53 protein-coding genes, 1 other RNA gene and 2 pseudogenes (2 of these 56 cut by a window edge) are annotated in these 57671 nt (G+C 41.9%); 5 read left to right on the top strand and 51 right to left on the bottom strand.

Features of this window, described 5'->3' with window-relative positions; genetic code table 11:
- From GPW69_RS02080 to GPW69_RS02025, 13 genes and pseudogenes are all read right to left on the bottom strand, one after another.
- Positions 1–1107: the 5' portion of a bifunctional Cof-type HAD-IIB family hydrolase/peptidylprolyl isomerase gene (locus tag GPW69_RS02080; RefSeq protein ID WP_024377222.1), read on the bottom strand. Its footprint begins 294 nt before the window's first position; only the first 1107 of its 1401 coding nucleotides appear in the window; the start codon lies at positions 1105–1107; its stop codon lies off the left edge, out of view.
- A 49-nt stretch (positions 1108–1156) separates the two neighbouring features.
- Entirely contained in the window at positions 1157–1798 is a 642-nt protein-coding gene (locus GPW69_RS02075) for a response regulator transcription factor (RefSeq protein WP_074391007.1), read from the bottom strand.
- Positions 1770–2786 carry an envelope stress sensor histidine kinase LiaS gene (locus tag GPW69_RS02070; RefSeq protein ID WP_002937028.1) on the bottom strand — a complete coding sequence of 339 codons (1017 nt, stop codon included), beginning with the start codon at positions 2784–2786 and terminating at the stop codon, positions 1770–1772. Before GPW69_RS02070 ends, GPW69_RS02075 begins: the two co-directional genes overlap by 29 nt.
- The gene (gene liaF / locus GPW69_RS02065; RefSeq protein WP_024384079.1) at positions 2783–3478 is read right to left on the bottom strand and encodes a cell wall-active antibiotics response protein LiaF; all 696 of its coding nucleotides are present in this window, start codon (positions 3476–3478) and stop codon (positions 2783–2785) included. Before liaF ends, GPW69_RS02070 begins: the two co-directional genes overlap by 4 nt.
- 288 nt (positions 3479–3766) lie before the next feature.
- Positions 3767–4231 (bottom strand): annotated as a pseudogene (locus GPW69_RS10895) (PASTA domain-containing protein); the annotation flags it as partial.
- Positions 4205–5761 (bottom strand): annotated as a pseudogene (gene pknB / locus GPW69_RS02060) (Stk1 family PASTA domain-containing Ser/Thr kinase); the annotation flags it as partial. The pseudogenes pknB and GPW69_RS10895, both read right to left, overlap by 27 nt.
- A complete protein-coding gene (locus tag GPW69_RS02055; protein WP_004194145.1) occupies positions 5761–6498 on the bottom strand; it encodes a Stp1/IreP family PP2C-type Ser/Thr phosphatase in 738 nt (245 codons plus the stop codon). The gene GPW69_RS02055 and the pseudogene pknB, both read right to left, overlap by 1 nt.
- Positions 6499–6535: 37 nt before the next feature.
- Complete coding sequence (rsmB, locus tag GPW69_RS02050; protein ID WP_074391005.1) at positions 6536–7849, bottom strand: 16S rRNA (cytosine(967)-C(5))-methyltransferase RsmB; 1314 nt, start codon at positions 7847–7849, stop codon at positions 6536–6538.
- Positions 7836–8774 carry a methionyl-tRNA formyltransferase gene (gene fmt, locus GPW69_RS02045; protein WP_074391004.1) on the bottom strand — a complete coding sequence of 313 codons (939 nt, stop codon included), beginning with the start codon at positions 8772–8774 and terminating at the stop codon, positions 7836–7838. The genes rsmB and fmt overlap by 14 nt, the downstream gene beginning before the upstream one ends.
- 131 nt (positions 8775–8905) lie before the next feature.
- Entirely contained in the window at positions 8906–11296 is a 2391-nt protein-coding gene (locus tag GPW69_RS02040; protein WP_074391003.1) for a primosomal protein N', read from the bottom strand.
- A gap of 343 nt (positions 11297–11639) precedes the next feature.
- Complete coding sequence (rpoZ, locus tag GPW69_RS02035; protein ID WP_004194153.1) at positions 11640–11954, bottom strand: DNA-directed RNA polymerase subunit omega; 315 nt, start codon at positions 11952–11954, stop codon at positions 11640–11642.
- Positions 11955–11977: 23 nt separating this feature from the next.
- Positions 11978–12604 carry a guanylate kinase gene (gene gmk, locus GPW69_RS02030; protein ID WP_004194155.1) on the bottom strand — a complete coding sequence of 209 codons (627 nt, stop codon included), beginning with the start codon at positions 12602–12604 and terminating at the stop codon, positions 11978–11980.
- A gap of 160 nt (positions 12605–12764) precedes the next feature.
- Positions 12765–14378 carry a ribonuclease Y gene (locus tag GPW69_RS02025; protein WP_024384085.1) on the bottom strand — a complete coding sequence of 538 codons (1614 nt, stop codon included), beginning with the start codon at positions 14376–14378 and terminating at the stop codon, positions 12765–12767.
- A gap of 129 nt (positions 14379–14507) precedes the next feature.
- On the opposite strand from GPW69_RS02025, the gene GPW69_RS02020 reads away from it, so the two are divergent.
- Complete coding sequence (locus GPW69_RS02020) at positions 14508–14990, top strand: S-ribosylhomocysteine lyase (RefSeq protein ID WP_004194159.1); 483 nt, start codon at positions 14508–14510, stop codon at positions 14988–14990.
- Between the two features lie 222 nt (positions 14991–15212).
- Here the strand turns inward: GPW69_RS02020 and GPW69_RS02015 are convergent, their stop codons facing one another.
- From GPW69_RS02015 to GPW69_RS01995, 5 genes are all read right to left on the bottom strand, one after another.
- Positions 15213–16667, bottom strand: coding sequence for a cell division site-positioning protein MapZ family protein (locus tag GPW69_RS02015; RefSeq protein WP_074391001.1), 1455 nt, complete (start codon positions 16665–16667; stop codon positions 15213–15215).
- A 9-nt stretch (positions 16668–16676) separates the two neighbouring features.
- On the bottom strand, positions 16677–17843 hold the full coding sequence (locus tag GPW69_RS02010) for a THUMP domain-containing class I SAM-dependent RNA methyltransferase (protein ID WP_044763274.1): 1167 nt from the start codon (positions 17841–17843) through the stop codon (positions 16677–16679).
- A 53-nt stretch (positions 17844–17896) separates the two neighbouring features.
- Positions 17897–18261: RNase P RNA component class B (gene rnpB / locus GPW69_RS02005), an RNA gene on the bottom strand.
- Between the two features lie 138 nt (positions 18262–18399).
- On the bottom strand, positions 18400–18735 hold the full coding sequence (gpsB, locus tag GPW69_RS02000) for a cell division regulator GpsB (RefSeq protein ID WP_004194167.1): 336 nt from the start codon (positions 18733–18735) through the stop codon (positions 18400–18402).
- 70 nt (positions 18736–18805) lie between these two features.
- Positions 18806–19345, bottom strand: a complete 540-nt coding sequence (locus GPW69_RS01995) for an SLOG family protein (protein WP_024406404.1) — start codon at positions 19343–19345, stop codon at positions 18806–18808.
- Positions 19346–19410: 65 nt separating this feature from the next.
- Between GPW69_RS01995 and recU the strand changes: the two genes are divergently transcribed.
- The 3 genes from recU to rsmG are packed head-to-tail and all read left to right on the top strand — an operon-like array spanning position 19411 to position 22955.
- Entirely contained in the window at positions 19411–20028 is a 618-nt protein-coding gene (gene recU, locus GPW69_RS01990) for a Holliday junction resolvase RecU (RefSeq protein ID WP_004194173.1), read from the top strand.
- Positions 20009–22183 (top strand): penicillin-binding protein PBP1A, encoded by a 2175-nt coding sequence (pbp1a, locus tag GPW69_RS01985; protein WP_232051780.1) that lies wholly within the window; start codon positions 20009–20011, stop codon positions 22181–22183. The genes recU and pbp1a overlap by 20 nt, the downstream gene beginning before the upstream one ends.
- Before the next feature lie 58 nt (positions 22184–22241).
- Complete coding sequence (rsmG, locus tag GPW69_RS01980) at positions 22242–22955, top strand: 16S rRNA (guanine(527)-N(7))-methyltransferase RsmG (RefSeq protein WP_074390999.1); 714 nt, start codon at positions 22242–22244, stop codon at positions 22953–22955.
- A 41-nt stretch (positions 22956–22996) separates the two neighbouring features.
- Here rsmG and GPW69_RS01975 read toward each other — a convergent pair whose 3' ends face one another.
- From GPW69_RS01975 to GPW69_RS01925, 11 genes are all read right to left on the bottom strand, one after another.
- Positions 22997–23200, bottom strand: coding sequence for a cold-shock protein (locus GPW69_RS01975; protein WP_014637517.1), 204 nt, complete (start codon positions 23198–23200; stop codon positions 22997–22999).
- Positions 23201–23359: 159 nt separating this feature from the next.
- Positions 23360–24193 (bottom strand): energy-coupling factor transporter transmembrane component T family protein, encoded by an 834-nt coding sequence (locus GPW69_RS01970; protein WP_024381722.1) that lies wholly within the window; start codon positions 24191–24193, stop codon positions 23360–23362.
- A complete protein-coding gene (locus GPW69_RS01965; protein WP_074390998.1) occupies positions 24190–25863 on the bottom strand; it encodes an ABC transporter ATP-binding protein in 1674 nt (557 codons plus the stop codon). Before GPW69_RS01965 ends, GPW69_RS01970 begins: the two co-directional genes overlap by 4 nt.
- 106 nt (positions 25864–25969) lie before the next feature.
- On the bottom strand, positions 25970–26134 hold the full coding sequence (locus tag GPW69_RS01960) for a VOC family protein (protein ID WP_230333937.1): 165 nt from the start codon (positions 26132–26134) through the stop codon (positions 25970–25972).
- Between the two features lie 119 nt (positions 26135–26253).
- Positions 26254–27237, bottom strand: coding sequence for an oxygen-dependent tRNA uridine(34) hydroxylase TrhO (gene trhO, locus GPW69_RS01955; RefSeq protein WP_023369456.1), 984 nt, complete (start codon positions 27235–27237; stop codon positions 26254–26256).
- A 210-nt stretch (positions 27238–27447) separates the two neighbouring features.
- Complete coding sequence (locus GPW69_RS01950) at positions 27448–28368, bottom strand: hypothetical protein (RefSeq protein ID WP_074390997.1); 921 nt, start codon at positions 28366–28368, stop codon at positions 27448–27450.
- A gap of 106 nt (positions 28369–28474) precedes the next feature.
- Positions 28475–29023, bottom strand: a complete 549-nt coding sequence (locus GPW69_RS01945) for an ECF-type riboflavin transporter substrate-binding protein (protein ID WP_024401563.1) — start codon at positions 29021–29023, stop codon at positions 28475–28477.
- A 20-nt stretch (positions 29024–29043) separates the two neighbouring features.
- Positions 29044–29892, bottom strand: coding sequence for an SAM hydrolase/SAM-dependent halogenase family protein (locus tag GPW69_RS01940; protein WP_004194192.1), 849 nt, complete (start codon positions 29890–29892; stop codon positions 29044–29046).
- A gap of 398 nt (positions 29893–30290) precedes the next feature.
- On the bottom strand, positions 30291–31007 hold the full coding sequence (locus GPW69_RS01935; protein ID WP_004194195.1) for a YebC/PmpR family DNA-binding transcriptional regulator: 717 nt from the start codon (positions 31005–31007) through the stop codon (positions 30291–30293).
- 108 nt (positions 31008–31115) lie between these two features.
- Positions 31116–33284, bottom strand: coding sequence for a PTS transporter subunit IIBC (locus tag GPW69_RS01930; protein ID WP_074390996.1), 2169 nt, complete (start codon positions 33282–33284; stop codon positions 31116–31118).
- Between the two features lie 33 nt (positions 33285–33317).
- On the bottom strand, positions 33318–34109 hold the full coding sequence (locus GPW69_RS01925; RefSeq protein ID WP_014637507.1) for an endonuclease/exonuclease/phosphatase family protein: 792 nt from the start codon (positions 34107–34109) through the stop codon (positions 33318–33320).
- Positions 34110–34308: 199 nt separating this feature from the next.
- On the opposite strand from GPW69_RS01925, the gene GPW69_RS01920 reads away from it, so the two are divergent.
- Positions 34309–35016: a UTRA domain-containing protein gene (locus GPW69_RS01920; RefSeq protein WP_074390995.1), complete on the top strand. Its 708-nt coding sequence runs from the start codon at positions 34309–34311 to the stop codon at positions 35014–35016.
- A gap of 226 nt (positions 35017–35242) precedes the next feature.
- Here the strand turns inward: GPW69_RS01920 and glgP are convergent, their stop codons facing one another.
- The 22 genes from glgP to galT form a co-directional block, all read right to left on the bottom strand.
- Positions 35243–37507 carry a glycogen/starch/alpha-glucan family phosphorylase gene (gene glgP, locus GPW69_RS01915; protein WP_074390994.1) on the bottom strand — a complete coding sequence of 755 codons (2265 nt, stop codon included), beginning with the start codon at positions 37505–37507 and terminating at the stop codon, positions 35243–35245.
- Positions 37500–39008, bottom strand: coding sequence for a 4-alpha-glucanotransferase (malQ, locus tag GPW69_RS01910; protein WP_011922661.1), 1509 nt, complete (start codon positions 39006–39008; stop codon positions 37500–37502). Before malQ ends, glgP begins: the two co-directional genes overlap by 8 nt.
- A 181-nt stretch (positions 39009–39189) precedes the next feature.
- The gene (locus GPW69_RS01905) at positions 39190–41289 is read right to left on the bottom strand and encodes an AAA family ATPase (protein WP_074390993.1); all 2100 of its coding nucleotides are present in this window, start codon (positions 41287–41289) and stop codon (positions 39190–39192) included.
- A gap of 515 nt (positions 41290–41804) precedes the next feature.
- The gene (locus GPW69_RS01900) at positions 41805–42215 is read right to left on the bottom strand and encodes a peptide deformylase (RefSeq protein ID WP_004195260.1); all 411 of its coding nucleotides are present in this window, start codon (positions 42213–42215) and stop codon (positions 41805–41807) included.
- Complete coding sequence (locus tag GPW69_RS01895; RefSeq protein WP_232051779.1) at positions 42212–43495, bottom strand: P-loop NTPase fold protein; 1284 nt, start codon at positions 43493–43495, stop codon at positions 42212–42214. Before GPW69_RS01895 ends, GPW69_RS01900 begins: the two co-directional genes overlap by 4 nt.
- A 209-nt stretch (positions 43496–43704) precedes the next feature.
- Positions 43705–44433: a MerR family transcriptional regulator gene (locus tag GPW69_RS01890; protein ID WP_074390991.1), complete on the bottom strand. Its 729-nt coding sequence runs from the start codon at positions 44431–44433 to the stop codon at positions 43705–43707.
- A gap of 60 nt (positions 44434–44493) precedes the next feature.
- Positions 44494–44934: a UPF0158 family protein gene (locus GPW69_RS01885; RefSeq protein ID WP_074390990.1), complete on the bottom strand. Its 441-nt coding sequence runs from the start codon at positions 44932–44934 to the stop codon at positions 44494–44496.
- Positions 44935–44937: 3 nt separating this feature from the next.
- Positions 44938–46590: an SWIM zinc finger family protein gene (locus tag GPW69_RS01880; protein ID WP_074390989.1), complete on the bottom strand. Its 1653-nt coding sequence runs from the start codon at positions 46588–46590 to the stop codon at positions 44938–44940.
- Positions 46591–46687: 97 nt separating this feature from the next.
- Positions 46688–47776 carry a nucleotidyltransferase gene (locus GPW69_RS01875; RefSeq protein WP_074390988.1) on the bottom strand — a complete coding sequence of 363 codons (1089 nt, stop codon included), beginning with the start codon at positions 47774–47776 and terminating at the stop codon, positions 46688–46690.
- Positions 47773–48519, bottom strand: coding sequence for a class I SAM-dependent DNA methyltransferase (locus GPW69_RS01870; protein ID WP_074391012.1), 747 nt, complete (start codon positions 48517–48519; stop codon positions 47773–47775). The genes GPW69_RS01875 and GPW69_RS01870 overlap by 4 nt, the downstream gene beginning before the upstream one ends.
- Before the next feature lie 300 nt (positions 48520–48819).
- On the bottom strand, positions 48820–49179 hold the full coding sequence (rsfS, locus tag GPW69_RS01865) for a ribosome silencing factor (RefSeq protein WP_044772478.1): 360 nt from the start codon (positions 49177–49179) through the stop codon (positions 48820–48822).
- Position 49180: 1 nt separating this feature from the next.
- Positions 49181–49690 (bottom strand): cysteine hydrolase family protein, encoded by a 510-nt coding sequence (locus tag GPW69_RS01860; protein WP_074390987.1) that lies wholly within the window; start codon positions 49688–49690, stop codon positions 49181–49183.
- Positions 49687–50142, bottom strand: coding sequence for a GNAT family N-acetyltransferase (locus GPW69_RS01855; RefSeq protein WP_074390986.1), 456 nt, complete (start codon positions 50140–50142; stop codon positions 49687–49689). Before GPW69_RS01855 ends, GPW69_RS01860 begins: the two co-directional genes overlap by 4 nt.
- 2 nt (positions 50143–50144) lie before the next feature.
- Positions 50145–50732 (bottom strand): bis(5'-nucleosyl)-tetraphosphatase (symmetrical) YqeK, encoded by a 588-nt coding sequence (gene yqeK / locus GPW69_RS01850; RefSeq protein ID WP_074390985.1) that lies wholly within the window; start codon positions 50730–50732, stop codon positions 50145–50147.
- Positions 50729–51361 carry a nicotinate-nucleotide adenylyltransferase gene (locus GPW69_RS01845; RefSeq protein ID WP_074390984.1) on the bottom strand — a complete coding sequence of 211 codons (633 nt, stop codon included), beginning with the start codon at positions 51359–51361 and terminating at the stop codon, positions 50729–50731. Before GPW69_RS01845 ends, yqeK begins: the two co-directional genes overlap by 4 nt.
- Positions 51362–51373: 12 nt before the next feature.
- On the bottom strand, positions 51374–51685 hold the full coding sequence (yhbY, locus tag GPW69_RS01840; RefSeq protein WP_004195298.1) for a ribosome assembly RNA-binding protein YhbY: 312 nt from the start codon (positions 51683–51685) through the stop codon (positions 51374–51376).
- 56 nt (positions 51686–51741) lie between these two features.
- Positions 51742–52848: a ribosome biogenesis GTPase YqeH gene (yqeH, locus tag GPW69_RS01835; protein WP_044681459.1), complete on the bottom strand. Its 1107-nt coding sequence runs from the start codon at positions 52846–52848 to the stop codon at positions 51742–51744.
- Positions 52849–53376: a YqeG family HAD IIIA-type phosphatase gene (locus GPW69_RS01830; RefSeq protein ID WP_024384111.1), complete on the bottom strand. Its 528-nt coding sequence runs from the start codon at positions 53374–53376 to the stop codon at positions 52849–52851. It lies immediately after the preceding gene.
- 123 nt (positions 53377–53499) lie between these two features.
- Complete coding sequence (locus GPW69_RS01825) at positions 53500–54177, bottom strand: SEC10/PgrA surface exclusion domain-containing protein (protein WP_079268379.1); 678 nt, start codon at positions 54175–54177, stop codon at positions 53500–53502.
- A 240-nt stretch (positions 54178–54417) separates the two neighbouring features.
- Positions 54418–55047, bottom strand: a complete 630-nt coding sequence (locus GPW69_RS01820; protein WP_074390982.1) for a copper homeostasis protein CutC — start codon at positions 55045–55047, stop codon at positions 54418–54420.
- Positions 55048–55094: 47 nt separating this feature from the next.
- Complete coding sequence (locus tag GPW69_RS01815; RefSeq protein WP_074390981.1) at positions 55095–56003, bottom strand: DMT family transporter; 909 nt, start codon at positions 56001–56003, stop codon at positions 55095–55097.
- Positions 56004–56465: 462 nt separating this feature from the next.
- A protein-coding gene (galT, locus tag GPW69_RS01810; RefSeq protein WP_044683836.1) for a UDP-glucose--hexose-1-phosphate uridylyltransferase crosses the window boundary here: on the bottom strand, positions 56466–57671 show its 3' portion. 276 nt of this gene lie beyond the right edge of the window; only the last 1206 of its 1482 coding nucleotides appear in the window; its start codon lies off the right edge, out of view — the gene reads right to left on this strand; the stop codon is at positions 56466–56468.

The raw sequence follows: 57671 nt of genomic DNA, 5'->3' as shown, positions 1-57671 counted from the left end.
CAAGGCTCCTCTGAGATTAAAAGCTTCCATTGAAAATTCATCTTCAAACGCAGTACCATAAATAGATTCACCACCCATACCTGTTCCGGTTGGATCGCCACCTTGAATCATAAAGTCTTTGATAATACGATGGAAGATAATTCCGTCATAATAGCCATCTTTAGAAAGAGCTACGAAATTTGCTACAGTTTTAGGTGCAATTTCAGGGAAGAGTTTTACTGTTAACTTACCGTGGTTAGTCTTGATATGCGCAACTGGCCCTGTAACATTTTCCAAATCTAATTGCGGGAAATATTTTTCTTTTTCTACCATACCTAATTTCTCCAAGGCATCGAAAATGCCATCTTCTTCTACTTTTTTTGTGATATAATCTGCATGCTTTTGCAGTTCTGGATGCGAATGTCCCATAGCGATACTAATTCCTGCATAATCGAATAACTCAATATCGTTGAGTCCATCTCCGAACACTAGGACATTTTCAGGTTTCAGGCCTAGCTTTTCAACAACCTTAGCAACACCAGTTGCTTTGGAAGAGCCTTTTAGCACAATGTCCGATGAAATAGCATCCCAGCGAACACTACGCAATTCCGCTTGCAACTCTTCTGGAAGTTCTACTTCGTGACCATCTTTCTCAAAAGTTAACAATTGATAGATGTCATTTTCTTTATAAAAAGTTGGGTTTGTTTCCAAACCTTCATAAATCAAGTCAATTACTTGACTAATGCGGTCAGTTCGTGCAGAAAGTGTCCCTTTTTGACTACCAAGCATACCATATTCGATTCCAATTTCTTTAGCCCAATTTAATACAGATTCTACTAAATTTTGGGGCATTGGCTGATGGTACACTACCTGACCTTTGGCATCTTCTACGTAGGAGCCGTTAATCATAGCGAAAAAGTCTGGCTTTAAGGCCTTGATTTCTGGCACCAAACCATAAGGCGTTCGTCCTGACGCAATTCCTGTCAAAATTCCCTTTTCTTTCAGTGATTTGAAAACCTGCTGAATTGATTCAGGAATGTAGCCTGTATTCTTCACACGTAGCGTGTCGTCAATGTCAAAAAAGACTATTTTTATTTTTTTTGCCTTATATCTGAGTTTTGCATCCATATAATTCCACTATCCTTTGGTTGAAAATTAACTAATTTTCATTATACCACTATTGGTCCTCTTGCGCCACCAAACCATGCTGGAAAGCATAAACAACTGCTTGAGTACGGTCGCTCACAGCTAGTTTGGATAAGATATTGGAAACATGGGTTTTAACAGTTTTTAAGGATATGAATGACGCATCTGCAATTCGTTGATTATCATATCCCTTGGCTAACAGCGTCAAGATTTCGCGTTCACGAGCTGTCAAGTCATCATGTAAATCTGGGTGGCGTTTATGGTGCTCTACTTTTTTCTCTACTTCTGTCTCAATAGCATATTCTCCAAGAGCTACCTTGCGGATGGCTGCTAAGATTTCGTCAGCACTTGACGTTTTCAACATATAGCCACGAGCTCCTGCTTCCAGCACAGGATAGATTTTTTCATTATCTAGGTAGGAGGTCAGGATAACAATCTGCGCTTGCGGCCACTCCTTCAGCAAGGCCAGGGTTGCTTCTACGCCAGTCATCTTGGGCATAACCAAGTCCATCACTACAACATCGGGTTTAACCTCTAATGCTTTAGCCAAACCTTCCTCGCCATCACTAGCTTCTGCAACTACTTCAACATCTGGCTGTAAATTTAAGTAACTTTTCAATCCTAGACGAACCATCTCATGGTCGTCAACCAGCATCACTCGAATCGTATTCATCTTCTTTTCCTTTCAATAGTGGGATACGAATATCAATCGCTACTCCCTTATTTGGGGCTGTGCGAATTTTTATCGTTCCAGCCATGTCTTCAACCCGCTCACGTATGTTTTGAAGACCGTAACTTAATTCATCATCTGCACCTTGTTGGAAGCCGATACCGTCGTCTGTCATTTTCAACTGCAGTTCTGTTTCCTTCTGCAAGAGGTAAACATCCAAATGCTTGGCCTTGGCATGTCGCAAGGTATTACTGATAATTTCTTGCGCAATGCGGAAGAGATGTTCTTCAATTAGTTTCGGTAGCTCCTCTACTTCATGTTGGAAATGAACGATAATATTACTTTTGTCGCTAACTTCACGCAAAATCAGCTCAAATCCTTCAACCAAGGTTTTACTTTCAAGTTCACTTGGGCGTAGATGTAATAATAGGATGCGTAGGTCTCTTTGGGCAGACTCAATCATGTCTTTCACGAGCATCAGCTGTTCCTGCAAGGTTTCCTGCGGAAGAGTGGATAGATTGGACGATAATCCTGACAAAATCATGCTCGTTGCAAATAACTCTTGACTAACCGTATCATGCAAATCCCTGGCAATCCGTTTCCGTTCTCCCTCAACAATCTCTTCTTTCTTGACTAAATCTTGATTGTCAACCAGCTGCACCTGACGCGTGAGGTTTCTGACCTTATCAGACAACTGAAGCAAAAGTTGATCACTTTCGGTATCTGTTCGAATACTTTTATTCTTCAAGATAGCTTGTAACTTCGTCCGCATAACCTGAGTGGAGGCTAGGCTGACAGTTTGTACCATTACAGCTAGAAAAAGGGTCAAAACAATAACTAGTAGAATGAGAGTAAACACGAGCTGCTCCGTTGAAATCCAGAGCGTAACATCTAGCAATGAATAATTTAAAAGTGGGAGGGTGGAAGCAATCACCACAAAAACAATAAGACAGGCAAACCAGGCGAGGAGTAGGTAGGTACGTTTTCTCATACGCGAACCACCTCCACATCTCCCAGTATATTGTTGGTAACGACTTTTACACGTTTGTGTGATTCTTGATAATCGGGACTATTGACCGCTATACTTTCATTCCGCAAATCCCAGTATGATTCACCCAGGAAACTTACTCGTCCATAGATACTAGTTGCTGAAAGTGCTACCTCAACATCAATTGGAACAATAATTTTTGTCCGTCCAAACGTTTTACGAATTACAACAATATTATCTCTGCCAACTAATACAGTCTTATCCAAATCAACTACATCATTGCCAAACAAGCGTACAATGTTAATATCTTCAAAACCAAACCTATCTTGAGAGTGGTCGTGGTTGCCAAACCATCTATTTTTCTCTTTTTGAACCTGTAGAGAATAGTCACTAAAAACAATGTGGGTATATTGGTTTCTCTTTTCATAACGTGAAAAGAAATTAATCAGCATGTAGACGACTAGTAGCATAATCCCAATAATGAAGAAGGGATTTAAAACAAAGACCAAAAATAATAGAGATAAGGAGCTGACCAGTAAAACACTGTTGACTTTTCTTCCTAGGAAGTACCAAATGATGAGTAATAAGGCAGAGAAAAGTAGCAGGGTCCGACTGGCCTCATTGGCTACCACATCAAAGGCTGCCATCGTAAAAATCATACTTTCTATTAGTAGAAAAAATTGAACTTTCCGCATCTTCTCCATCCTTTCTATACTATTGTAACAAAAAATAAGTAAAAGAACTCCATCCAAAGTAGGAAATATTAGTTCAAAGCAACGAGATGCAGGCTGTACTTGGGTACGGCAAAGTAAATTAACAAGACAAGCAAAATAAACTAAACATGACTATAAACTATGCAAATCACTCCTAGGCCATCACCCTTGATGGACAGAAGGAAACAATTTTGGCATAGGGGACCGCTCACAAGCTACGCTCTCTAATCAAGAGAAAAAGGTTCGGCATCTGCCCAACCTTATTCATCTTTATTGTCCGCTATCTGTTGAAGTACTTGTGCTAGTGGAACTTCCTGTTGAGGAATCGCTACTGGTACCGGTTGATGCAACGGAGACATACAAGGTAACTGTTCCATCAATTGTTGCGCCAGCAGCAGGATATTGTCCAATGACGATGTCACTTGTCGTTGAATAATAGCTTCTATCTTCTTGTTTTTCAATACTTTCCACATTGACACCCAGTGCTTGTAATTGACTACGTGCCTGTGAATAGGTGTAATTGCCAGATGTCAAATCAGGCATAATCAATTCTTTTCCTTTTGAAACAACTAGATTGATGATAGAACCTTTTGTCAACTCTGTATTGGCAACAGGATCTGTACTGATAACCTGACCCGCAGTAACAGATGAGCTATATTCCTGAGTAATAGTTCCAATACTGAAGCCTGCTGTCTGAAGAATTTGAGTAGCATTCTCCTGAGTTTTTCCAACAACGTTTGGAACAACTTGTGGCGCTACTCCTTTGGAAACGTAAAGGGTAATTTTCGCCCCCTTCTCAGCAGAACTATTTGCTCCTGGATCTGTTTTGATAACGAGACCTTGGGCAACTTTTTCGCTATATTCTTCTTTTATTGTCACTTGGAAACCAAGAGCCTCCAATTCCTGCCGTGCAGTGTCAGAATCCTTATCTGTCACATCTGGAATAGATACCATCGCAGCCATTGCTACTACAATATCAATCTTACTTCCTTGACGTCTGGTCGTCTTTGCAGCCGGAGAGGTCCGTATTACCAAGCCTTCATCTACAGTCGCTGTCGCTTCTTCTGTGATGTTTCCAACTTCCAATCCTGCCACTTCAATCATTTCTGTAGCTTTTTCAACGGTTTGACCAGATACATCAGGAACGGTAACTGTTCGTGGAGTGTTGAAAAATATGAGTCCAGCCGCTATGACTGTTAACAAAATAGCCCCTATCAAGACTTTGTAGCGTGTACGCATACCTGACCTTAGTTTTGAAACAGGCTTATTTCCCGACTTCGCCACTTCTTTCTTACCAGGCCCCTTATCCGTCGCAGAAGTTTGGGCAGAACTGTTTGTATGCGGTACTTTCGTTTCAACATTGGCCTGGGAGAGTTTCGGCAAGGTTTTTGTATCAACCTTGTTCCCTTCTAGTTCAACCCTGGGTTCATTCCGACGATCCATGGATAGAGCCGAAGCTAAATCTGCATACATTTCTGCAACCGACTTATAGCGCTCGTTTAATTTTTTAGCCGTTGCTTTTAGTACAACATTTTCTAAAGCCTGAGGTACGTTGGCATTCTCTTCTCTAACAGATGGGAGAGGTTTTTGGAAATGCTGAAGAGCGATCGTCACAGCACTGTCTCCATCATAGGGAATGCGACCCGTCAACATTTCAAAAAGGATGATTCCCATCGCATAAATGTCACTTTGAATGGTAGCTTTCGAACCACGCGCCTGCTCAGGTGAAAGATAGTGAACAGAACCCAACATGGAGTTGGTTTGTGTCAAACTCGTTTCAGCAAAGGCAACTGCAATACCAAAGTCTGTTACTTTAGCGACTCCATTGGAAGTCAAAAGGACGTTCTGAGGTTTCAAATCTCGATGGACAATTCCTCTCGTGTGCGCCATTCGCATAGCAAGGAGAATCTGTCCCATAATTCGCACCGCAACATCGTTGGAGAGTGGTGCATTTTCTTTTATATAACGTTTTAAATCGAGGCCATTGACATATTCCATAGCCAGATACTGTTGACCATCTTCTTCGCCGATGTCCGAAATACGAACGATATTGGGATGGTCAAGTTCTGCCATGGCACGCGCTTCACGTTGAAAACGCTGGATAGCAATTTGATCTGTCTGATAGTTGGTCCGAAGAACTTTAACAGCAACCTCTTCTCCATCTAAAATCAAATCTCTTGCTAGGTAAACATCTGCCATACCGCCTCGACCAATTTGCCGAACGATTCGATACCGACCGGCAAAGATCTTACCGATTTGAATCATTACCTAGCCTCCTCCGTAATGTGAAGCAAACCTACTGTAATATTATCTAGACCGCCTGCATTATTGGCAAAACGTACAAGTGTTTCTACCTTGCTTTCAATCGAAACATCACTCAATACAATATCACGAATGTCCTCGGTTGGTACCATATTGGTTAAGCCATCGCTGTTAATAAGGACGTAATCTCCAACTTCAAGAGTTTTCAAAGCAATGTCTGGTTCAATTGGTTCGGCTTGTCCGATGGACTGCGTTACAATATTTTTTTGAGGATGACGCTGTGCTTCTTCTTCTGTGAGCTGACCAGCTCGAACAAGGGCACCTACCAGCGAATGGTCGTTGGTTAGACGTGTATATTCGCCATCTCTAATCAATCCAACTCGTGAATCTCCGACATGGGCATAAATCATTTGGTTGTCGATGACAACAACTGCTTCAAGAGTTGTTCCCATCCCCTTGTATTCTTCTGTCTGTCCAAGTTCATGAATCTTTTGGTTTTCAGCGTCAATGATTGCAACCATCCATTCACGGACATCATTTAAGGTCACTAATTGAGTATCAACCCAAGCAGCTCCCAAATCTGTTGCTGCCATTTCACTGGCAATATGGCCGGCACGGTGACCACCCATTCCATCAGCTAACACGACCAAATCAATCCCTGCACGGTTTTTGTAGCGATTGATATAGTCTTGGTTGTTCGAACGTTTCTGTCCTACATCAGTAAGTAATGCAATTTCCATAATTTTTATCGTTGCTAAGCAACTTCCTCCTCTTATTCTAGGATTTTCGTCTAAGTTGACCGATGAAAAATCCATCTGTCTTATACTGTTCAGGGGTTATCAACAAGCAGCCATCCACCATAATATCTGTTTGAGGGTGTTCTAGTGTCACCTGCTCAAAATTGGGATGGTTTTGCAGAAATTCTTGAATAACCTCTTGGTTTTCCTTAGCAATAATCGTACATGTGCTATAGGTTATTATACCACCAATTTTCAAGCTTTGGCAAACACTGTCCAGTATCTGCAACTGGATATTCTTTAGAGAATCAAAGTCCATCGATACCTTGTTATAACGAATATCTGGCTTACGGCGGATAAGTCCAATACCTGAACAAGGAGCGTCTACCAATATCTTATCAAAGGTATCAGGGCCAAATGTTTCATGAACACGACTGGCGTCCAGACGTTTGGTCTCAATCTTATCTTCTAGACCTAAACGAAGTGCGTTTTCTTCAATCAGGTTTAGTTTATGATCATATAAATCCAACGCATAAACTTTTCCATCCGTAAGATAGCTTGCCATATGACAGGTCTTTCCACCCGGAGCTGCACAGGCATCCAAGATGATTTCATCTCCTTGAATATCCAAAGTCGGAGCTACCAATTGACTGGTTTCGTCTTGAATAGTGATAAGCCCTTCCTTGAAATAATCTGTCCCCGCAAAGTGTCCATGAGATTTAACCAATCCAACTGGTGATAACTGCGAGTGTTGGGCGCCTAACTCCTCTGCCAATCGCTCCACTTGTTGACTATCCGTCACGCGTACGCTGGCCTTATTCCGATCATGTAAGCTTTGGAAAATCTTCTCTGCACGTTCATCGCCATATTCTGCAATCAGGGTTTGGACCAACCAAACTGGCACAGAATACTGAACGGATAGACGTTTGTTCTTTCTTTTAATATCTGCTGGTTTCGGCAACGAATCCTGACTAAGCTTGCGCAAAATAGCATTGACAAATTTGTCAGTTCCAGGCTTTCTCTTTGCGAGATTAACAGCTTCATTGACAACTGCGTGAACAGGCAATTTATCCAAATATACCAACTGGTAGAGGCTCAACATGAGGAGATAGTAGACCCAAGTGTCCAACTTTTCTCTATCTTCGATAAAATGTGCCAAATACCACTCTAGGGTAATTTTACGAGAAACCGTCCCATAAACCAACTCGGTCGCCAAGCCCTTGTCCTGTGCTGATAAACGAGAAGATTCTAGGGCCTTATTGAGAGCGATGTTCGAGTAAGCACCTTGATCAAAGACTTGTTCCAATACAGATAAGGCTAGACTTCTTGCTGTTTCATGTTTATTGATCACCAAATTGATCTCCTACTGCAATATCTCGACCTGCGCCATTTAAAAAGTCTGCAATGGTCATTTTTGGCTTACCAGCTGGCTGGACAGTTTTCAGAGAAAGGGCTCCCTGACCTGTCGCAATGATCAATTCTTTCTTGCTTCGAGCAATGACTTGACCGACTGGTCCTTCACCTTCTGTTTCTACAGCTTCTTGAATTTTAAACCGTTCCCCTTGCCAATAGGTGTGGGCAACGGGCCACGGGTACATACCGCGAATCTGATTAAATAGTTGACGAGCTGTCTTATTCCAATCCAGTGCCTCTTCTTCTGGCTGGATATTTGGTGAGAAGGTTACCAGTTCTGGATTTTGAGCGACTGGTTTCAAGTCACCAGCAATATAGGCTGGTAAGGTTTGTAATAATAAATCTCGACCAACAACGGCCAACTTTTCAAACAAGGTGCCGACGTTGTCGCTTTCTTCAATAGCAATGCTATCGCTGGAAATCATGTCACCGGCATCCATTTCCTTGACCATTTCCATGATGGTTACGCCAGCACGTTCATCACCGTTAATCAAAGCGTAATGAATAGGGGCACCGCCACGGTATTTAGGAAGAAGAGAAGCATGAACATTGACCGCAAAGTCAACTGAGTTCAGTAATTTAGTCGGTAGGAATTGTCCAAAAGCTGCCGTCACAATCCCATCTGCTCCTAAATCCATCAGCTCATCCATTTCTTGGCTTCCAGATAGCTTCTCTGGTTGATAGACTGGTAAATTGTATTCCAAGGCTACTTCTTTCACAGGTGTCATTTGGATGACTTTTTTTCGTCCAACAGCTCGGTCTGGCTGGGTTACAACTGCCAGTATGTTGTAATTTCCATCAGCTAAGAGTCCTCTTAAGACCGTCGCTGAAAACGCTGGCGTTCCCATAAAAATCAACTTTGTCATATTCGTGTTCTCATCTCCTTTTCATTTTCTGATTCATATCAATTATACTATCCCCTAATTATATCATTTTTGCTTATTTTTTCCTTAATCAAAGGTTCTTAAAACAAAAAAATGCAAGGTCAATAGTGACCTCACATCATATTCTGCGGTTCATTGTCAATAATCAGTCGCAAATCTTGATTTTCTCTCTCCTGTGTCCAATCCAAAATCTGATTCAATACCTCTTCCAAACGGTCTTCATGCCGGTATTTCAAGATGATCTGGTAGTGGTAGAGATTATGAGTTCTGGCAATAGGCTTGGGCGTCGGTCCCAAGATTTGAATTGCATCTGTTAAGTGTTGACGGAGAAAGGCTACAGTTTCATAGGCTTTTTTCACGACAAATTCTTCTGACTTGTGCGAAAAGGTTAGACCCACCGTAAAATAGTAAGGTGGATAACCAAGATTTTTCCGAATGCCCATCTCATAACGATAGAAACCTTCATAATCCTGCTCTTTGGCAAAAGCAATAGCATAATGATTGGGGTTATAGGTCTGAATCAGGACCTCCCCTTCCTTATCAGCTCGACCAGCCCGACCAGCTACCTGAGTTAGCAACTGGAAGGTCCGCTCAGAAGACCGAAAATCAGGCAAATTCAGAGCCGTATCCGCATTGAGCACCCCAACTAGGGTCACATTTGGAAAATCCAAGCCTTTGGCAATCATCTGAGTTCCCAGAAGAATATCGGCCTCGCCTCGACCAAACCGTTCGAGCAAGTCCTCATGAGCACCTTTTTTCTTGGTAGTATCCACATCCATACGCAAAATTCTAGCTTCTGGCAAGAGCTCCTGCAATTCATCGTAGGCCTTTTGCGTACCCGTCCCATAATAACGAATAGAACGACTTTGACAGTTTGGACAGGTCTGAGGAATCCCCTTTTGAAAACCACAATAATGGCAATTCATCGTTTTTGTGTCCATATGGAGCGTAAGGGAAATATCACAGTTGGGACACTGGTCAACGCTACCACAATCACGACACATGACAAAAGAAGAATAACCACGCCTATTCAACATAAGAACGACCTGTTCCTTACGAGCCAATTTTTCTCTTATCTTTTCAATCAAAACAGGGGTGAAATTACTAGCCTCCTGCTGACCGATATAATCACGGAAATCCACAACTTCCACTTCTGGAATACGAGCCAAGGGATTGGCCCTCTGGTTAAGAGTCAGTCTTCCATAGACTCCTCGACTAGCCCGAGCCCGTGTTTCAAGACTCGGCGTAGCAGACCCCAAGACCAGGGTCGCTCGATTATAATCCGCCCGCAACTTTGCCACATCACGCGCATGGTAGCGTGGATTGCTGTCCTGCTTGTAGGTCGCCTCATGCTCCTCATCAATGATGATAACACCCAAGTTTGTCAAAGGGGCAAAAATGGCCGAACGGGCCCCGACAACCACCTGGGCATTCCCCGCCTCAATCTTCCGCCACTCATCGTACTTCTCACCATCAGACAGGCCCGAGTGCAGAATAGCAACCTGCTGACCAAAACGAGAAATAAAACGATTGGTCATCTGAGGAGTCAAGGAAATTTCAGGCACTAACATAATAGCCGTTTTCCCCATTTTCAAGACCCTATCAATAACCTGGAGATAGACTTCCGTCTTCCCAGAGCCAGTCACTCCTTGCAGTAGAAATGTCTGACTTTCCTGACCGATAGAGGCCACAATCTCACGAACCGCAATGGCCTGCTCTGGATTCAAATCCAAGGCCTGCGTTTTTTCTACCTTATCAAAAACACCCTGAGTCCGCGACACTTCCTCCTCCCAGACTTCTATATAGCCTTTTTCTTGGAAATAGCGGAGCGTATCAGCTGAATAGTCCGATTTTAGGTTTGAAAGAAGCTGGTCTTCAGAATGTTCCAGAAGAAATTCCCTTAACTGCTGCCGTTTTTTAGCCCGATTGCTAATGTCTGCTTCTCGTAATTTCTCCAGACAAACTCGGTACCATTTTTCTGTCTTGATTTGCTTCTTATCCTTGGCCACATAGTCTACCAAGATTTTTCCTGACTGGGCCAGACGCATGATTTTCCCTTGCTCTGTCACGTCCAAGTCAGAAAAACGAATCTGCTCCTTATCACCAAACAGACTAATCTGCTCTGCCATTTCCAAACCAAGCCCTGGACGGAGCAATTTGTCATAGGTCGAATTGAGCAAGCTGGGTAACATGGATTTTAAGAGAGTAATTTTATAGGAAAAGACCGACTTCCTCATCTGGTCCGCCAACCAAAATTGCTCTTGATTGAGAACAGGACTATAGTCCAAAACCTCGGCAAGCTCTTTCAAGTCTTGTAAGCTATTTTCATCATCTTCATCAATCAAATCAACTACAATACCTTGAATCAGCCGATTTCCCTTACCAAAGGGTACATGGACACGCACGCCAACCTTGAGTCCCTCTTCCAACTCAGCTGGAACTCGATAGGAATAAGCTTGATCTGTCTGCATCAAAGGGACGTCTACAATAATCTGTGCTAACATACCATCTCCATTTATTTTACCTTCTAATACCACGACTGATGCGAACAAGGTTCACTTTATGTATAACGAGGCTGGGCAAAAAGCCCAGGACCACTACTCATAGTTCGTGTCAACATCTCAGCGCAGTGGTTGATTGGCAGATTTGTTCGTGTTTTGCACTCCAAATCTAGCCTAATCAACTGTGCGGGGGGGGGAAGACGAACTCTTTTTATCTTGGTCGAGTTCTTTCCCACTCCCCAAATATTAAAAGATAAACTAAATAACCTGCCTCCTTTCTGTCAAAACTTTCATCATTCCGAAAGTGAAAAGAAACCCGGATGGCAATCCCAACCGAGTCTTGTTTCTAAATCTTTTCGCCTTCTTCTTTTTCTTTAGCAATTTGAGCTTTGATTTTACGCTCTTCTTCTTCCGCCAAACGTTTAGCCTCTTCGGCACGGCGACGAACAGCCTCACGTTTCGCTTCTGGGTCTGGGTGGATGACTACATTACCTGATTCAATTTCTTCCAAGGCGCGTAGGGTGGATTTCACTGAGGTGAATTCTTGAGTTGGTTTGGCACCTGCTTCCAATTCATGGGCACGCTTAGCCTCAAGAATAACCAAAGAATACTTAGATGGTACCTTATCCAACAAGGTATCAATTGACGGCTTCAACATCATAATGCGATTCTCTCTTCTTTCTTTTATCGTTCTGCTATCTGTTCACGAATCATTTCATCGTAGCGACCAATCACTCGGTCTACACGGAAATGTTCTGCTTCGATAATACGCTTGACACGCTCAGCAGCCAACGGGACTTCATCGTTCACAACTGCATAATCATACTCACGCATCAAGGCAATCTCTTCCTTGGCACGTTCGATACGTTGAGCAATAACTTCCTCACTATCCGTTCCGCGACCAATCAAGCGATCTTGCAACTCCTCCAAGTCAGGTGGTGTCAAGAAAATGAACACCCCATCTGGAACCTTTTTCTTCACTTGGAGGGCACCCTGTACTTCAATTTCTAAAAAGACATCAATTCCCTTATCAAGAGTTTCATTGACATAGGTCAGAGGTGTTCCATAGTAATTTCCAACGTACTCTGCATATTCCAACATTTGACCCTGGCGAATCAAATCTTCAAATTCCTCACGACTACGGAAGAAATAGTCAACTCCATCAACTTCTCCCGGTCTCTGTGGACGTGTCGTCATGGATACAGAATATTCAAATTTATTATCAGAGCTTTCAAAAATTTCCTTTCGAACTGTTCCTTTTCCAACACCAGATGGGCCAGAAAAGACAATGAGTAAGCCTCGCTCTTTCATGATATCTCCTTTTAAATCTTTCATTCTAGTGTAACAAAATTTAGCATGAATTTCAACTGCTTTTAAATACGATTAGAATATTTCCTATTCCTATTTTCTATTCCCAACCCTAAACGAACTTTGAGCCAGTAGAAAAAGAGCCCTTCGGACTCTTCTACATTTACTTAGCAACATCTGTTGCTCTTGTTTCACGGATAACTGTGATTTTGATATTTCCTGGATAATCCAGATTATTTTCAATTTTCTCACGAACATCATGGGCCAAGATGGTAATCTGATCATCAGTGACCTTGTTAGGATGAACGATAATCCGAATTTCACGACCAGCCTGAATAGCATAGGATTGTTTAATCCCTTCAAAACTGTTGGCGATTTCTTCCAAGTCTTGCAGACGTTTAATGTAGGCTTCCATAGATTCACGACGCGAACCTGGACGAGCAGCGCTCAGAGCATCTGCCGCAGCCACAATGACTGCGATAGTACTTGTCGCTTCTACATCGCCATGGTGACTAGCAATCGCATTGATAACAATTGGATTCTCTTTATATTTCTTAGCCAATTCTGTACCAATTTCAACGTGGCTTCCATCCACCTCACGGTCAATAGCTTTACCAACGTCATGTAGGAAACCAGCTCGACGTGCCAAATTCACATTCTCGCCCAATTCAGCAGCAAGTACACCTGCTAATTTAGCAACTTCGATTGAGTGGCGAAGAACATTTTGTCCATAAGAGGTACGGAAATGCAAACGTCCCATGATTTTAATCAAGTCTGGATGAAGGTTTGGTGCCCCAACTTCATAAGCAGCAGCTTCCCCATACTCACGAATACGGTTATCCATCTCTACACGGTGTTTCTCAACCAACTCCTCAATACGAGCTGGATGAATACGACCATCTTGAAGCAAGGTCTCCATGGTCATACGGGCAATCTCACGGCGAATCGGATCAAAACCTGATAGAACAACCACTTCTGGCGTATCATCAATGATAACATCGATACCTGTGAGACTTTCAAAGGTACGAATATTTCGACCCTCACGTCCAATAATCCGTCCCTTCATCGCATCATCCGGTAAATGAACCGATGTAATCGTCTGCTCAGCCACATATTCACCTGATATGCGTTGCATCGCTTGGGCTAACAAGTCCTTTGCCATCTTGTCAGAACGTTCTTTTACTTCACGCTCTGCTTCCTTGATACGAGTCGCAATTTCATGCGTCAATTTATCACGTGTATCGGTAAGGATGATTTCCTTCGCCTCTTCTTGACTAAGGGCCGCCACTCGTTCTAACTCCAAAGCTTTTTGTTCTTCGAGTTTTACAACTTCTTGTTCACGCTCATCAATGTGCTTAGCTTTATCGGTCAGACTTTGTTCCTTTTGTTCCAAAGTCTTTTCCTTGTTGGTCAAATTATCGTCTTTGCGGTCCAAGCTAGTCGCCCGCTCTGTCAAGCGTGATTCGATTTGCTTCAACTCTTGACGTTCTGACTTAAATTCTTCTGCAATTTCTTCTCGGTACTTACGAGCTTCTTCCTTAGCTTCCAAGAGTAATTCTTTTTTCAAGGTCTGGCGATCGCGCTCAGCTGTTTTTAGAATAACCTCAGCTTGCTCTTCCGCTCGACCACGAACATTACTAGCTTCTTGTTCTGCGTTTAAAAGTGTCAATTCTGCAGTTTCTTTTGCAGATTTCATCTTCAAAGAAATGGCAAAGTAACCTAATACTAAACCAATGAGAGCAGAAACAAGTGTCACTACTACTGTAATGATATCCATATTTCTACCTCTTTTTTTATAATTCGATTTTCACAAAATCTGTATCTATTTTATCATATTTGAAACGATTTCACAATTCCAAATTGTCAAATATGGTATAATAAATTCATCACTTATTTGGAGGAAAACATGAAAAAAGAAGTCACTGTCGAAAGCTTCGAGCTAGACCACACTATTGTAAAAGCACCTTACATCCGCTTAATTTCTGAAGAAGTCGGACCCAAAGGAGACATTATTACAAACTTTGATATTCGCCTTATCCAACCCAACGAAAATGCAATGGATACAGCTGGTCTACATACCATCGAGCATCTATTAGCTAAACTAATTCGCCAGCGCATCGACGGGCTAATCGACTGCTCTCCTTTCGGGTGTCGGACAGGTTTCCACATGATTATGTGGGGAAAACAAGACTCTGAAAAGATTGCTCAAGTCATTAAGTCGAGTTTGGAAGAAATTGCAGAAGGTATCACTTGGGAGGATGTTCCTGGAACAACCATTGAATCATGCGGTAACTACAAAGACCACAGCCTTCATTCAGCTAAAGAATGGGCCAAACTAATCCTTTCTCAAGGAATCTCTACCGATGCCTTTGAAAGAAAACCAATCTAACAAAAAAAGCGGCTAAACCGCTCAGAACGTAGACAAACTCCTAAAAATATAAAAAAATTGAAGAAGTTTGCGAAAGACAGCAAGTCATTAAACTCTTAGAAACATTGATATTTCGGCGTTTCTGAGAGTTTTTTTATTTTCAACATAAAGAAAAAAAGATTGAAGAAAACTGTCTAAAATGGACTTTTTCTTCAATCCGAAGCGGATAAACCGCTTTTTTGTTTAATAATCCAAGGCATCAGAATGACCAGCACCATTGCCGACAAAGTAGCCTGTCTTACAATTTATAGAGAACAAGTAGGTCCCATCTGGTTTAAACATATTATAGTAGCCATTGCCGTTGATAATATTAACTTTTTCCAAGATATATTGATTGCCTGTTATATACCCACGCTGTTGCGAGATAGTCACAATATTTTCAAGAATACCTGGATTGAAATTCCATGCTTCATTGTTTACATCATCAATCATTGCTTGATTATAAGGAACACGACTGCGGTCACGTTGCAAGACGACACCTGCTGGCACGGCAATACCAAAGTCGGTTGTTGAGCCTGAAACCGTTGTTGAAGCGACTTCTGTTGTCGCTGGTACACCAGTAGATACAGTTTCATCAGCACCTTGGTTGCTTGTGACTGCAGCCTCACTTGCTACCGGAGCTGAAGCGACTTCCTGTTGTGAACGACCAAAATTCACGACCGATGCTAATAGACTGTCAACCGCACTAATCCCTGTCGTTGTCGCAGAAAGAGATTCTCCTGATTTAACCGTCGCCGTTGTATCAATTTCACCATTAACAACGACTTCCTTATCAAACTGACCATTAATGGCCTGAATGGCTGCAATGGCTTTTTCAAGATGATCATACTGTTCTTTAGCTTTGGTATAACTGTCCGAATTCTTATTCAATTTTTCCAACAGCACTTTCAGTTCTGCTAATTTACCAAACTCTGAATTTTTTAGCTTGGTCAAACTACTATCCGTAAAGAAACTATTATAGAGCTGTTCAAAAGCGGTCACATTCGCATCTGTCGAACTTGATGCTGTCGATGACGTCTGGCTTGTACTTGTTGAACTTGAAGAAGTCGCAGTATTCGATTTGTTAACCGAATTCATCCAAACCAGCGCCGTCGCCATTACACCAATCATTGAAAGCCCTACTGCTGACCAGAAGTAAAATTTCTTTTTCTGGTCCCTATCTACGCCCTCACTATGGTCCAAGTCTTCGGCCTCATCTTCTTCCAATTCTAAACTAGAATCATCTGCCACTGGAGATAACCCCTCCATTGCTACAGTACTTGCAATCACTGTTTCTTCCAAGGTTTCCATCGGAGTTACCGAAAGTTCTTCTACAATAGGAACAATCTCCTCACTAACTTCCGTAAGAGAAGACTCATTTGCTTCTACCTCTTCCGCGCTTTCATGTCCTTGATTTTTTTCCTCATCAGCTACCTCAACTAAAGGAAGATGATTGATTTTGGTTTCAAATTTTTGAGATTCAATTTCTGCGCGGTGTTGCTTGATATAACGATCCAAGAGACCATCATCTTCTGTCACACCCGCTTCAATTTCCTTATGTTTTTTGACTGCTTCTTCGATTGTTAAATCTTTCGCCACTTCAAAATCTAAAACTTTCTCCTCATCCAAAGGAAGATGATGACTATTTTTTTCTCCCACGATGTCCTCCTATCCTTGCACTTCTTGCACTTGACGTTTCACTCGTTGACCAAAAAATTGATAAAGATCCACTTTTAGGGTACCATTATACAGTTTGCGTTTCTTATCCGCTTGCTGTCCAAAACGGGTTTCAAACAACTCATCACTAGTTAGAATAAACTTAGACCATGTTTTGAGTGGTTCAAAAGTCTGCCCCATTTCTCGATACAGGGTAACAATGGCTTCATCATCCAACAAACGTTCTCCGTAAGGTGGATTAGAAATAATGACACCATTAATTTTATCTGTACGCAAGTCTTGTACACGCATTTGCTTGAAAACAATATCCTGCTCAACTCCTGCCGCAAATGCATTCTTCTTCGCAATTTCAATCATACGAGCATCAATATCTGATCCAGCAATATCTAATACCAAATCTGCCTTGATAGAAGCCTGCGCTTCTTTGCGTAATGTAGCCACCAATTGATCCTCAACCCACGGCCATTCCTCAAATGCAAAACTTCTCTTCAAACCTGGGGCTATATTTTTGGCCAACATAGCTGCCTCAATACAGAAAGTTCCCGATCCGCAAGTAGGGTCAATCAGCGGTTTATCTGGATACCAATTCGATAATTGCAAAATAGCAGCTGCCATATTTTCTTTGATTGGGGCGCCACCTTTTTCCACCCGATAACCACGTTTAAACAAACTAGAACCTGTCGTATCAATCATGACTGTCGCCACATCTTTCAAAATCGACACTTCAATTTTAAACTCTGCCCCCACCTCTTGCAAGGGAACCCCTTCGGGACGAGAGAAGTGTTTCTGCAGTTTCTTAACAACTGCTTTCTTAGAAATAGCCTGCACACTTGGTTCATTATGCAATTTCGATTTGACACATTTGGCCTTGGAAATAGGGAACTTGCAGCCTAGAGGCAAGTAATTTTCCCAGTCCAAGTTAAAAACTCCTTGGAACAACTCTTCAAAAGTCTTTGCTGGAAATTGTCCAACAATGATTTTAATTCTATCTGCTGAACGTAGCCAGATATTGGTTTCGATAATGGATTTTACATCTCCTTGGAATCGAACACGGCCATTTTCCACTTGACATTCATAGCCGAGATTACGAATTTCTCGACCCACAACTGCTTCCAGACCAGCTGCTGCCGTTGCAATCAACTCAAATTGTTTTTTCATTTTTTTCCTCTACAATAAAAGCTAGCAGAGCTAGCTACCTATTTTATGCAATTTTCTGTAAGCCATGTTTTGTTCCGGTGGTACTAGGTTCTACCACCTTCGATAACCATCTGTCTACTGTCTAAACAGTCAGGATTTCTGTTCATTTCCATCCATCCCATGCCCCGACCAAAGTTTGGGTTGCTAGCTTGAGGGGTTTACCGCGTTCCATTTTTTACGTTTCCATAAAAACTTCGTCACTGTGGCACTTTCAGATCTACTCTGGCATATCAAAAGACTTAGCCATTTTAACCGCCGTAACGCCCAAGGGCGTCCCTAGGCTTATTGATTCGCCTAGCACAAACACTACTGGCATCTCAGCCAGTGCTAGCATGGACTTTCCTCATGGTAGAAAACTACCACGCGATTATCCAAAAATTGCACCTTAATTATCTTAGAAGTTGTATCTACAAAGCAAGCCACTTTAAATCAAGGAATGTCCTTGACACAAATACAGAATACATTTGTGCACAAGAAAATAACTGCGAATAAAGTGTCAGTTTAGGTGTACAATTTTCTATTCTTGATCCTGAACGATTTGTTTTCCAAATACTTCTTTCTCCAGACGATTCAGACGGCGGAGAATATCAAAGTTTGTCGCTGAAGATGGACGTTCTGTACGCAATACGTCGTTTGATTCTTCAGTAGGAAGAGTTGTTTTGGGAGAATTTGCTGCCTGCGCTTTCAATCGAGCAATTTCGCCTTTTAATTCCTTGATAATCGCTTCATAAGCATCGTAGTCTTTCATAATATCATCAAGAAAATCGTTCACTTCATCTTGGTCATAGCCACGAAAACCAATTTTAAAATCTTGCTCGAAAATATCTTTTGTCGTAAATTTAATACTTGCCATCTCTCTCTCCCTAATCTAAAACGTCACTACTCCTATTATATTAAAAAAAATAGGGAAAAATCAAGTCAAATCACTCAGAATTTGAAAAATTTTCAGCCTCCTCATTCAATTCTTCAAAGGTAAGCGTTTTTCTATTATATCCTTCTTTCTTTAAGACCATGTGATATAAATATTTCAAATTGGTTTCATTTTCAGAATCGTAAAACAAATAACAACCTGTCGTATTATCCAGTAGAAACTGGTTATAGTCTCTAAATTGCCCTGGGTTTTCATAGCGTGGATAGGCATACTTTACAAAATCAACCTGCTTAAACCGTGCTAACTTTGCTTGGTTAGCCTCATTCCACTGTTCGCCATGATTTTCAAATGGAAATATTGTTGCAATACTCAGTTGATACCCCTCGGCTCGTAAATCTTCTAAGACTTCTAAGGCCCAGTATTCAAAGCCCAATTGACCTGTCAGTATAAACCAACTAACACCCTCTTCTAAAAAACGAATAAAATTCCTACGAATTGCAGATTTAATAATGTGCAGTCGAGGATCTTTTTCTGAAAAAATTCCCAGGTCTGTATGTCTATAACCTGTTACCAAAAGGCTCTTAGTATCCATTTCTTGTACTCTTTTCGCTAATTATGGTATAATATGCTGATATTATTTTATCAAGAAGGAGTTCTATGGTCAATTATCCTCATAAGGTGTCAAAAAAAATCAATAGAACCAGTCCTATTTCATCCCAGCGAGTAAACTTTGCTAATCGCGGAATGTCTTTTGAGGCCGCTATCAACGATAGCAATCAATATTACCTTGCGCACGACATTGCTGTCATTCACAAGAAGCCAACTCCCGTGCAAATTGTAAAAGTTGATTACCCCAAACGGAGCCGTGCTAAGATTGTCGAGGCATACTTTCGACAGGCATCTACCACAGACTACTCTGGTGTTTTTAAAAGACATTATATTGATTTTGAAGCGAAAGAGACACGCCAAAAAGCATCCATGCCCATGAAAAATTTTCATGCGCATCAGATCGAACACATGAAACAGGTTGTAAAACAAGGTGGCATTTGTTTTGTCCTTCTTCACTTTTCAACATTAAAAGAAACCTATCTCTTGCCAGCCACTCATTTGATCGAATTTTATCAAGTAGACATGGGTAGTAAGTCGATGCCTCTAACCTTTATTCGACAATACGGCTTTGAGATTCAAATGGGGCGTTTCCCCAGCATCCCATATCTGGAAATCGTTGAAAAAAATCTATTAGGTGGTGAATCTTTTGAAAACTACAACAATTAAAAAAGCTCTTCTAATCACTGCAAATATTTTACTTGCGGGGGCTATCATTGCCTGCCTGGCCGGAGCTGCATTGGTTGTTTACTACATCCAAAGCGCTCCAGAATTGACAGAAGAATCTTTGACAGCAACTGTATCAAGTAAAATTTACGATAAGAACGGAAATCTTATTGCAGATTTAGGAGCAGAAAAACGTTCGAGTGCTAAGACTGAGGAAATTCCAACAGACTTGGTAAATGCGATTGTCGCAATCGAAGACCAACGCTTCTTCAATCATAGAGGGGTTGACGTGATTCGTATTGCAGGTTCCCTGATTAATAACTTGAGCGGGGGACGTTTGCAGGGTGGATCGACACTTGACCAGCAGTTTATCAAGCTGACTTATTTCTCGACATCCGTAGAAGATCAAAATCTAAAACGGAAAATTCAAGAGGCTTGGCTGGCTACTCAATTGGAACGTCGCAATACCAAACAAGAGATTTTGACCTACTACATCAACAAGGTGTATATGTCAAATGGTAATTACGGTATGAAGACTGCTGCTCTTGCTTTTTATGGAAAAGAGTTAAAAGATTTGACTCTTCCTCAATTAGCTCTTTTAGCAGGAATGCCTCAAGCGCCAAACCAATATGATCCTTATACCAATCCAGAAGATGCAAAAATACGTCGCGATTTGGTATTGGCTGAGATGCTGGAAGAAAAGTACATTGATAATACCCAGTATGAACAAGCTGTTCTAACACCTGTAACAGATGGTTTGCAACCATTATCTAATGCAGCTGCTTATCCTGCTTATATGGACAACTATCTGAAACAAGTCGTTGAAGAAGTTGAAGCAAAAACAGGTTACAACTTGCTGACAACAGGGATGGATGTCTATACGAACGTCGATCCTGCCGCCCAGCAACAACTTTGGAATATCTACAATACAGATATGTATGTCAGCTATCCAGATGATTTATTACAGGTAGCTTCAACGGTTGTGGATGTTTCTAATGGTAAAGTCGTTGCGCAATTAGGTGGTCGTAAACAGGAGACAAACGTCTCATTTGGTACCAACCAAGCCGTTGAAACCAACCGCGACTTCGGTTCTACAATGAAGCCAATCACAGACTATGCTCCTGCTTTTGAAAACGGAATTTATACATCTACAGCAGATTTAATCTTAGACGGTCCTTATAATTATCCTGGTACAACAACTCCTGTCAATAACTGGGATAAACAATACTATGGTAATATCTCTGTTAAGACTGCTATTCAGTATTCTCGAAATGTTACAGCCGTTAAAGCATTGGAAACTACAGGTTTAGAAAATGCCTTGAAATTTTTGAATAGCGTTGGTATCGATTACCCAGATATTCATTACTCTAATGCTATTTCAAGTAATACATCCGACACTGGTAGCCAGTATGGGGCAAGTAGTGAAAAGATGGCTGCTGCCTACGCCGCTTTTGCCAATGGCGGCACATACTACGCTCCGCAGTATGTCAATAAAATTGTCTTTAGTGACGGAACAGTAACAGAATACGCTCCTCAAGGGACTCAAGTCATGTCTGCCGAAACAGCCTACATGATGACCGATATGATGAAGGCTGTTATGTCTTACGGTTATGGATTAAACGCTTCTGTTAGTGGAGTTCCTATGGCAGGTAAAACAGGTACATCAAACTATACCGATAGCGAAACGGATACTATTCTAGCTTCAATTCCAGAAGCAAATTATAGCTACATGGTCGTTCCTGATGAAAACTTTGTTGGATATTCTAGTCAGTATGCAATGGCTGTTTGGACCGGATATACCAATCGTATGACTCCTATCCTTGATAACAGCATGCGAATTGCAACAGATGTCTACCACAATATGATGCTCTTTATGCATTCGGACTATACAGCTACCGATTGGGAGATGCCAAGCGGACTCGTACGTTACGGTTCCAACTACTATCTCAGAGGTAGTCGCTCACTCTCCAATGCTTATAATACGTACACTAGCACTAGTACAAGTTCTTCTAGTTCGACTGAAACTAGTGAAACAACCGAAGCGACGACAACATCAAGCGAAACATCATCTGGAACTTCAACCGAGACTGCAACTTCTTCAACTGAAACTGCAACAACAGGAAACAATCCTGCAACGGGACAGACAGATGGTCAATAAGAAAATTCCCAGACTCTTCTGGGTTTTTCTTTTGCTTAAATTATGATAAGATAAGATTATGAAACCTGAAGTATTTTATAAAACCTTGGCAGACCAAGGTATTCAATTAACTGACCAACAAAAACATCAATTTCATCGCTATTTCCAACTATTGGTGGAATGGAATGAAAAAATCAATCTGACAGCTATTACCGAGGAAAGCGAAGTCTATCTGAAGCATTTCTACGATTCTGTCGCTCCAATCCTGCAAGGCCATATTCAGAACGAACCTCTTCGGCTTTTAGATATTGGAGCTGGAGCTGGATTTCCTAGCCTACCTATGAAGATTATCTTTCCGCAACTAGATGTTACCATCATTGATTCTCTTAATAAACGAATTAACTTTTTACATTTGCTTGCCGAAGAACTAGAGCTCGAAGGTGTTCATTTCTATCATGGTCGTGCAGAAGACTTTGCACAAGATAAGAACTTCCGTGCACAATTTGACCTTGTCACAGCACGCGCAGTTGCCCGCATGCAGATTCTTTCTGAATTGACTATCCCTTATTTGAAGCTCAACGGAAAATTAATCGCACTCAAGGCGTCCAGCGCAGAAGATGAATTGACCCAGGCAAAAAATGCACTCAATCTCCTCTTCGCAAAAGTCATCGAAAACCACGACTATACTCTTCCAAATGGCGACCCTCGAACATTGACCATCGTCGAAAAGAAAAAGGAAACTCCAAATAAGTTTCCACGCAAAGCTGGTATGCCAAATAAAAGACCTCTTTAAACATAAGAAAAGCGAGTTTCACTAAGAAACCCGCTCTTTTATTATCCAATTTTTGTAATATTGGTTGCTTGAAGACCACGTTGGCCTTGCTCTACTTCAAATGTCACTTTCTGACCATCTTCCAGCGACTTAAAACCATCTGATTGAATTTCAGAAAAGTGTGCAAATACATCTGGACCGTTTTCTTGAGCAATAAAACCAAATCCCTTTTCTGCATTAAACCATTTAACTGTACCTTGTACCATTTGTGTTACCTCTTTTTATTTATTTGTAAAACTTATCAAGAGGAAAAACAAAAGATGAAACTGATACTTAAACTCTAAATTTATTTACATTCCCTACTGTAACAGTATATTTCCTATATGTCAACGATAAAGGGTTGATAAGCCCAATAAACTCAATAATCATCGCCACGGATTATAGAATCGACCCTGATTAACAAAAAATAGATAGATTGTCACCACTACTAGAGCAAGAATAAATAGCAAGACAGCGTAATCTATTCTCTGTAGAGGCTGTTGGGTATACCATGTTCTTTTTTTATTTTTTCCGAAACGCCGCAATTCCATAGCCGTTGAAATCGTATCAATCCTCTCCAAGGAGCTGAAAATCAGAGGAATGACAAGGGATAGATTCCCTTTTATACGATCCATCAATTTTCCTTTCCTGGACAATTCCAAACCACGCGCTTCTTGAGACATTCGAATCGTATAAAACTCTTCTTGAATATCTGGAATATACCTCATGGTCAAACTGACTGCGTAAGCAACTTTGTAGGATACCCCAATTTGATTCAAGCTGGAAGCAAACTGGCTAGGATGAGTGGTCATGAGAAAGATAATCGCTAAAGGAACTGTACAAAAATACTTCAAGAGAAGATTTACCAGATAAAATGCTTGCTGACTCGTCAAGGAATAAACTCCCAGACCTGATAGCAAGGGAGTGTCTGCTCCGTAAAGTTCCACTCCATACCGTGGTGCAAACAAGTGAACCATCAGGGCATTCATTGCAGCAAAAATGATCGTCAGAATTAAAACAAGAGAGATTTCTTTATAACGAATCCCTGACATTTTGAACAAGGCTAGAGAAAATACTGCGATAAAAAGAATCAAGCGGGTATCATAAGTAATCATAGCAAGAATGGAAACTATGAGAAAAAAGAGTAATTTACTGACAGCCGATAAACTATGAATAAAGCCAGTTCCTGGATGGTAACCAATTAGTTTTTGTTGACTCATCTTCCTCTCCTTTCTTCCTGCATATAAAACGTGGTTAATTCTAAAGGATTAACTCCCAACCTCTCCGCCAAGTGAAAAATTGATGTTTCTTTTAAATTGGCTCGCTCAATCACCGTATCATCAGATAAAATTTCTGCTGGACTGGTATCTTCAATAATCTGCCCATCCACCACAACAACAGCTCTATCTGAATAATCTAGCATGAGTTGCATGTCATGGGTAATCATGACAATGGTGTGTCCTTGAGCATTTAATTGGTCCAAAAACTCCATCATTTCCCGATAATGTCGTTGATCTTGTCCTGCTGTTGGCTCATCTAGCAAAATAATTTCTGGATTGAGAACCAAGATAGATGCTATCGTTACCCGTTTTTTCTGCCCATACGAAAGTGCCGAAATCGGCCAATTACGAAACGGATACAGACCACATACCTTCAAAATATGGTGAACTCGGTGTTCGATTTCTTCTTCTATCACCCCTCGCATGCGCAAACCAAGGGCAACCTCATCAAAGATCATCGTTTGGCTAATCATTTGGTTGGGATTCTGAAGAACATAGCCAATCCGTTCTGCTCGCTCTTTAACAGAATCTTCTTTGATTGACTGCCCCTTCCAGAGAATCTCACCTTCACCCTGAATAAAACCACAAAGCACCTTGGCTAAAGTAGATTTCCCAGCACCATTTTTTCCAACAATAGCTAGACGTTCCCCCTTATGAATCGTCAGTTGAATGTCTGTAAGAACTTGTTTGTTAGGATAGGAAAAATGAAGATGCTTGACTTCTAACAAAGCCTCTTTCTCTCCATTTTCAAAGTGTAGAGTCGGTAGGGACGCTATATTCAAAGCCTCAATATCAATTTCCCAAACTGAGGAGAGGTGTTCTGCCTGCGCAATCGGATATCCTAAGGCGCGAAGAGTCGATAGATATAAGGGTTCACGGATGCCGTTTTCCTGTAACAATGAGGTACGTAATAAATCATCAGGTCCTCCATTGAACAAAATCCGACCGTCATTAATCAATACAACTCGGTCCACCTGACGATACAGTACGTCCTCTAAACGGTGTTCGATAATAATGGTTGTGGTCCCTTCTTGCTTGTGCAGACGGTCAATCAAATCAATCGTATCTTGGCCCGATTTGGGATCTAAATTAGCAAGTGGCTCATCAAACAACAAGATAGGACTCTCATCAATAAGAACTCCGCCCAGACTGACACGTTGCTTTTGACCTCCAGATAAATCTTGTGGTCGATGTGCCAGCAAATCAGTCAAAGACAGTCTTTCTGCCCAATCCCCTACTTTTTGCTTCATCACCACCTGGCTTTCCATGTCGTTTTCCAAAGCAAATGCTAGGTCCTCGGCAACTGATAAGCCAATGAATTGACCATCTGTGTCTTGAAGAACCGTTGATACGAGCAAGGACTTATCATAAACCGAAAGATTAAAAGCTTCCTGACCATCCAATAGTAAACTTCCGCTATGTTCTCCCTTGTAAATATTGGGAATAATACCATTAAGACATTGTCCAATCGTCGACTTTCCTGAACCAGATGGCCCAATAATCAGAACTTTCTCTCCCTGATAAATCGTTAACTGAATATCTTTTAAAGTGGGTTCCTGTTGCGCTTGGTATCTAAATGTAAAATCTTTAAACTCAATGATTTTTTTCATAGGACTATTATAGCGTAAATTGACTCTGAAAAAAAGGAAGAATCATCAGTTTCTCCCTTTTCAAATACCTTCATCCATGATTCTAGAGCAGATGAATTCTACCTTCTTACCTCACAATCACATTAAAATGATGCCCATCAAGGTCCGTAAAACTTGCTCCATAAAAGCCATGGGCATCTGTCGAGCGATCTGCAATTTGCCCACCATTTGCTTCAACACGCTCGATAAGTCTATCCACTTCTTCCCTACTCGCCACATTAAGCGAAATCAAGACTTCATCTCCTTCTCTTTTCTAATTGATAGGCTTCGTATAGAATGGACTGAAAAAATATAAAGAATTCTGATTGCACAAAAAAATTGCACTGATTTTTCAATGCAATTTTGGTATTACTAAGCATTTGCTGGAGTCAGAGTTTCCCCAATCGCTTCCAAGCGTTCTGCCCATTCTTGACGAGTCAAGCCGTTTTCAGAAATGTAACGGTTGCGCTCATGAGCACGACATTCAGCTGAACAGCCACGAACATACTTGTGCTCATTCTCTTCTGATGTTAAAATACGACGGTTACAGAATGGATTGCCACAGTTGACATAGCGCTCACATGGTGTGCCATCGAACCAGTCCTTACCAACGACAACTGGGTTAACATGGTTAACATCGACCGCGATACGCTCGTCAAAGACATACATCTTACCATCCCACAATTCGCCACGAACTTCTGGGTCTTTGCCATAGGTTGCGATACCACCGTGGAGCTGGCCGACATCCTTGTAGCCTTCACGAACCATCCAGCCTGAGAATTTCTCACAGCGAACACCACCAGTACAGTAAACAACTACGCGCTTGTCCATGAATTTCTCTTTGTTATCACGGACCCATTGTGGCAATTCACGGAAGTTGCGGATGTCTGGACGGATAGCACCACGGAAATGTCCAAGGTCGTACTCGTAGTCATTACGTGTATCCAAAACAACTGTATCTTCGTCCAAGAGAGCTTCTTTGAACTCTTTTGGTGACAAATAAGCACCTGTTGTTACAAGTGGGTCAATATCGTTGTCAAAGTCATTGTCTTCCAAACCAAGGTGAACAATTTCTTTTTTATAACGAACAAACATTTTCTTGAAAGCTTGCTCATTTTCTTCATCAATCTTAAACCACAAATCGCTGAACAATGGGTTTGCATGAACGTAGTCCATGTACTTTTGAGTTGTTTCATAGTCACCAGAAACAGTACCGTTGATTCCCTCATCAGCAATCAAAATACGTCCTTTGAGTCCGATAGACTTACAGAAAGCTAGATGCTCAGCAGCATAGGCTTCCGCATTTTCAATTGGGACATATTTATAATAAAGTAATACACGAATGTCTTTTGACATGATTTCTCCTTCTCAATCTTTGCAATAGATGATAAAACTCTGTCATTTCTAATAAATGATACCTTACGATTATATCGTTTAGCCCCTCAAAAGACAAAAATCTGAACTGAAAATTTAGAACCTCTATTCGCAGGTTCAGTGCTTATATGTAAAAAATACGGTAACATGGATGACATGCTACCGCATTTATTGAAGGTTCGCTATAACTTCTTAGTCGTCTAATTCTATTTTCAGCTGTCGGAGTTTTTCCAAGGTATCATGTCCGATAAGTTGGTCCACTTTTCGCTTATGGCGTCTAGCAATATTTTCCTTCCATTTATCTTCAATAGGATTATGTGGCTTCTCGATTTTCCTTTGCTCTTTGATTGCTCTTGCCTCCTGCCACTCCACTCCTTCAATAACTTCTTCCCAATAGCTGGCAATGGCAGAGCAGAGATAGAGTTGGACCTTATTCAACCAGTGTCCAAAAAAAGTTTGCGGAGCACTTTCCTCCACTAGCCGATAGGTCCTTTGGATTTCAATAAGTTGACTTTGATATTTTTCCCACTGGAGCATAGCTTTACTCGGCTTTTTTCGATAAAGTTGACGCTGTTTGATTAGAGCTATATACGGTGCAACAAAACGACTCGTCCGTATCTTGATAAAATTTCTGGAGGAGCGAATGGCCACCAGCATGCCTGAGGCCAATAGGCGTTCAACCTCCCTTGCCTGATGATCTGGAAAACGGTAATGGACTTGCCACCCCTCTTCTTCAACCACTAAGCGAATCTGCATCCTACCATTTTGCCAACTCGCCTCCACCTCTTGCTTTTCATCCCATAACTTTTGAAAAAAGAGAAGAAGGTAGTAGCCTTGCTTACTAAGTTCATACCAACTGTTCATGTGGTAAAGATAGGTCCGAATCGCTCCCTTCATATAAAATTCGCCATGGAAATCATAAAAAGTTGGCTGTTTATATGTAGATTGTGATGGGTGGTTACTAACTCGGAAAACCTTATAATAATAACTATTCCAAAGAATGCATCCATAAATTGATTTCGTCGTTTTCGATTGATAAAGACTTAAAACTTCCTCGTCAGGATTGAGTATAGAATGAATAATCGGTCCCAACTTTTCTTCTGTCCAGACCATACTTCTCCCCTTGAACACATGTTTTCGTTTGTTTTATATTATTATATCATATATGTATTTTTTTGTATTGAAAAACCCTAGAATCTTTTCTAGGGAAAATAAAAACTTAATCTTTAGACAAGCTACCTGTCTTCGTTTGAGATTTTGCGTAAACAGCCAAAAGGAGTGTCCCTGCAATAGCAACCGTAATACTGTTTACAATACCTGCTACAAGTCCCTGTGCAAAGACCTTATTCGCCGCCTCACTGTAGATAAGAATATCTAAAACTGGGGCAATGATTCCCCAAGCAATGAGGTTAGCTACTACTTGAAAAATATTGAAAGCAAAAATATCTTTTCCGTCAAAAATTCCTTCTTGAATACGCAGACGATTTCTAGCAAAACCTAACACCAAGCCAAAAACTGCTGAGGCTAGAACCCATGACCACCAAGGCGACCCACCTCGCAGCGCGTCTATAAAGGCATGACCAATAAGCCCTACAAAGAAACCAACAATTGGTCCAAAAACAATTGACAAGAGCGACTGAACTGCATACTGCAATTGAATGTAGGTATTTGGTACAAAGGTTGGAATACTAATCAGCAAACCAATAACCACAAAGAGGGCTGCGCCGATACCAGTAGCAACGACTGTTTTGATTGAATTATTTTTCATAACTATCTCCTAAAATTTCTTTAATTACTAATACGTTTGATTTCAATATGCCAGTTTTGACCTACACCGACATTATAAGCCTTGGCAAATGAGCCCTGATTAATCGCAACACCTACACGATAGAGGGAATTGATATAAATCAATGGCTGTCCGATACGTACATCCGCAAAAGACTTGCCATAGGTTACTTGGTTTTGATACACAAGCATGTCGTTATTGTATATGGTCACTTCAAAGCGATCTTCAAACTGCGGTTGCAAGGTGTAAAATTCTTCCCTCGTAATCGAGGTCCAAAGCGAGCCGAATCGAACATCTAGAATATCAATTGCACCTTTTACATAATCTGAACCAACTTCCGTTGGGACTGTTGGAATTTCCACAATCTTATCCACGCTTAATTCTGGACCAACTTCTTCAAAGCTAATGTGTCCAGAAGCCAATTTAGCTCCCGTATAGGCATAAACATCTCGACCATGGAAGGTGTACGAATGTTCTGTATTGGCACGGCGATTGGCCACCTCTGAAATTTCTCGAACCGCCTTTATCCCCACATATTTTTTGATGAAGGATAGCGTCCCATTATCTGGCGTTACAATATAGTGATTTTGTTCGGTCAAAGCCACTACACTCTTACGTTTTGAACCAACTCCTGGGTCAACAACCGAAACAAATGTTGTCCCCTCCGGCCAGTATTCGACCGTTTGAAAGAGGCGATATGAACCCTCAAAGATATTGTACGGAGTAATATCATGAGTTAGATGGTGAACAACTAAATCTCTCGATTCTTGGAGAGCAACACCAATCATCGCTGAAACTGCACCATCAACTAAACCAAAATCTGATTGTAAAACAAGTAAATTATTTGACATACATTCTCCTAATCTTATTACCGTTCTATGATAACAGAAAACCCGTGACCATTCAAATAGATATTTCCAAAGCCTGGCTATAGTTTTTCCTTATACCTCATCTGTCAAGCACTCTACTATCAGCCACCGAAAACTCCGCAAATTTTCCCATCGTACCTTCTTCGAACTTAAGATAAAATCCTCCACTCTCTAGTTCCAACCAACTATCGTCTTTGAGCAATTGGATACAAAGAAAACTGCCTAGCAGCAGTTCCAATCTCCAACCTTTTAGGACATCCTACGTGCAATGAGAATCGTCTGCCGACGATTTCTATTTCCAACCTTCTAATAAAAATGACTGTCCCCCGGAATTTCTAACCTTTTAATATAAAAAAAGTGCTACTAGCACTTTTTTTATATTAAAACCCATCTACATTCGTGTAGATTTTTTGGACGTCTTCGTCGTCTTCGAGGGCGTCGTAGAGTTTTTCAAATGTTGCGAGGTCATCGCCTTCAAGTGATACTTCTGATTGCGGGATCATTTCAAGTTCAGTGACGTTGAACTCTTGGATTCCTGATTCTTTAAGTGCCACGATGGCCTTGTGCAAATCAGTTGGGGCTGTGTAGACAGTGATTGTGCCGTCTTCTGCTTCTACGTCATCCACTTCGACATCTGCTTCTAAAAGCAATTCGAAGATCGCATCTGCATCATCACCAGCAAAGACAACCACACCTTTTTTATCAAACATGAATGATACAGAACCAGATGCACCCATGTTACCGCCGTTTTTACCAAAGGCAGAGCGAACATTGGCTGCGGTACGGTTTACATTTGATGTCAAAGTATCAACGATAATCATAGAACCATTTGGCCCAAAACCTTCGTAACGACCTTCCACGAAGGTTTCGTCTGTGTTTCCTTTTGCCTTGTCAATGGCCTTGTCAATGATGTGTTTTGGAACCTGCGCTTGCTTAGCACGGTCGATAACAAATTTCAGCGCTGAGTTTGTTTCTGGATCTGGGTCACCCTTTTTCGCTGCTACATAGATTTCAACACCAAATTTAGCGTAAACTTTTGAGTTAGCACCGTCTTTTGCGGTTTTCTTGGCTACAATATTGGCCCATTTACGTCCCATGGGGAACCTCCTACATTTTATAAAATCGCTTTATTATACCATAAATGGCAAGGATTGAGAAGATTTTAAAAACAAAAGACAAGCTCACATGAACTTGTCTTTTACTTTTTACAACTCTACTATCGCAACTTGGCTATCTTGACTGACCTGTCCAAGATTTCCAAGGCTGACAGATTTGATTTCAGCAGTATTTGTGAAGGCAACAACGATGGTTGTTTCACGTCCTGCTGAGCGAATGGCATCCAGATCTGCGACAAGGAGCAAGTCTCCTGCTTCAACGCGTTGACCATCTGTTACCTTAGCTGAGAATGGAGCACCGTTTAGCGCAACTGTATCTAGGCCGACGTGCACCAAGACTTCTACACCCTTGTCAGACAAAATACCGACAGCGTGTTTGGTTGGGAAGACACTGGTTACGATACCTGAAACTGGTGCGTAAACATTGCCGGAGCTAGGCTCAACTGCATAACCGTCACCCATCATTTTTTGTGAGAAGACCGGATCTTTCACTTCTGTGATGGCAATGGCTTGCCCTTCAGCAACAGAGTAAACTGTCTCCGTCACACCTTTGAACTGAGTCTCAGGAGCAACTTCTTCTGTCGCAACAATTTCCGTACGAGGAATAGCTACGCCTGATTCTAGCAAGTCTTGAATGTCTGATTTGAGAACATCTGCTTTTGGTCCGTAGACTGCTTGAACACCTGAGTCTTTGATAATCAAGCCCATAGCACCAGCCTGTTTCCAAGCATTTTCATCTCCAACCTGTGCCACATCTTTAACACTAACGCGAAGGCGAGTCATACAAGCATCCACATCTGCGATATTATCACGACCACCAAGCAAGTTGATGATTTGAACCACTTGTGAATTGGCATCCGCAGTATCTACGTTTGAGTTTGAAACCACATCTGTTGTTTCTGTATCATAGTTACCATTGCGTCCAGCTGTTGCTAGATTGAATTTCTTAATCATAAAGTCGGCAATGAAGTACATACCAACTGCAAAGAGGGCTGTTACCCAAATGAAGTTAACTACATCCATACCGATACCGGCTTTAATCGCCATCGGTGTACGTGTAAGGAATTCGATATTACCAAATGAGTGCATACGCAAGTTGACAACGTCAGCCATGGCAAAAGCCGCACCTTGTACAAAAGCATAAACGACATAGAGTGGCATTGCTGCAAACATGAACATAAACTCAATTGGTTCTGTTACACCTGTCAAGAATACGGCAAGTGCTGAAGAAATAAACATACCTTTGTACTTATGTTTTTTATCTTCATCCACATTGCGGTACATAGCGTAAGTCAATCCCATCAAAATCCCTGATGAACCAATCATTTGACCAACTTTGAAACGGGCTGGAGTAATGTTTGCAAGAAGGTCATTGTACTGAGCCATATCACCAGCGTCTTTGAGGTTGATCAAGTCTGTAATCCAAGCCAACCAGAGCGGATCTTGTCCAAATACTTGTGTACCTGCTTGTGCACCTGTCAAGATGTCATAGGTACCACCAAGTGACGTATAGTTCATTGGAATGGTCAACATGTGGTGAAGACCGAATGGAAGAAGCAAACGTTCCAAGGTACCATAAACAAAAGGTGCAAGAATTGGTGCTGTATCCTGTGAGCTTGCAATCCATTTACCAAAGCTGTTGATTCCTGTTTGAACAACTGGCCAAAAGATAGCTAATCCTAGCGCTACAAGAACTGAGCGATAGATAACCACAAATGGTACGAAGCGTTTACCGTTAAAGAAGGTCAAAACATCAGGTAATTTGCGGTAATTGTAGTATTTGTTATAGGTTGTTGCCCCTACAAAACCAGCGATGATACCAACGAAGACACCCATGTTCAGAGCAGGTTGACCCAAGATATTGACGAAGTAGCCTGAAACTGGAATCTCTGTTCCAAAAACAGTGGTTACGGTTGCCGCTGCATCTGCAAGCATGTCAGTCGTCACACCAAAGAAGTGACCAGTAATCAAGTTAATCAAGATAAAAGCAAGACCTGCCGAGAAAGCACCGCCAGCTTTTTCCTTAGCCCAGCTACCACCGATAGCCAAGGCAAAGAGCAAGTGAAGGTTTCCGATAATCCCCCAACCGATTTGGGCGATAATATTCCCAATACGAATCAAGAGTTCTGATTCTGGGCTGATTAGTGGAATAGAGTTTCCGATAGAAACCATAAGACCTGCTGCAGGCATAACTGCAATCACGACCATTAAACACTTACCGAATTTTTGCCAAAATTCGAAACTAAGAAATTTTTTCATTTTTTCTCCTTTATTTTTTGGCTCTGTGCCATTTTATACATTAATTTCAACTTCCACACCAAAATGGTCTGAAATAATCGGACGATTCTCTCCATTGAAAATCACTAAGCTGGATAAAACTTCCTTTTTCTGATTTAAGAAAATGTAATCCAATCGTTTTTCCTGACTGTGACCAGCCCAGCCATCGATAGCCTTTTCAACCGTAATCCCCTGGTCTTTTTCCATCGCTAGATTGTATGAATCATAAAGCCCTAGCTCTGTAATCGCTTCGTAGGCCTCTCGATCTGAGAAGGCATCGGTATTAAAATCTCCCATGAGAATCTTAAAACGTCTATTGCCAGTCCGTTCCACAATCGTACGAATGTTATCAAGCTGGTCTTCCTCTTCACTCCCCGGAAGATTGATGTGACAAGAATACAGGTCGATCAACTGGTCTTGATAGAAGACCGTCAAGCCCATAATTTTTCGTGATAGGATGGAATCAACAGATTTATTCTGACTACAATAAAATGGATCCACTTCATAAACTGGCAACTTGGTAAGAAAGGCAATCCCTTCTTCGTACTTATCGTAGCCGATATGTGAGTTGCTCCAATAATATGAATAGTCAAATTGTCCCAAGGCTCTTAATTTTTCTAATAAAATCAAGCCATAATTATCCGCCTTCAAGTCTTTCGTTACCAAATCAGCAGTTATGAGCTGATTGACTTCTTGAAGAGCGATGACATCATAAGCCTTTTCAGCTATTGTTTGGGCTAAAACATCTAGTTTTTCATCCTGCCTTTCTTCTAACCAGGCATGGACATTAATTGTTAGTAATTTCATTGCTCCCCCTCTCTCTGAAAATGCGTAACCGTTTTCTTTTTATATAAATAGTATAACGTAAACGTTTGCATTAGTCAATAACTTTTCCGTAATATTTTAAACTTTTACGTAAAAGTTGTGTGTTCTACTAAATAAAATAGATGTATTGCCCATTTCTGGCTCTTTTATGATACACTAATGGGTAGAAAGACAGGAAACTATGAGTAAGTATAAAAAAGTTTATCAAGATATTAAGAAAAAAATCGAAGAGCAGGTTTGGTCAACTGGACAGGCCCTACCGACAGAAAATGAATTAATGGAAGTGTATTCCTACTCCAAGGATACCATTCGCAAAGCCCTATCTCTTCTTGAAATGGATGGTTATATTCAAAAGAAACAGGGGAAATCTTCTATTGTTATCGAACATGGTCTAATGAAGGACCAGTATCTTTCTGAAATTAAAACAGCGGGCGAATTGAACAAAAAATCACAGCACCAAATTCAGACCCAACTTACTTCGCTTTATATTATTCAAGGCCAGAAAGATTTAATGTCAACTTTCGAAGTTGATGATAAGGTAGATTTCTATCGAGTGAGTCGGGTACGGACAATTGACGGTGAGCGATTGGAATATGACATTTCCTATTTTGACCGTAGGGTCGTCCCTTATCTCAGCAAAGAAATTGCCGAAAGCTCTATTTACCGCTACTTAGAAGAAGAACTCCATTTAACAATTTCTCATTCCAGACGTGAAATCTCCTTCCGTTTTGCAAACGAAGAAGAAAAACAATTGATGGACTTAGGAGACTATGATATGGTCGTCGTGGTCACTAGTATCACCTATCTTTCAAATGGTCAAGCTTTCCAGTATGGAACAATTAGTTACCGTCCAGACAAAGTTAGCTTTGTTTCTATGGCGAAACGCTAAAAGGAAACTTTCGATTTTTTCGACCAAGTATATAAAACTTCTAGAATTCTATAGTTATAAAAAGAATGTCTCCGCTTTTGCAGAGACATTCTTTGCATTTATATACTAAGGAGAGCACCAATAATGGTAAAAACTGGTAGTTTTTATTCTTCAACACATAGGAAGAATTGATCTGATAAGTTTTGGAGTGGTTCAATCAACTTTCCTACTAATTGTTGGAATTCAATTAGTTACTGTGCCAGATGTCTTGATTGTACTGTTCAATGGTACGGTCTGATGAGAAGAATCCAGCTTTGGCAATGTTGTGAACAACTTTCTTGTTCCATGAATCTTGTTCTTCGTAATCTGCAAAGACTTGTTCTTTTACTTCAATGTATTCAGCCAAGTCAATCAAGGTCATGAACCAGTCTTTCGAAATCAACTCATGGTGCAAACGGCCAAGACGTTCTTCGTTACCAAGTGCTTTTACCTCATCGCTAACGATAAAGTCAACTGCACGTTTGATATTGGCATCGCCATTGTAGTAGTCCGCAGATACATATCCAGCCTTATCGTACAAGTCGATGATGGTATCTGAATCTTTACCAAATGTATAGATGTTGTCCATACCAGCCAACTCAGCAATCTCAACGTTGGCACCGTCCATGGTACCAAGTGTCAATGCACCGTTCAACATGAATTTCATGTTACCAGTACCTGACGCTTCTTTAGAAGCCAATGAGATTTGTTCTGAAATATCTGTTGCAGGGATGAGTTTCTCAGCAACTGTCACATTGTAGTTTTCAACCAAATGAACATTGAGGTATTTATTTACTTCTGGGTCATTGTTGATCAACTCTGACAAGCAAAGAATCAAGTGAATGATGTCTTGTGCAATGATGTAGGCAGGTGCCGCTTTACCACCGAAGATAACAGTGATTTTACGTTTCGGAAGGTTACCATTCTTGATTTCAAGGTATTTGTGGATAACATACAAGGCATTCATTTGTTGGCGTTTGTACTCGTGGAAACGTTTGATTTGTGTATCGATGATAGAGTTTTCATCCAGCTCGATACCCTTATTGTCTTTCAAATAACGTTTGAGAGCCAACTTATTGTTGAACTTGATTTCAGCCAACTTGGCATGAACTTCCTTGTCATCAGCAAAGGCAAGCAATTTTTCAAGTTTAGTCGCATCTGTCAAGTACTCATCGCCAATCAATTCTTTGATGTAGTCAGCGAGGTCTTGGTTGGCAAATTCCAACCAACGGCGGAAAGTGATACCGTTTGTTTTATTGTTGAATTTTTCTGGGTAAAGCTCGTAGAAAGCTTTCAATTCAGAGTTTTTGAGGATTTCTGTGTGAAGCGCAGCTACACCGTTCACTGAGTTAGAGAAGTGGATATCCATGTGAGCCATGTGTACACGACCTGATTCATCAATGATTTGGACTGCTGGGTCTTTAATTTCTGCACGAATAAGGGCATCCAATTCTTTGATGATATCAACCAAGTGTGGCACCACTTCTTCAAGGAACTCAAGTGGCCATTTTTCAAGTGCTTCCGCCAAGATAGTGTGGTTTGTGTAACCAGTCATATTCTTAACGATGGCAACTGCTTCCGCAAATTCAATACCATGCTTTTCAGTCAAAAGACGGATCAACTCAGGAATCACCATTGATGGGTGAGTATCGTTGATTTGCACATAAGCGTAATCAGCCAAGTCATGCAAGTTTGAACCGCGCTCAATTGCTTCATCAATCAAAAGTTGAGCCGCATTTGATACCATGAAATATTGTTGGTAGATACGGAGCAATTCACCATTCTTATCAGAATCATCTGGGTACAAGAAGAGTGTCAAGTTTTCTTTAATATCAGTCTTGTCAAATGAAATACCGTCTGTAATCAAGTCATAGTTTACTGACTCAATATCAAACAAATTGAGGTAGTTCTTAGTCTCTTTTTTATAGCCAAGAATATCAAGACGATCCAATTTTGATTTCAAAGTGAAGTTTTTGAATGGAACATCATAGCTGATAGTTGTTGGAATCAACCAAGAATCATTTTCAATCCAGAAGTTTGGCTCTGCTTCTTGCTCATTTTTCTTAAATACTTGACGGAAAAGACCACAGTGGTAGTTCAGACCAACACCTTCACCGTTGATTGCAAGTGTTGACATAGAATCAACGAAACATGAAGCCAGACGTCCCAAACCACCGTTACCAAGTGATGGTTCTGGTTCAACATCTTCAACTTGCGCCAATGATTTACCAGCTGCTGCCAATTCTGCTTGAACGTCTTTGTACACACCCAAGTTAATCAAGTTGTTTGACAAGAGTTTACCGATAAGGAACTCAGCTGAGATATAGTAAACTTTACGTTTTCCTGTGTTTTTTGGTTTTGAAGCTGCAGCTTCTTTTACGTAGTTCAACAGTTGAAGATAGATTTCTTCATTTGTCAAATCAGCTAATTTCTTCGAAGTATTTGTTTCTGCAAATGTTGTAAATTTAGTCATGGTTTTCATTTCCTCGTTGGTATAGTAATGTCATTTTTGTCAAGAAGTCTTTGCGTTCTTGGGTCAAGTCTTCAGCTTTCATGCGCCATTCCCAGTTTCCACCGATAGTTGACGGCATATTCATTCGACTTTCTTCACCCAAGTCTAGGACGTCTTGCATGGTTGCAATAGCTGTATCACTCACTGTTGCAAACAGCATACGGAGCATAGCTTGGCTAACTTTTTCAATCGGCTTACGGTTGCTGTAGGCGTCCACGTATTCTTGTTGTTCTGGATCAAGATTGTTGTACCAGCCATTGACAACCTCATTATCGTGAGTTCCAGTGTAGGCAACTGAATTTGGAATGCAACGGTGTGGAGCATCGATACTCTTACCTGTTACATCAAAGAAACCAAATTCTAAGATTTTCATGCCTGGATAGCCACAATCCGCAAGCAATTTGCGAGCTTTAGCGTCAATGTTTCCAAGGTCTTCTGCAATGATTGGAAGGTCTCCAAGTGTTTCTTTGACAGCCTTGAAGAGATTGTAGCCAGGACCTGGTTCCCAGGTACCAACCTTAGCTACTTCTGCCTTACCATCAACTTGCCAGAAGTCTGAGAAACCTTTGAAATGGTCAATCCGAAGGACATCATAAAGTTTGAAACTTTCATGGATACGATAAATCCACCAGTTATAGCCTGTTTTTTCATGTTCTGGCCAATCGTAAATAGGATTTCCCCATAATTGACCATCTGCCGAGAAGTTATCAGCTGGTACACCTGCTACATAAAGCGGCTTGCGTTCACTGTCCAATTTGAATAGTTGGGGTTTTGTCCACACTTCAACGCTATCAGCAGAAACATAGATTGGCATGTCTCCGATGATTTTGATGTGGTGTTTGTTGGCATATTCTTTCAATTGTTTCCATTGGCTGAAGAAGAAATACTGTGTGACTTTGTAGTAGTCGATTTGATTTGCCAATTCTAAGCGGTACTTATCAAGAGCTTCCTCGTTGCGAGCTACAACTTTTTTATCTTCCCATTCTTGGAGAGCTTTATTACCAAAGTATTCCTTGATAGCCATGAACTCAGCATAATCTGTCAACCAAGATGAGTTAGCCTTTTCAAACTCTAGAAAAGCAGCTTTCTTCTTATCATCTTGTAAAAATGCTTGAACTGCCTTCTCCAAAATTGGTCGACGAACTTGATAGATAAGAGCATAGTCTACTTTTTCAGGATTATCTCCAAAATTTACATCTTGGAAATCTTCTGTTGCCAATAAGCCATCTTCAACCAAGAGGTCAAAGTCTATCAAGTGTGTATTTCCTGCAATAGCAGAGAAAGACTGGTAAGGAGAATCTCCATAGCTTGTAGTTGTTAGTGGTAAAATCTGCCAGTAGGTTTGCTTGGTTTCCACCAAGAAATCTACAAAATCATAGGCAGACTGTCCAAAAGTACCAATACCAAACTTACCTGGAAGTGAGGTAATATGCATCAAAATTCCACTGGTACGATTTGTCATAAAAACGTTTTCCTTTCTGTCGGTTACGAATATAGTTTAACGCAAACGTTTGCACTTGTCAAGGATTTTATAAAAAAAGTTTTAATGTGCTCTAGGAAGCCTATTTTATAGCATTTGTTAGCGAATAACAAAAAAGAAAAATCAGATATTTCTATCCGATTTTTCAAATTCTTCACTATTTTTAAGCAAAGCTTTGCTCTTTTATTTGGATGCTTCCATCAACCACATCCGCTTCCAGATATTTGACATCAACATGATCCAAATAGTAATCTGTTACCTTATCACGAATCTGATTTTCAATCACACGGCGCAGAGGACGGGCTCCCATGGCCTTGTCATAGCCTTCTTCCATCAAGAATTCTTTGGCAGCTTCCGTTACCATTAATTGGATGCCTTTCTTCGCCAGGGTATTATTGACCTGGGTCAAGAGTAATTCTACAATGGCTTTGAGATCATCTTTATCCAAGTGCTTGAATTCGATAACTGCGTTAAAACGATTAAGGAACTCCGGACGGAAGAATGGCGCGATGCGGTCCATGATATCTTGATTTTCTTCACCTTCTGCCATTCCATAACCAAAACCAGCATTAGAAGTCGCGATAATAATGGTATTTTTAAAGTTAACTTGGTTGCCCTGTCCATCAGTCAAATGCCCATCATCTAGTACTTGCAAGAGAAGGGTAATCACTTGTGGGTCTGCCTTTTCAATCTCATCCAAGAGGACAATGGAGTACGGATTGCGGCGGACGCGCTCGGTAAGAGTATGGGAATTGTCATCGTAGCCAATGTAGCCAGCTGTGGTACCGATTAATTTGGAAACGGCTGTCCGATCGCTGTATTCCGACATATCCAAACGAATAATGGCATCCTTGTTACCAAACAAGTCTAGCGCTAACTGTTTTGCCAACTCTGTCTTACCCACACCTGTCGGACCGACAAAGAGGAAGGAACCAATCGGACGGTTGCCGTCATCAAAACCTGCTCGATTACGACGAATGGCACGAGACACTGCTTCCACCGCATCGTCTTGACCGATAACGTTAGCTGCCAGACGATTTTTCAATTCCTTGAGTCGTTCAATGTCAGAAGCTCCCATTTGTGAGACTGGAATTCCTGTCATCCGCTCAACCGCCTGAGCCACATCATTAACGGTCGCCACCACTTTCTGTTGCTCCGTATGATTATCAATCTGTTTTTGTAGCTTATCAATACGGACTTTTTCATTCAAGGCTTTTTCATAATCCTCTTTCTCAGCCGCTTCCAACTGCAACTGTTTTGCCTCAGCCATTTCTGCTTCTAAGGTCTGAATATCTGTCACAGGATGTTGTGCAGCCAAATGTGCAGCGGTCACATCGACCAGGTCAATAGCCTTATCAGGCAAGCTACGTTGTGGAATATATTGGACAGAATAATCAACCGCAGCTCTCAAAACCTCATCTGGCAATTCAATATTGTGGTGGGCTTCATAAAGCGGCTTGATTCCTTTCAAAATCTGGTAGGTGTCTTCTGCGGACGGAGCATTAACCTTGACTTCATTGAAACGACGAGCCAGAGCGGCGTTCTTGTGAATGGTATTGCGGTATTCGTCCTGCGTAGTGGCACCGATAACCGTCAATTCCCCACGGGATAAAGCTGGTTTGAGAATATCCGCTAACCCCTTGGAACCTGAGTCTCCGCCAGTGCTACCAGCTCCCAAAATCTGATGAATTTCATCAAAGAAGAGAATGATATTTCCAGATTTTTTGACTTCATCCACAAGATTCTGCACATTTTCCTCAAAAGCACCACGATACTGAGTCCCAGCTTCCAAGCCTGAAATGTCGATGGAGATGATTTCCTTGTTCTTAATGGCTGCTGGCACATCACCATTGACAATGGCTTGAGCCAAGCCTTCTACTACCGCTGTCTTTCCGACACCAGCATCACCGACCAAAACAGGATTATTTTTCGTACGGCGAGCTAGGATTTCAGAGGTTTCTTGGATTTCCTTGTTTCGTCCAATGACTGGATCCAACTTACCTTCACGCGCATCTTGTGTCAAATTGCGACCAAGTTTTGCAAGAATTCCGTCTGACTTTATCTGACCTTTGGCCTGTGTTTGAGCCACTTCTTCTGTCTGTGGCAAGCGACCAGTCTGACGGTACATAGCGAATTCTTCTGGTGTCACTTCACGTCCATTGATAGAATAACGGCGACGTTCTGTGCTGTAGCCACCCATGTTGCCCATGAGTTGATTGAAAATATCGTCCATATTGTTAAAGTTATTGAAATTGTTGTTCATAGTTTTTACCTCATTTAAGTTTTATTTGCTTTTGACTTTTACTGACCTTTGTTTTAAAAAAATTGATATAGTCTTTTAGTTTGCTTTTAGTACTAGGCAACGAGCTGAAGGCAGTACTGAAGTACGGCAAAGCGAGTTAACGCAGTAATAAAAGATAAACTAAATGACGCTAATAGGGTATAATCCTGTCTTTCATCCCAACCTCCTTAGAAGTTTGTCTTTTACTGACCATTTAGTCAATTTGTCGGTCAAACTTTTTAGTTTGACCTAAACTGACCTTTTGTTCAAAGAATTCGTAAGGTCCTTTACCTTACGAATCTTATTCTACACCATTGGTCAGCAAAAGTCAATAGTTTTGTTTGACCTTTTTTGACTTTTTATAGTCGAATGAATTAGCTTTCAGACAAGGAAATGAGGCGCAGGCTATACTAAAGTATGGCAAGGTGAAAGTGACGATGTATCAAAGTTAATTCAAATGACTAAAAAAATCTACCTGACGGTAGATTTGGTAGCTACTAGATGATAATCCCTTCCAAATGATCCAGTTCATGCTGGACAATCTGGGCTTGGAAATCTGTCAGCTTTAGGCTCTGCTTTTTCCATGAAGCATCAAAAAACTCCACTTCAATCTCCTGATAGCGTGTCGTCGGGCGGGTACCTTCCAGCGACAGACAGCCTTCCTCTGTCTGATAGGGCTTGGCCTTGCTGATGAGGACGGGATTATACATGATCAGGTTGGTGAAGCCCATGTTGACGATGATAATCCGCTTTTTGACGCCAATCATGTTGGCCGCCATGCCCACACAAGCGTGAGCATTGGCTGCTAAAGTGTCCTGCAAATCCTGACCGACCTGCACATCTAGCTGAGTCGCAGGCTCAGACTTCTGCTGCAGGAAGAAAATATCTTTCATAATAGGTTGAATCATGGGGTGGCTCCTATCTGATACTGTTTTCCTATCTGATACTGTTTATAGAAAACAAACTCCTTTTCTGTTGAATCAAATCCTAATTTGTAACAGTATTTATCGCTAAAGTTTTTAGCGATAAAATTTTTATCGCAAAAGTTTAAAAAGTCAATCAAATAAAATACCTCGAATGCATTCTTGAAATAATCCTCTGACTCTGTTTGAAAACTATCGTGTAAATCTTCAAGTATAGCTATGACAGTATCCAGCCCCACAATATCTCCTGTGATAAGATAGCAAACACTTTCTAATGCTTTTTGTAAATCCTCCAAACTGTTCAAAATTTCGAGCAATTTCTCCTGCTCTATTTCTATATACTCAAACCATACTATACACTTTATCCCTTCTAATCTTTTAACCAACTGAGGTATTTCTCTTAAATTTATCAGTCCTCTCTTACAACGAAACATGAATAGATGTAAGATAAAATTTTGAATAAACAATTTATCACTATATTTTTTAGATAAGAGCTCAACAATCCTTTCCTGACTCGGAATAGTTGTCACAACCGGCTTAAACTTCCCTTCAATAATCTGTTGATAGGTATTCCCCATATCTTCCTTATTCATCAAGACAAGTATTTTTTGATTACGGTGGTTAGCAAGGTGGTCTATAAAACCAAGAAGATCGTTATAATCCTCAGGACTATCCGTGTATTCTTCCTTGCTATCTCCTTTCTTTTCACTATAAGTAACACGTTCCAAATCATCGAAAATAATAAGAGAATATTTTTTCATCAAGTCTAGACCCAGAATTTTATAAGACCATTTGACTAGACTACTGACAACAGGAATATGGTCTAAACTCCCAAAGGTTGAATGTTGCTCAATCTCATCAATCAGTACCTTCTCCGCCTGTTCCCTGGTCCGAATACCAAAACAGGAGATATAGTAAATTTCACGCGGTTTGTAGAATTGATTTTCAAAGAAGGTACGAATAAAGTGGGTCTTCCCGCTTCCCCACGCACCATTCAGCCAAAAGATATTCCTTCCCCGTTCTTCCTTTCGATCCAAAAAAGAAACCAATTCCCCTTGAAAAGGGAAGTCATATTCAGGATATGCATCTTCATCTAACAAAGAATAGCCGATAAAGTAATACCGTCGCAAAATGGAAAAAATACTCTTCATAAGGAAAAGTAAAAAGGTGAAGACTAATAAAAAAGCCAGTCTATTCGCATAAAACCAGTATATACAGGAAAAATTCATTAAATAGTTACTAACTGGTCTGAGAATTTCCTTCACCAGCTCTTCTCGCAAAAGAAAATAGGCAATCCACCCCAAAGCCAAACCTTGCTTATATCTTCGGACAAACCATCTCTCCCCACTCCAATCCACTCGTCGTACAGACTTTGTGGCGAGTTCTTTTAACTTCTTATATATTTTTTCCTTCATAACTTCCTCCTCAGTTTAGTATACCAAAAAAAGCCTAGTTCTCACTAGACTTCTTTCGTTTATTCTTTGCAATAAATCGCAATAGCTTGACTGACAAAGGCTGCTGTGCCTGGTCCACCTGCTCGGTCAATGTTGGCTGAAAATCGTTCATCTTCAACATACATAAGACCTAGATTTTGTAAGATTTCCTTGGTGCAGGTGTAGAAATTTTCCGTGATATAGGCCTGCAAGTTGGCTACCTGAGCCTGTACATCTGGATGATCGGCTTCCAAGCTCTGCATTTTTCCAAAAACTTCAAAAATAGCCTGCATCTCTCGGGCAAAGACTCTGTCCTTGCTGGCATCGTAGCGTACTTCAAACTCGGCATAGGCTGCGGTCTGTCCCCAGCGTTCCTTTGCCTCCGCCTTGTAGGCGTCTAGTTGACTGCTGTCAAATGCGTGAAAATCCATGACTTCTCCTCCTTTTTCTGTGAGCAATCTGGCGTGATTGATGATGCGGTCCAACCGTTCCCTTTTGAACTCTAAAAGGCTGATATGGTCCCGCAAGACCTGCTGACGATTGACTTCCGTCACATCCAGAAGCTGCTGAATATCTTTGAGAGGAAAATCCAATTCTCGAAATAATAGAATTTCTTGCAGACGAGCCAAATTCTCCTGATTATAGTAGCGATAACCATTTTCAGCCACAAATGCTGGTTTTAGCAAACCAATCTGATCATAGTGGTGCAAGGTCCTCACCGTCAATCCTGTCAACCGACTGACCTGCTTAACTGTCCAATTTTCGTTCATAGAAATCTCCTCTCTATGCCCAGTATAAGGGATAACGTAAGGTGAGAGTCAAGGGAAATACTACATTTTCTTCAACCGATTATCCACAATAGCAATCTTATTTTCCTGGCACCATTCCAGTACAAGTTCTTTGTAACATTGTGTCTCAAAGGCATACCATTCTTCAAAACGGTCACATCTCTCTAACTCATTCTTAAAACGTCTAAAAGCACCGCGCCCTCGAATAGCTCGAGATAGACGGCCAGACAAGTCTCCATCAGTCAAATCAGAAATATAGAGTTCCATAAATGTGTAAGGGTTGAAGTCATAATAAGTCGGTAGACCTACAAATCTTCCAGCTACATCCTCCTCAATCTCCTCTTCTAAACCATCACGGGATTCAATTCTGAACTCCCCAACAGACAGATAGACCAATTCGTCTATGTGACTATCATAATAGTACCTATCACCTTGACTAATCATCTGCAACGAATCAACCACATCTTGAAACGAAACTGCCATATCCTACCACCTCACTGCATCTAATTCCTCTATCATGGCTTTGCGTCGCGGATACTGGACTTTCCACGAGGTGCGAAGACTTGCACTCACCACTTTTCCATCAGGTAAACCTGCAATTTTTACTAAATACCCTGCCAACTGACGATAGCGGCTTCGACTACTAGCCACATCCATCTGCTGACAAAGAGCTTGAGCGTAGGCATCTCGTAATTGCTCGGGTAGTTTCTCTGATAAATAGTCTTCAAATCGATCCAAATTTTCTAAGAACCAGTAACTTGCTGTAATGCGGTCCAATAATTCCTGCGGTCGGTCTGCCAATTGCAACAATTTCAACTGCTGCGACTGGAAACGACCATCCTCCAACAAATCATCTAAGTAGCTCTGCCATTCTTCCCTAGAAACATAGTCCCGTAACTCCTCTATCAACTCCAAATCTGTATCACCAACTGAAAAAATCATCTCCAGTAGTTCTTCTCTGACCTTGTCATCCTGCCCTTGAGAACGATAGATGTCCCGTAGCTGCTGGCTGTAATCCGACACCAGTCCCCTATACTGGGCATCCAATCGCTTACTTTCCTGCAAGAGATGGACTGCCCGATCTAGCTGCTGATTTGCTACAGCCTGGGTAATAGACAATTTACGAAGTTCAGCCACCTCCCAATGATTAGCCTGGAAGGTCAGCAAGTCTGCCTCACTAGAGCCCAACTGAACCAACAACCTGTAACAGAGCAAGGCAAATCGATCGCGACGGAATTTCCATGACCAAGAGGACTTGTCTCCTTCTTCTATCGCCTGCAAGACCGCTTGAAAATAGGTCAATTTCTGCTCAAGGAAGGTTTCTTCTTGAAACTCCATTTCCACAAATTCCATGAGAAGATCCTCTGCAACCTCATAGCCACTTAGCTGTCCTAAGCACCAGTCTAGTAATTCTTGGGCAATCTTATCCGGAGCCACAGTCAATAAATACTGCCAGTAGCCAGCAAGTCTATACAGCAGACTACCAGTCGTTCCATTGGAATCATCCAACTCCTGCTGGCAAATCTGATGATAGAAGGCATCTGATACAGCCAAGAAACTCTCATACTCACACCTATCCAGCAAAGGCTGGAGATACTGATGCATGGCCTTTTCTACGGCCCGCTCGTAATCCCTAGTCTGCCTATACTCGATATAGCCCGTACGCCTGTCCTCAAAAGGAAGCCCCAGGTCTCTGATTTCCTTTTTCACATTTTCCACTTGCTGTGAAGTTAACTGTGCAGAGAAACGCAGCTGAATTCGATTAGCCAGTTCCCTATCTTCTTGAGCTAATTCAAGAACAAAAGCCCGTAGCTGCTCAACTGTCAGCTTATCCAGGAGCTGGACAAGTGACTGTCCCTTCCTCTCAACAACTGGCTGACCCTCCAACTCAGAAATAGCAAACAAGACTGCAGCCATGTGCTTGCAGTGGTTCATCTCCTGAGCATGGGGACACTCACACCACATACCGACCAGCTGACCATGCTCCAAGTCAATATCCACCTGATAGACTTGACTACCAGAGACAAGGGCATAGTACCCCTCACCCACCTCTTGAAGCCCTTGAACAGCATCATCTAAAAACAAACTGTAGCCCCTATCTACAATGTGAGGCTTAAAATAATCCATCCAATTTTCCATGATTTATGTCCTTTGATTTTGCTACTTAAATTATACAAAAAAAATAGGAACGTTTTCAAGTCACCTACAAAAACTTCCTATTTTCTCTTTCTTCATCTCACTCAACCCTCACCGGCACTCGCCCGTAGGTCTGCTCTGCTATTGCGTCAGCGCCCAGTTGATAGACCGCATCTGCCTGCTGGGTCAGGCTGTCCCAGGGCTCTTTGCCGATCCGCGTCACCAAGTCCACCCGCTCCTTGACGGTCTTGAGATAGGCCTGGCCTCGAGCCGAAAAGCCTAGGACATGGACCGCATCTGGCAAGGGAGCTTCCACCGCATTGACTAAGATGTAGGTCAGCACCCGCCGCACCCGCGCCTTGGTGTAGCGCTTGGTCGCAACGGCATCCACTAACTCCTCCACGGTCGCTGCGCTCCCAATGGCAGAGCGGATACGACTGGCTAGTTCTTCGTTGACCTGAAAGACCTGACTGAGATCTCGGTGGGTCGCAATCTGGTAGCGGAGCAGGGGAAAATAATTTCTCCAGCTTACCTTGGTCGCCTCTTCAAAGAGACTGGCAGACGGTAAAAAGTCACGCACCAAGTCCAACTGGTCAGCACCCTTTCGGATAGCCGTCGCCGAGGCGTAGGTCGTTTCCACCTCTTCCGAATGAAAACCAGCCCCCTGCCGCTGAACAGGGATGAGCTGAATACCTGTTCCAGCCACCGCCTTAGCATAAGCCAGAGCCAGAATATGGTTGGGCGTGTCACCTGTGAAAGTCAGCCCAGCAAACTCCTGCCACATGGCCTGGGTCTTCTGTGGATAAGAGAGATTGTCTGGCAAGTTTTTCACAAAATTTTCCATCTCTTCCGTCTTATCCACATAAATATCCGCAATTTTCTGGTAATCCAGCATTTCTTCCGTACCGAAAACCAGTTTTTCCACACCTAGCTTGTGTAAAATGCTGATTGCTCCCTTGGCGAAATGGTCAGCCGACTGGACCGACACCAAAAAGGGCATCTCGACAACAAGATCTGCCCCGTGTTCCAAAGCCATCTGAGCCCGTGTCCACTTATCCACAATGGCTGGCTCACCCCGTTGCATAAAATTACCAGACATAACCACAATTTTCAAGCCTTCCGCCTGTTCCAGCAGGTATTTATGTCCCGTGTGAAAAGGATTGTATTCCGCTATTATCCCTGAAATCATGCCTTGACCGCCTTGAAAAACCACCGCTGGCTGGTTTCTGTCGGAGCTTGATTTTCAAAGTCCGCAAAGACTTCCACAGATGCAAAACCAGCTTCTTTCAATAATTCCACATAGGTTTCAATCGGATAGGTCCGCTCTTCATGCACTTCATCCCGACGGATAAACCGCTCCTCTTGACTGTCCTCATCTTTGACAAAGAAGGTTAATTCATGAACAATGGAATGCTCATGCTCTCCCTCATAGGTATCCCAGACAAAAGCAAAATCCTCGTAGTTTTCATGGTAGCTATAGCCTGCAAATACTTCCTCCATTTGATAGATGGAGTGAACGTCAAAAAGGAAAGTACCACCTTGATTGAGAACAGAGTGAACTCCTTCAAAGACCCGCAAAACGGCTTCTCGGTCCGACATATAGCACAGACTGTCCGAGTAACAGGTCACCGCATCGAAATTTCCAACACCTTCCAGAGCCATCATATCTGCCTGGGCCAATTCCATCATGACACCAGCAGCTTCTGCTTTTTTCTGGGCCAATTCCAACATTTCATAGGACAGGTCAAGCCCTGTCACCTCATAACCCTTTTGAGCAAAACGTACAGCCTGAATCCCTGTCCCACAGGCCAATTCTAAAATTGTCTTGGTGTCTTGCGGCAAGTTCCGCAAACTAAAATCTGTCCATTTATCATACAAGCTGTCATCCATGATTTCATCATAGACCGCCGCAAAGGTTTCATAAGTCGCCATATTTCCCATTTTTCCTTTCATAAAAAGGGAGCAGGAAAGAACTCCTCAAATCAAAAGAGTTCGTATTCCTGCCCCCGCACAGTTGATTAGGTCAGATTTGGAGTGGGAAGCACGAACAAAGCTGCCAATCAACCACTGCGCTGAGATGTTGACTCAAGTTTCGAATAGTACACCCAAATCAAAATCTGTTTTCATATTTTTTCAAAAAGTCTATCACTTCTAATTACATAATAGTGAACTCTCTTTGGTCACTTTCGAGTTTTAAGGTGACCAGTTGAAACAGTTCCCCAAACTGTTTCACTACTCCTCATCTAAAAAGTCTGCGACTTCCAGGAAGCTGCCTTCATGCCATAATTTTTCAAGGTTGTAGAGGTCACGCATTTCTTCTGAGAAGATATGAACGACAACGCCTCCAAGGTCCAAAAGGACCCAGCCACCGTTACTATCGCCTTCTACACGGCTACCCTTGATTCCAACTTCCGCTACCTTTTCACGGATGTTTTCCGCAATAGCCTCCAACTGGCGACTGTTCATGGAGCTGGCAATCACAAAGTAGTCTGTCAGGCTGGTCACGCCTTGAACATCAATTACAACAAGGTCCTCAGCTCGCTTGTCATCAGCAGCCTGGACCACAACTTTTACTAAATCTAGTTCTTTCATCTTATCCTCTAATTATATTTTCTAATCTATCTACCTGGGCAAAACTCCAGGACCAGATAGTTTCATATTGACCAATCAGTTCCTTTGCTGGAAGATCTGCTGTATAGGGAGTGGTAGTTCCATCTTTGATGACCGCCACGGTGTAGCCCAATTCAAAGGCCACCTTGATAGTTGTATCAATACAAAAATTAGTTGACATGCCCATGACAATCAATCGCTCAATCCCTTGCTCATCAAGATAGGCTTGCAAGTTCGTATCCTTGAAGGCAGAACTGTACCTCTTGTCAACAATCTTCTCGCCAACCAAAGGAGCTACTGCTGGATGGACGCCCCAACCATGACTGCCTGTGGCAAATTCCTCGTCATTTTGACGGACATAGATAATCTCTATACCCGCTTGACGAGCTTTTGTGAGGCTATCTTGCCAGAGGGCTAATCGCTCTTCAATGGCATAAGGTTTTTCCTCCACTAGAAGGTTTTGAATGTCAATGACTAACAATGCAGATTTCATAGCTTAACACCAGGCGTTTCCAAACGGAAGACCAATTCCCTTTCTTCTTCAACATCTAAGACAAAATCATTTTTCTCCAAGAGATGAGCCATCTTCTGATTGCCCTTAACATAAGCTGCAATCAAATGGTCGCAGACAGGATGTGATTGAGCCATTGCTATTACAACCTCCAAAGCCGCCTGACCATAGCCCTTCCCCTGAAATTCTTGGCCAATCATAAACCGCCAGAGCATATACTGCTGGATGTCCTCATCAATGTCAATCAGGGCAAAACCGACCACCTGTTCATCTGCCCAGATGGCATAGGGGAAAACATCGCCGTTTTCTCTGTAAAGCCAAGCGTCAGCGAGTGAACGCACGTTTGGAGCCACGAAGCCCTTGTCCTCCTCGGCTACTTTCAAGTCCAAGACAGCTTGATAGGAAATCTCATCCACAGGTTTTAATGCAAGCATCCCTACTCCTTCAAATAAGCAACATAGCCATTATAGGTTTCCAAGGTTTGTGGATAAATGGGAATTCCCTTCTTGGCTAAGTAAGTAATGGTTTGGGCAGTTTCATAGGCTACTGCCTTGTCCAAGGACTCTTTTGCGATACGACGCGCCTCGTCCACCCCAGGAAAATCCCGATTGGGTTCGATGTAGTCCGCCACATAGAGAACCTTGTCCAGCAAGGTCATCTGCCCAGCACCAATGGTGTGTCGTTGAATGGCTTGGAAAATTTCCTCATCTTCCAAACCAAAATCTTCTGCAATTTTATAGGCGCCAACCACACCGTGCCAGATGTTATTATCCCAGTTGAGCAGGTCCTTGTCCAAGTCATACCTGGCAATCAAGTCCAGAAAGACTTGGTCTTCCACTTCCTTGGCATAATCATGCAAAAGTGCTGCCAGACTGGCTTTTTTCGGATCACAGCCGTATCGATCTGCCAAGACAAGCGCCGCCTGCTCCACACCCAAGACATGTTGGAAGCGCGCTGGCTTCATGGCTACACGGATTTTCTCCAAAAGAGCCTGACGGTCAAATGTCAAATCTGCTGCAATCATTGGTACAGTCCTTTTTCTTCAATGTAGTCCAGAACTTCATGAGGCACCATAAAATTCGGCACCCGTCCTTGCTTGATAAAACTCCGCACCATGCTAGAGGAAATGTCCATCAAAGGCACATCTACCCAGATAACAGGATAGGAAGTCCCTGCCTTGTAACGAGGACGCTGGACACCAACAAACTGCACCAACTGGACCAATTCATCAATCCTATGCCATTTTGGAAGGTAGTCTACCATATCTGCACCGATGATAAAATAATAATCCGTATCAGGATTTTTTTCCTTCAGCAATTTCATGGTGTCGTAGGTATAGCTGACACCACGGCGTTCTAGTTCAATGGTTTCAATCCCCAAGCCCTCAATCCCTGCAATAGCCATCTTGAGCATGGAATAGCGATGGTACTCATCAATGGTTTCTTTTGTATCCACATGCGGCGGAAGAAATTCTGGCATGAGCAAGACTTCATCCAGCTTCAACTGTTGACGGACCTGGTCTGCCACAATCAAATGAGCATTGTGGACAGGGTTAAAATTCCCACCCAGAATACCCACTTGTTTGCGATTGGTTTCTTTCTTTTCAACCTCTAATTCAACCTTGGTAAAGGGTGTTAAGAGTTCAATAGCCATAGGCTCTCCTTCTTAGATTTCTTTGACCTGTTTGGAAATTTTACGGTTCTCTTTCTTGCTAGATTGTTTGAATAAAATCAAGATGCGACCGATTTTTTGGACCGTATCCACACCGATTTCTTCTTCCAAGATTTCAGCTACTTCGTGGATGTTTTCATCCGTATTTTGTAGCAAGGTCACCTTGATCAATTCACGCGCGTCCAGCGCCTGACGAACACTGGTTTTAATCTGGTCATTGAGACCATTTTTCCCAATCTGAATGATGGGTTTGAGACTGTGTGCCTGACTGTTCAAAAAGGCACGTTGTTTTGAAGTTAATGACATCTATTTTTCCTATGTTTCTATATTTATTGGCTAACAAATGTAACCAGGACTCACATCTAAATAATCGCCTTGCGGATCACCACATCCACACCCTTAGGCGCCCAGGCAGCAATCTTGGCCTTTTCATTGACACGAATCCAACCAAGACCTGAGAAGACCACATCCGTCTTTTCGTTGATGGTAAATTCATGACGAACCAACTCAGGAAATTCTTTCAATTCCTTGCTGGTTGGCGGCACTAAAAGTGAACCTGCATGTTTCTGGTAAAATTCACTAGCCCCCTGTAACTTAGTGCGGTGGAGCTGCAATTCATTGTCAAAGAAGGCCGTAAAGCCTTGGCGTTCACCAGCCACAAAGTCAAATCGTCCCAGACCAGCCAAGAACAAGGTTTGTTCTGGATTGAGCTGGTAGGTCTTTGGCTTGATTTCTTTCCGAGGGCTGATATACTTGAGGTTTTTAGCCGTCAAATAATGGGCCATCTGGTGACGATGGATAATCCCTGGCGTGTCATAAATGAATGAACCATCATCCAGAGGAATTTCAATCTTATCCAGCGTCGTTCCAGGGAAACGTGAAGTCGTAATGACATCTTTGTCCCCTGTGATTTCTTGGATAATAGCATTGATCAAGGTTGATTTGCCAACGTTGGTCACGCCGACCACATAGACATCCCGTCCCTTGCGGTGTTGTTCAATCTTTTCAATCAAGTCCTTGATAGCTTGCTTGTTTTGGGCTGAAGTCAAGACCACATCGACTGGTCGCATGCCAATTTCATGCGCCCGTTCAGTCAACCACTGAGTGACCTTGCCTGTCTTGACAGACTTGGGTAAAATGTCCTGCTTGTTGCCGACCAAAAGCACGTCATTTCCAGAAATAAAGCGAGGCAAACCTGGAATGACTGAACCATTGAAATCAAAAATATCAATGACATTAACCACCAAGGCATCGCTTTCTCCTACGCTATGGAGGAGTTTCAAGAAATCGTCATCCGAGATATTGACATCTGAAATCTCATTGTAATGGCGCAAACGGAAACAACGTTGGCAGTATAGTTGCCCTGTTTCCAGGCCTTTTTCTAGGGCTGATTGAGGTGTAAAACCAGCGACAGCCTTGTCTAGCGTCTGAATCTGGGCACCACAGCCGATACAAAATAATTCTTCCACTTACATCTCCCTCTTGTAGTCTATCGCTCCATATTTAGCGATGATTTTCTTCATGGTCCGTCGCTCACGCCAACGGTTGATCTGCGTATTGATAGAGTCCGTCTTTATCAAGGGTTTGACCAAGACAGACTTGAGACCTGCTCGCTTAGCAGCCCGAATGTCCGTCATCAACTGATCGCCAATCATGACCACTTCATGTGGCTGGACATCATAGCGTTTCAAAGCACGGTTAATCCCAAAGGTAAAAGGCTTGAGAGCGAAGGCTTCAAATTCAATCCCAAATTTTTCAACCGCCCGTTTGACACGTTCATATTTATTGTTTGAAACCACCACAACGGGAATGCCTGCGTCTCGCAAATCATGTAACCACTGGCGCATCTCTGGCGTTCCATCGGGATTGTTCCAAGCAATCAAGGTATTATCCAAGTCAACAAACACTACTTTGATGCCATGTTTTTTCAAGCTTTCGACGGTCACGTCATAAGCCTTTTCCAAGGCAAAATCCGGCATGTAATTTTCTAAACTCACTGTCGTCTCCAAAGTTTTTTATCAGATAATTATACCATTTTTCTAAGAAAAATGCGAATGGATAGCAGAAAACACTCGGATCAACCGAGTGCCTTCTGGAGGTAATCTAATGGTAGTTGTAAATTACATCTGCCCTTCTTCCAAAATCCAATCTTTCGGAATGAAAATCATATGGGTTAGCAACCAATCAATATCAAGAGTAAATTTTGAAAAAGCAAAACCGATTTGCTCTACTCCTGACTCATCCTCATCCAACCCCAAAATGGTAAGAGCATGTCCATAATTTGCATGACTATCATCGAATAGACGCCATGCGAGAGCGCGATAAATTAACTTCTTAGCATCATAGAGACTGTAACGCTGTCTGTACTCTGAAAATGATTGACAGTCCTTACCTTTGGGTTCAACTCCTTTGGTTTTAGCAATGGCAATCAAACTATCATAATTATGATAACGCAAAGTACTATTCAAGGATTGGGCTAAACGAACAGCATAGTCCAAAGCAAAATCACTCATCTCCACTGCTACAGTCCCCAACTGTTTACGCAATGGATTCAGAAGTGTTACGGCATATTGAGCCAACTCTTCTCTAATTTCTTTGTCTAAGTTCTCAATATCAGACAGGATAATTTCCCTATCTGCTTCCTGACCCTTGTAGACATTAAGCAACAGCCCCTGCTCGCCAAGTCTTTCCAATTCCGCATCGAAACCAGTTTTCTCAGCTTGTGCATACTCTAAAAGCTTCTCATAATATCCATCTGGCAATAGAATCTTATCTGAAATTTCGTGATTTCCAACCATCCCCATAGTCTCCTCCCCACGTGTTTATTTATACCATTATTGTAACAAGTTTATACATTTTTGTAAATATTTTCATATCACAAACCCTTTGTGCAATATGAACAAAAAGCACCCACTTAGGTACTTTCTAGGAGGGGTATGAAAAAGAATAAAAAGAGTATACTCCCTCTTCCTTAAATAAAGCTAATATAACCCCAGAAAAGTAAATAGTCTGCTGAGCCGTTTAGAGGCAGACCTGTCCTACCAAAACAATCTTGTCCCATGAACTTGGTCAATAGCTAGTTTTTCTAGTAAAACTGGCACATTTTCCACAGTCAATCCACCACCAATCAAGATTTCAATTTTACCTTGTGCATAGGCGACAATCTCCTGTAACCATTCCACCTTGTTCAAGGCAGACCCTGTCAGACTTCCACGCGTCAAAATCCGTGTCACTCCATGTTCTGCCAGCCAATCAAGAGCCTCAAATTGGCGTTCGCGAGTAATTTGGTCAAAAGCCATGTGAAAGACAATCTGACAGTCCTGCGAAACAGCAAACAGTCTTTCCAAGGCTGCTTCGTCCAACCAATTTTCCTCGGTTAACAAACCATAAACCAGACCATCTGAACCTAGTTCAATCGCTACTTTACAATCTTCAACCATCATTTCCACCTCAGCTTCATCGTAGCAAAAATCTCCACCTCGAGGGCGAATCATGGTCATGACTGTGGCTTCATTCTCATGAGCCAGTTGACAAACATGTTTGATCACTCCATAACTCGGCGTCGTCCCTCCGACTGCCAAATTATCACAGAGTTCAATCCGTTTAGCTCCTAGGGATAGGGCCTTCATCACACCTACATGATTTTCGGAACAAAATTCTTTAATCATCTTTATTCCTTTCAAGTTTTTTCTTTAGTATAACAAAAAAGAGTATATTAACCAATACTCTTTTGGGCAACCAATATATCTTTTAAAGAAATAAGTAAAACAGCAAGTAAAATCAACAACATTCCAACAAAATCAATTGCATAAAATTGCTCATTGACCAACCATACTGCAAAAAAGACAGATGCAATCGGCTCAATCGAGGCCAAAAGACTACCATTGACAGGACCAACCATACTGACGCCTTTAAGAAAGGCAGTATAGGCAAAAATCGTCCCGACTCCGACAATACCTAACAGCCCCAGGAAACTTCCACCATCAATAGGAAGACGATGCTGCCAAGTTTGCAAACCAAGCGTGACTACAAAACCACCCATTAACATCCCTAAACCAATCACCGTTATACTGCCGTATTGACGGATCAATTTACCTGGCAAAATAATATATAGCGCATAAGTAAAGGCTGAGAAGATTCCCCAGAACAAACCGATTGGAGTCACTGCCAATTCATCTAATTTGCCATGAGTCGCAATCAGAAAAGTTCCTGCTACGGCTAAGAGAATTGAAATCAACTCAATCCCTGATGGTTTTTCCCTATTTTTCAAACAGGTATAAGCCAAGACTAAGATAGGGCAAAGGTATTGTAAAACCGTAGCCGTTCCCGCATTGGTATGATAGATGGCTTGTAAATAAGCCATCTGGTTAAGAACCAGACCCAACATCGCAAAAACAAAAATTCCCAACAAGGCTTTTCTATTTTTCAATACTATCAGCAGCTGTTCTTTCGCTGTAGCATAAGCCAGGCCAACGAGAAAGAATCCCGATACCAACAAACGCAGGGAGGTAATCATATCTACTGAAACACCACGTGACATCAAGTACTGCCCACTCACTCCAGACAAGCCCCAGGCTATACCTGCTATTAATGTAATCAGTGTCCCCAATCTCTTTTCCGCCATCATATCTCCTTCTCACACTGTGAATACTTCCATTATACCAAAAGAGCAGGAAGGGAGGCAAAAAGACAGGTCCAACCTCACTAAGTTTGCGTCAACATCTCAGCGCAGTGGTTGATTGGCTTTAACAGTCTGGGAGACTGTTAAAGGTTGGAAATGGGATTTGCAGAGCAAATCTCAGCAGTTCGCGTTTCACGCTCCAAATCTGACCTCTACGACTGATGCGAACAAAGTTCGCTTCATTTCCAACCTCAAACTGTCTCCCAGACAGTTTGAGCTGTACGGGGTGGGAGTTCAAAAGGTCTGGGAGACCTTTTGAAGTGGGAGATACAAGCTGGCGGTAGTCAACTCTCATCATTCAAGGTCTGGGGATAGACTGTTTCAGCTCAACAACTGGAAATAAGGACTTGTTGACGAACTCTTTAGATTGGTCGAGTTCTGTCCCACTCCCACTCTTTCTTACATTTATGCTACTAAACCTACAAATTCTACGAATCGTAGAAAGGCTGCCTGTCCTTCTGGAGTTCGTTTGTAGACACCTGCATCTTCCAATACACGCGCGAAAATTTGTCCCACTGACTCACGAACAACTTGTTCGACGGTTTCTTCCGTCACATCTGGGTGAGCTGTTTTCAGGCTTTCCGCCCAAAGCTGATGATAATCAGCCACTTGACTATCTTGACCCAGTAAGAATTTTTCTACTTCAGCCAATTCTGCCTTTAAACGTGGGGGTAAAATCGCCAAGCCCATTACCTCAATTAAGCCGATATTTTCTTTCTTGATATGTTGCACATCTGGATGTGGATGATAGATGCCATCTGGAAACTCTTCTGAGGTCTGATTGTCGCGGAGAACCAAATCCAGCTCGTACAAATCTCCTCGTTTCCGAGCAATAGGGGTGATGGTATGATGGGGAGTTCCATCCGTCTCAGCCTTAATCTGAACGCTATCATCTGAGTAGCTCCGCCATTTTTCCAAAATCTTAGTCGCTAAACCAAGAAGCGATGCCTTATCTGCTGAACTCAAGCGAATCACCGACATGGGCCATTTGACAATGCCAGCAGATACGGACTCAAAGCCGTCAAAAACCAGCTGGCCTTCTATCGGTGCCTTTTCCATGGCAAAACTGTGCCGCCCACCCTGATAGTGATTGTGAGTCAAGATGGAGCCACCCGAGATTGGTAGGTCGGAGTTGGAGCCAACAAAATAGCCTGGCAACAAATCCAACAAATCCAAGAGTTGCTCAAATGTTCGCGGACTAATGACCATCGGCACATGTTCCTGATTTAGGAAAATAGCATGTTCATTGTAGTAAGCATAGGGCGAATACTGGAAGCCCCACTTTTCCTGACCAAGATCCAAGCGAATAATGCGGTGGTTGGCGCGTGCAGGGTGATTAATCCGACCCTGATAGCCCTCATTTTCCATACAGAGTAGACATTTGGGATAATTGCTCGCTTCAGCTTTCGTAGCCGCTGCAATAGACTTGGGATCCTTCTCAGGTTTAGACAGATTGATTGTGATTTCCAAATCCCCATACTCTGTCGAAACTTGATAATAGATATTTTTCGCAATTGCAGCCATCTTGATATAGTCATTGCGCTTGCTCAATTCATAGAAGTCGCCAATCGCTTGCTCTGGACTGTCCTGATAGGTCTGCCAAAAATCACG

This window comes from Streptococcus suis (assembly GCF_902702775.1).
In the GTDB taxonomy this organism is placed as follows: domain Bacteria; phylum Bacillota; class Bacilli; order Lactobacillales; family Streptococcaceae; genus Streptococcus; species Streptococcus hashimotonensis.
The sequence above is the reverse complement of the archived record's forward strand: the minus strand, read 5'-3'. Positions and strand labels throughout refer to the sequence as shown.

Coding starts and splice junctions, on each gene's coding strand:
- GPW69_RS01930 (WP_074390996.1), bottom strand. CDS start 33,284: ATGAAAAAATTTCTTAGTTTCGAATTTTGGCAAAAATTCGGTAAGTGT.
- GPW69_RS02070 (WP_002937028.1), bottom strand. CDS start 2,786: ATGAGAAAACGTACCTACCTACTCCTCGCCTGGTTTGCCTGTCTTATT.
- GPW69_RS01860 (WP_074390987.1), bottom strand. CDS start 49,690: ATGAAATCTGCATTGTTAGTCATTGACATTCAAAACCTTCTAGTGGAG.
- GPW69_RS02055 (WP_004194145.1), bottom strand. CDS start 6,498: ATGGAAATTGCATTACTTACTGATGTAGGACAGAAACGTTCGAACAAC.
- yhbY (WP_004195298.1), bottom strand. CDS start 51,685: ATGTCATTAACTTCAAAACAACGTGCCTTTTTGAACAGTCAGGCACAC.
- GPW69_RS01905 (WP_074390993.1), bottom strand. CDS start 41,289: ATGAACAACAATTTCAATAACTTTAACAATATGGACGATATTTTCAAT.
- GPW69_RS01815 (WP_074390981.1), bottom strand. CDS start 56,003: ATGGCGGAAAAGAGATTGGGGACACTGATTACATTAATAGCAGGTATA.
- GPW69_RS01890 (WP_074390991.1), bottom strand. CDS start 44,433: ATGAACGAAAATTGGACAGTTAAGCAGGTCAGTCGGTTGACAGGATTG.
- GPW69_RS01945 (WP_024401563.1), bottom strand. CDS start 29,023: ATGAAAAATAATTCAATCAAAACAGTCGTTGCTACTGGTATCGGCGCA.
- GPW69_RS01820 (WP_074390982.1), bottom strand. CDS start 55,047: ATGATTAAAGAATTTTGTTCCGAAAATCATGTAGGTGTGATGAAGGCC.
- GPW69_RS01855 (WP_074390986.1), bottom strand. CDS start 50,142: ATGCTTGCATTAAAACCTGTGGATGAGATTTCCTATCAAGCTGTCTTG.
- GPW69_RS02075 (WP_074391007.1), bottom strand. CDS start 1,798: ATGAATACGATTCGAGTGATGCTGGTTGACGACCATGAGATGGTTCGT.
- rpoZ (WP_004194153.1), bottom strand. CDS start 11,954: ATGATGTTGAAGCCGTCAATTGATACCTTGTTGGATAAGGTACCATCT.
- yqeK (WP_074390985.1), bottom strand. CDS start 50,732: ATGATTGCAGCAGATTTGACATTTGACCGTCAGGCTCTTTTGGAGAAA.
- rsfS (WP_044772478.1), bottom strand. CDS start 49,179: ATGAAAGAACTAGATTTAGTAAAAGTTGTGGTCCAGGCTGCTGATGAC.
- GPW69_RS01885 (WP_074390990.1), bottom strand. CDS start 44,934: ATGGCAGTTTCGTTTCAAGATGTGGTTGATTCGTTGCAGATGATTAGT.
- GPW69_RS01965 (WP_074390998.1), bottom strand. CDS start 25,863: ATGAAAAAAATCATTGAGTTTAAAGATTTTACATTTAGATACCAAGCG.
- liaF (WP_024384079.1), bottom strand. CDS start 3,478: ATGCGGAAAGTTCAATTTTTTCTACTAATAGAAAGTATGATTTTTACG.
- GPW69_RS01950 (WP_074390997.1), bottom strand. CDS start 28,368: ATGGTCTGGACAGAAGAAAAGTTGGGACCGATTATTCATTCTATACTC.
- GPW69_RS02010 (WP_044763274.1), bottom strand. CDS start 17,843: ATGAAAAAACAATTTGAGTTGATTGCAACGGCAGCAGCTGGTCTGGAA.
- GPW69_RS01900 (WP_004195260.1), bottom strand. CDS start 42,215: ATGATTCAACCTATTATGAAAGATATTTTCTTCCTGCAGCAGAAGTCT.
- recU (WP_004194173.1), top strand. CDS start 19,411: ATGGTCAATTATCCTCATAAGGTGTCAAAAAAAATCAATAGAACCAGT.
- GPW69_RS01935 (WP_004194195.1), bottom strand. CDS start 31,007: ATGGGACGTAAATGGGCCAATATTGTAGCCAAGAAAACCGCAAAAGAC.
- GPW69_RS01870 (WP_074391012.1), bottom strand. CDS start 48,519: ATGGCGACTTATGAAACCTTTGCGGCGGTCTATGATGAAATCATGGAT.
- gpsB (WP_004194167.1), bottom strand. CDS start 18,735: ATGGCAAGTATTAAATTTACGACAAAAGATATTTTCGAGCAAGATTTT.
- GPW69_RS02040 (WP_074391003.1), bottom strand. CDS start 11,296: ATGTTAGCACAGATTATTGTAGACGTCCCTTTGATGCAGACAGATCAA.
- GPW69_RS02020 (WP_004194159.1), top strand. CDS start 14,508: ATGAAAAAAGAAGTCACTGTCGAAAGCTTCGAGCTAGACCACACTATT.
- GPW69_RS01880 (WP_074390989.1), bottom strand. CDS start 46,590: ATGGAAAATTGGATGGATTATTTTAAGCCTCACATTGTAGATAGGGGC.
- GPW69_RS01940 (WP_004194192.1), bottom strand. CDS start 29,892: ATGTCAAATAATTTACTTGTTTTACAATCAGATTTTGGTTTAGTTGAT.
- GPW69_RS02025 (WP_024384085.1), bottom strand. CDS start 14,378: ATGGATATCATTACAGTAGTAGTGACACTTGTTTCTGCTCTCATTGGT.
- GPW69_RS01875 (WP_074390988.1), bottom strand. CDS start 47,776: ATGATTTCAGGGATAATAGCGGAATACAATCCTTTTCACACGGGACAT.
- GPW69_RS01920 (WP_074390995.1), top strand. CDS start 34,309: ATGAGTAAGTATAAAAAAGTTTATCAAGATATTAAGAAAAAAATCGAA.
- trhO (WP_023369456.1), bottom strand. CDS start 27,237: ATGTCAAAAGACATTCGTGTATTACTTTATTATAAATATGTCCCAATT.
- GPW69_RS01970 (WP_024381722.1), bottom strand. CDS start 24,193: ATGAGTCAACAAAAACTAATTGGTTACCATCCAGGAACTGGCTTTATT.
- GPW69_RS01825 (WP_079268379.1), bottom strand. CDS start 54,177: ATGGTTGGAAATCACGAAATTTCAGATAAGATTCTATTGCCAGATGGA.
- GPW69_RS01995 (WP_024406404.1), bottom strand. CDS start 19,345: ATGGATACTAAGAGCCTTTTGGTAACAGGTTATAGACATACAGACCTG.
- GPW69_RS01925 (WP_014637507.1), bottom strand. CDS start 34,109: ATGAAATTACTAACAATTAATGTCCATGCCTGGTTAGAAGAAAGGCAG.
- glgP (WP_074390994.1), bottom strand. CDS start 37,507: ATGACTAAATTTACAACATTTGCAGAAACAAATACTTCGAAGAAATTA.
- fmt (WP_074391004.1), bottom strand. CDS start 8,774: ATGACAAAGTTGATTTTTATGGGAACGCCAGCGTTTTCAGCGACGGTC.
- gmk (WP_004194155.1), bottom strand. CDS start 12,604: ATGAAAGAGCGAGGCTTACTCATTGTCTTTTCTGGCCCATCTGGTGTT.
- GPW69_RS01845 (WP_074390984.1), bottom strand. CDS start 51,361: ATGGCTATTGAACTCTTAACACCCTTTACCAAGGTTGAATTAGAGGTT.
- malQ (WP_011922661.1), bottom strand. CDS start 39,008: ATGACAAATCGTACCAGTGGAATTTTGATGCATATTACCTCACTTCCA.
- rsmG (WP_074390999.1), top strand. CDS start 22,242: ATGAAACCTGAAGTATTTTATAAAACCTTGGCAGACCAAGGTATTCAA.
- GPW69_RS01975 (WP_014637517.1), bottom strand. CDS start 23,200: ATGGTACAAGGTACAGTTAAATGGTTTAATGCAGAAAAGGGATTTGGT.